This window comes from Mesorhizobium sp. M0698 (assembly GCF_040320455.1).
Lineage (GTDB): Bacteria > Pseudomonadota > Alphaproteobacteria > Rhizobiales > Rhizobiaceae > Mesorhizobium.
Genome location: NZ_JAMYPQ010000002.1, coordinates 1 through 55,550, shown reverse-complemented (window position 1 = coordinate 55,550; position 55,550 = coordinate 1). Strand labels below are relative to the sequence as shown.

54 protein-coding genes, 1 tRNA gene and 1 pseudogene (1 of these 56 running past the window's edge) are annotated in these 55,550 nt (G+C 60.8%); 26 read left to right on the top strand and 30 right to left on the bottom strand.

Annotated elements, in window-relative coordinates; genetic code table 11:
• Together NKI16_RS04860 and NKI16_RS04855 are read right to left on the bottom strand one after the other, a co-directional pair.
• Positions 1–1,258, bottom strand: partial view of an ABC transporter ATP-binding protein/permease gene (locus NKI16_RS04860; RefSeq protein ID WP_352621608.1) — the 5' portion only. It extends 575 nt beyond the left edge of the window; the window shows 1,258 of its 1,833 coding nt (coding positions 1–1,258); its start codon is at positions 1,256–1,258; its stop codon lies beyond the left edge, outside the window.
• 128 nt (positions 1,259–1,386) lie between these two features.
• On the bottom strand, positions 1,387–2,157 hold the full coding sequence (locus NKI16_RS04855) for a class I SAM-dependent methyltransferase (RefSeq protein WP_352570578.1): 771 nt from the start codon (positions 2,155–2,157) through the stop codon (positions 1,387–1,389).
• A gap of 98 nt (positions 2,158–2,255) precedes the next feature.
• Between NKI16_RS04855 and gloB the strand changes: the two genes are divergently transcribed.
• Positions 2,256–3,023 carry a hydroxyacylglutathione hydrolase gene (gloB, locus tag NKI16_RS04850; protein ID WP_352570579.1) on the top strand — a complete coding sequence of 256 codons (768 nt, stop codon included), beginning with the start codon at positions 2,256–2,258 and terminating at the stop codon, positions 3,021–3,023.
• A gap of 11 nt (positions 3,024–3,034) precedes the next feature.
• Positions 3,035–3,463: a cupin domain-containing protein gene (locus tag NKI16_RS04845; protein WP_352570580.1), complete on the top strand. Its 429-nt coding sequence runs from the start codon at positions 3,035–3,037 to the stop codon at positions 3,461–3,463.
• A 4-nt stretch (positions 3,464–3,467) separates the two neighbouring features.
• Here the strand turns inward: NKI16_RS04845 and NKI16_RS04840 are convergent, their stop codons facing one another.
• From NKI16_RS04840 to NKI16_RS04830, 3 genes are read right to left on the bottom strand one after another with little or no spacing between them, the layout of a single operon-like run.
• Positions 3,468–4,139 (bottom strand): lysoplasmalogenase family protein, encoded by a 672-nt coding sequence (locus tag NKI16_RS04840; RefSeq protein WP_352570581.1) that lies wholly within the window; start codon positions 4,137–4,139, stop codon positions 3,468–3,470.
• Positions 4,136–5,023 (bottom strand): aromatic amino acid exporter YddG, encoded by an 888-nt coding sequence (yddG, locus tag NKI16_RS04835; protein WP_352570582.1) that lies wholly within the window; start codon positions 5,021–5,023, stop codon positions 4,136–4,138. Before yddG ends, NKI16_RS04840 begins: the two co-directional genes overlap by 4 nt.
• Positions 5,024–5,065: 42 nt before the next feature.
• The gene (locus NKI16_RS04830; RefSeq protein WP_352457610.1) at positions 5,066–5,857 is read right to left on the bottom strand and encodes a DUF3108 domain-containing protein; all 792 of its coding nucleotides are present in this window, start codon (positions 5,855–5,857) and stop codon (positions 5,066–5,068) included.
• A 695-nt stretch (positions 5,858–6,552) separates the two neighbouring features.
• Here NKI16_RS04830 and rpmB point away from each other — a divergent pair.
• The 3 genes from rpmB (at position 6,553) to NKI16_RS04815 (ending at position 8,288) form a co-directional block, all read left to right on the top strand.
• Entirely contained in the window at positions 6,553–6,849 is a 297-nt protein-coding gene (rpmB, locus tag NKI16_RS04825; RefSeq protein WP_006328411.1) for a 50S ribosomal protein L28, read from the top strand.
• 81 nt (positions 6,850–6,930) lie between these two features.
• Positions 6,931–7,611 carry a queuosine precursor transporter gene (locus NKI16_RS04820; RefSeq protein WP_023677896.1) on the top strand — a complete coding sequence of 227 codons (681 nt, stop codon included), beginning with the start codon at positions 6,931–6,933 and terminating at the stop codon, positions 7,609–7,611.
• A gap of 2 nt (positions 7,612–7,613) precedes the next feature.
• Positions 7,614–8,288, top strand: coding sequence for a spermidine synthase family protein (locus tag NKI16_RS04815; RefSeq protein ID WP_352621605.1), 675 nt, complete (start codon positions 7,614–7,616; stop codon positions 8,286–8,288).
• A 57-nt stretch (positions 8,289–8,345) separates the two neighbouring features.
• Here the strand turns inward: NKI16_RS04815 and NKI16_RS04810 are convergent, their stop codons facing one another.
• The 6 genes from NKI16_RS04810 to NKI16_RS04785 all read right to left on the bottom strand — a co-directional run bounded on the left by NKI16_RS04810 (position 8,346) and on the right by NKI16_RS04785 (position 14,069).
• A complete protein-coding gene (locus NKI16_RS04810) occupies positions 8,346–8,831 on the bottom strand; it encodes an SRPBCC family protein (RefSeq protein ID WP_352621603.1) in 486 nt (161 codons plus the stop codon).
• Positions 8,828–9,196 carry an ArsR/SmtB family transcription factor gene (locus NKI16_RS04805; RefSeq protein ID WP_352621707.1) on the bottom strand — a complete coding sequence of 123 codons (369 nt, stop codon included), beginning with the start codon at positions 9,194–9,196 and terminating at the stop codon, positions 8,828–8,830. Before NKI16_RS04805 ends, NKI16_RS04810 begins: the two co-directional genes overlap by 4 nt.
• Positions 9,197–9,397: 201 nt before the next feature.
• Positions 9,398–10,423 carry an esterase-like activity of phytase family protein gene (locus tag NKI16_RS04800; RefSeq protein WP_352621601.1) on the bottom strand — a complete coding sequence of 342 codons (1,026 nt, stop codon included), beginning with the start codon at positions 10,421–10,423 and terminating at the stop codon, positions 9,398–9,400.
• Positions 10,420–12,318 (bottom strand): cobaltochelatase subunit CobT, encoded by a 1,899-nt coding sequence (gene cobT, locus NKI16_RS04795; protein WP_023677891.1) that lies wholly within the window; start codon positions 12,316–12,318, stop codon positions 10,420–10,422. The genes NKI16_RS04800 and cobT overlap by 4 nt, the downstream gene beginning before the upstream one ends.
• 11 nt (positions 12,319–12,329) lie before the next feature.
• Positions 12,330–13,316, bottom strand: coding sequence for a cobaltochelatase subunit CobS (gene cobS, locus NKI16_RS04790; RefSeq protein ID WP_352451201.1), 987 nt, complete (start codon positions 13,314–13,316; stop codon positions 12,330–12,332).
• 123 nt (positions 13,317–13,439) lie between these two features.
• Complete coding sequence (locus tag NKI16_RS04785) at positions 13,440–14,069, bottom strand: J domain-containing protein (RefSeq protein WP_036238769.1); 630 nt, start codon at positions 14,067–14,069, stop codon at positions 13,440–13,442.
• A 133-nt stretch (positions 14,070–14,202) separates the two neighbouring features.
• On the opposite strand from NKI16_RS04785, the gene NKI16_RS04780 reads away from it, so the two are divergent.
• Positions 14,203–14,505, top strand: coding sequence for a BolA family protein (locus NKI16_RS04780; RefSeq protein ID WP_023677889.1), 303 nt, complete (start codon positions 14,203–14,205; stop codon positions 14,503–14,505).
• A gap of 3 nt (positions 14,506–14,508) precedes the next feature.
• Here the strand turns inward: NKI16_RS04780 and NKI16_RS04775 are convergent, their stop codons facing one another.
• From NKI16_RS04775 to NKI16_RS04760, 4 genes are read right to left on the bottom strand one after another with little or no spacing between them, the layout of a single operon-like run.
• Positions 14,509–15,315 (bottom strand): alpha/beta hydrolase, encoded by an 807-nt coding sequence (locus tag NKI16_RS04775; RefSeq protein WP_023677888.1) that lies wholly within the window; start codon positions 15,313–15,315, stop codon positions 14,509–14,511.
• Positions 15,316–15,355: 40 nt separating this feature from the next.
• Positions 15,356–16,252, bottom strand: coding sequence for an HlyC/CorC family transporter (locus NKI16_RS04770; protein WP_023677887.1), 897 nt, complete (start codon positions 16,250–16,252; stop codon positions 15,356–15,358).
• Positions 16,249–17,391 carry a 3-dehydroquinate synthase gene (gene aroB / locus NKI16_RS04765; protein WP_023677886.1) on the bottom strand — a complete coding sequence of 381 codons (1,143 nt, stop codon included), beginning with the start codon at positions 17,389–17,391 and terminating at the stop codon, positions 16,249–16,251. Before aroB ends, NKI16_RS04770 begins: the two co-directional genes overlap by 4 nt.
• Complete coding sequence (locus NKI16_RS04760; protein WP_352457618.1) at positions 17,388–17,990, bottom strand: shikimate kinase; 603 nt, start codon at positions 17,988–17,990, stop codon at positions 17,388–17,390. Before NKI16_RS04760 ends, aroB begins: the two co-directional genes overlap by 4 nt.
• A gap of 158 nt (positions 17,991–18,148) precedes the next feature.
• On the opposite strand from NKI16_RS04760, the gene NKI16_RS04755 reads away from it, so the two are divergent.
• The 5 genes from NKI16_RS04755 (at position 18,149) to NKI16_RS04735 (ending at position 22,081) form a co-directional block, all read left to right on the top strand.
• A complete protein-coding gene (locus NKI16_RS04755; RefSeq protein WP_023677884.1) occupies positions 18,149–18,298 on the top strand; it encodes a hypothetical protein in 150 nt (49 codons plus the stop codon).
• Entirely contained in the window at positions 18,295–19,212 is a 918-nt protein-coding gene (locus NKI16_RS04750; protein WP_023677883.1) for a site-specific tyrosine recombinase XerD, read from the top strand. Before NKI16_RS04755 ends, NKI16_RS04750 begins: the two co-directional genes overlap by 4 nt.
• Before the next feature lie 99 nt (positions 19,213–19,311).
• Positions 19,312–20,262 carry an acetyl-CoA carboxylase carboxyltransferase subunit alpha gene (locus tag NKI16_RS04745; protein WP_023677882.1) on the top strand — a complete coding sequence of 317 codons (951 nt, stop codon included), beginning with the start codon at positions 19,312–19,314 and terminating at the stop codon, positions 20,260–20,262.
• Between the two features lie 212 nt (positions 20,263–20,474).
• Positions 20,475–21,800, top strand: coding sequence for a L,D-transpeptidase family protein (locus tag NKI16_RS04740; protein ID WP_023677881.1), 1,326 nt, complete (start codon positions 20,475–20,477; stop codon positions 21,798–21,800).
• Positions 21,801–21,805: 5 nt separating this feature from the next.
• Positions 21,806–22,081 (top strand): sulfurtransferase TusA family protein, encoded by a 276-nt coding sequence (locus NKI16_RS04735; protein ID WP_023677880.1) that lies wholly within the window; start codon positions 21,806–21,808, stop codon positions 22,079–22,081.
• 193 nt (positions 22,082–22,274) lie between these two features.
• Here NKI16_RS04735 and NKI16_RS04730 read toward each other — a convergent pair whose 3' ends face one another.
• Both NKI16_RS04730 and NKI16_RS04725 read right to left on the bottom strand, forming a co-directional pair.
• The gene (locus NKI16_RS04730) at positions 22,275–23,402 is read right to left on the bottom strand and encodes a CobW family GTP-binding protein (protein ID WP_023677879.1); all 1,128 of its coding nucleotides are present in this window, start codon (positions 23,400–23,402) and stop codon (positions 22,275–22,277) included.
• Between the two features lie 4 nt (positions 23,403–23,406).
• A complete protein-coding gene (locus tag NKI16_RS04725) occupies positions 23,407–24,585 on the bottom strand; it encodes a D-alanyl-D-alanine carboxypeptidase family protein (protein WP_352922488.1) in 1,179 nt (392 codons plus the stop codon).
• Positions 24,586–24,855: 270 nt separating this feature from the next.
• Here NKI16_RS04725 and NKI16_RS04720 point away from each other — a divergent pair, with 270 nt between their 5' ends.
• Positions 24,856–26,019 carry a M20 aminoacylase family protein gene (locus NKI16_RS04720; protein ID WP_352451192.1) on the top strand — a complete coding sequence of 388 codons (1,164 nt, stop codon included), beginning with the start codon at positions 24,856–24,858 and terminating at the stop codon, positions 26,017–26,019.
• 72 nt (positions 26,020–26,091) lie between these two features.
• Here NKI16_RS04720 and NKI16_RS04715 read toward each other — a convergent pair whose 3' ends face one another.
• The 4 genes from NKI16_RS04715 to NKI16_RS04700 all read right to left on the bottom strand — a co-directional run bounded on the left by NKI16_RS04715 (position 26,092) and on the right by NKI16_RS04700 (position 27,681).
• Positions 26,092–26,235, bottom strand: a complete 144-nt coding sequence (locus NKI16_RS04715; protein WP_198023575.1) for a glycine zipper domain-containing protein — start codon at positions 26,233–26,235, stop codon at positions 26,092–26,094.
• Between the two features lie 41 nt (positions 26,236–26,276).
• Entirely contained in the window at positions 26,277–26,567 is a 291-nt protein-coding gene (locus NKI16_RS04710) for a hypothetical protein (protein WP_352451191.1), read from the bottom strand.
• Between the two features lie 135 nt (positions 26,568–26,702).
• Positions 26,703–27,233, bottom strand: a complete 531-nt coding sequence (locus tag NKI16_RS04705; RefSeq protein ID WP_352570595.1) for a hypothetical protein — start codon at positions 27,231–27,233, stop codon at positions 26,703–26,705.
• Positions 27,234–27,354: 121 nt separating this feature from the next.
• On the bottom strand, positions 27,355–27,681 hold the full coding sequence (locus NKI16_RS04700; protein ID WP_023677873.1) for a DUF1330 domain-containing protein: 327 nt from the start codon (positions 27,679–27,681) through the stop codon (positions 27,355–27,357).
• Positions 27,682–28,020: 339 nt separating this feature from the next.
• On the opposite strand from NKI16_RS04700, the gene NKI16_RS04695 reads away from it, so the two are divergent.
• From NKI16_RS04695 to NKI16_RS04685, 3 genes are all read left to right on the top strand, one after another.
• A complete protein-coding gene (locus tag NKI16_RS04695) occupies positions 28,021–28,713 on the top strand; it encodes a winged helix-turn-helix transcriptional regulator (RefSeq protein ID WP_023677872.1) in 693 nt (230 codons plus the stop codon).
• 47 nt (positions 28,714–28,760) lie between these two features.
• Positions 28,761–28,837 (top strand) — tRNA-Arg (locus tag NKI16_RS04690).
• Positions 28,838–29,920: 1,083 nt separating this feature from the next.
• Entirely contained in the window at positions 29,921–31,312 is a 1,392-nt protein-coding gene (locus NKI16_RS04685; protein WP_352570596.1) for a UDP-N-acetylmuramoyl-tripeptide--D-alanyl-D-alanine ligase, read from the top strand.
• A gap of 373 nt (positions 31,313–31,685) precedes the next feature.
• On the opposite strand, the gene NKI16_RS04680 is transcribed toward NKI16_RS04685, so the two are convergent.
• The 5 genes from NKI16_RS04680 to NKI16_RS04660 all read right to left on the bottom strand — a co-directional run bounded on the left by NKI16_RS04680 (position 31,686) and on the right by NKI16_RS04660 (position 39,492).
• Positions 31,686–32,891: a TadE/TadG family type IV pilus assembly protein gene (locus NKI16_RS04680; protein ID WP_352574895.1), complete on the bottom strand. Its 1,206-nt coding sequence runs from the start codon at positions 32,889–32,891 to the stop codon at positions 31,686–31,688.
• A gap of 175 nt (positions 32,892–33,066) precedes the next feature.
• Positions 33,067–33,492 carry a hypothetical protein gene (locus tag NKI16_RS04675; RefSeq protein WP_352451186.1) on the bottom strand — a complete coding sequence of 142 codons (426 nt, stop codon included), beginning with the start codon at positions 33,490–33,492 and terminating at the stop codon, positions 33,067–33,069.
• A gap of 720 nt (positions 33,493–34,212) precedes the next feature.
• Positions 34,213–36,519, bottom strand: a complete 2,307-nt coding sequence (locus NKI16_RS04670) for a CapA family protein (RefSeq protein WP_352570599.1) — start codon at positions 36,517–36,519, stop codon at positions 34,213–34,215.
• A 311-nt stretch (positions 36,520–36,830) separates the two neighbouring features.
• Entirely contained in the window at positions 36,831–37,295 is a 465-nt protein-coding gene (locus NKI16_RS04665) for a hypothetical protein (RefSeq protein WP_352570600.1), read from the bottom strand.
• Positions 37,296–37,341: 46 nt separating this feature from the next.
• A complete protein-coding gene (locus NKI16_RS04660; RefSeq protein WP_352782657.1) occupies positions 37,342–39,492 on the bottom strand; it encodes an ATP-grasp domain-containing protein in 2,151 nt (716 codons plus the stop codon).
• Positions 39,493–40,158: 666 nt separating this feature from the next.
• Here NKI16_RS04660 and NKI16_RS04655 point away from each other — a divergent pair.
• The 3 genes from NKI16_RS04655 to NKI16_RS04645 are packed head-to-tail and all read left to right on the top strand — an operon-like array spanning position 40,159 to position 44,747.
• Positions 40,159–41,721 carry a hypothetical protein gene (locus NKI16_RS04655; RefSeq protein ID WP_352782660.1) on the top strand — a complete coding sequence of 521 codons (1,563 nt, stop codon included), beginning with the start codon at positions 40,159–40,161 and terminating at the stop codon, positions 41,719–41,721.
• A 60-nt stretch (positions 41,722–41,781) separates the two neighbouring features.
• The gene (locus tag NKI16_RS04650; protein WP_352589762.1) at positions 41,782–43,425 is read left to right on the top strand and encodes an ATP-binding cassette domain-containing protein; all 1,644 of its coding nucleotides are present in this window, start codon (positions 41,782–41,784) and stop codon (positions 43,423–43,425) included.
• Positions 43,422–44,747 carry an HlyD family type I secretion periplasmic adaptor subunit gene (locus tag NKI16_RS04645; RefSeq protein WP_352782663.1) on the top strand — a complete coding sequence of 442 codons (1,326 nt, stop codon included), beginning with the start codon at positions 43,422–43,424 and terminating at the stop codon, positions 44,745–44,747. The genes NKI16_RS04650 and NKI16_RS04645 overlap by 4 nt, the downstream gene beginning before the upstream one ends.
• A 67-nt stretch (positions 44,748–44,814) precedes the next feature.
• On the opposite strand, the gene NKI16_RS04640 is transcribed toward NKI16_RS04645, so the two are convergent.
• Positions 44,815–44,955: a hypothetical protein gene (locus NKI16_RS04640; RefSeq protein WP_352589768.1), complete on the bottom strand. Its 141-nt coding sequence runs from the start codon at positions 44,953–44,955 to the stop codon at positions 44,815–44,817.
• A gap of 183 nt (positions 44,956–45,138) precedes the next feature.
• Between NKI16_RS04640 and NKI16_RS04635 the strand changes: the two genes are divergently transcribed.
• Positions 45,139–46,236 (top strand): cupin-like domain-containing protein, encoded by a 1,098-nt coding sequence (locus tag NKI16_RS04635; protein ID WP_352570606.1) that lies wholly within the window; start codon positions 45,139–45,141, stop codon positions 46,234–46,236.
• Positions 46,237–46,352: 116 nt separating this feature from the next.
• On the top strand, positions 46,353–46,625 hold the full coding sequence (locus tag NKI16_RS34045; protein WP_502897332.1) for a beta-barrel domain-containing protein: 273 nt from the start codon (positions 46,353–46,355) through the stop codon (positions 46,623–46,625).
• A 378-nt stretch (positions 46,626–47,003) separates the two neighbouring features.
• Here NKI16_RS34045 and NKI16_RS04630 read toward each other — a convergent pair whose 3' ends face one another.
• Positions 47,004–47,378, bottom strand: coding sequence for a site-specific integrase (locus NKI16_RS04630; protein WP_352589771.1), 375 nt, complete (start codon positions 47,376–47,378; stop codon positions 47,004–47,006).
• A 196-nt stretch (positions 47,379–47,574) separates the two neighbouring features.
• On the opposite strand from NKI16_RS04630, the gene dctP reads away from it, so the two are divergent.
• The 6 genes and pseudogenes from dctP (at position 47,575) to NKI16_RS04600 (ending at position 54,336) form a co-directional block, all read left to right on the top strand.
• Positions 47,575–48,861: a TRAP transporter substrate-binding protein DctP gene (dctP, locus tag NKI16_RS04625; protein WP_352634080.1), complete on the top strand. Its 1,287-nt coding sequence runs from the start codon at positions 47,575–47,577 to the stop codon at positions 48,859–48,861.
• 109 nt (positions 48,862–48,970) lie between these two features.
• Positions 48,971–50,020: a TRAP transporter small permease subunit gene (locus tag NKI16_RS04620; protein WP_352589777.1), complete on the top strand. Its 1,050-nt coding sequence runs from the start codon at positions 48,971–48,973 to the stop codon at positions 50,018–50,020.
• A 3-nt stretch (positions 50,021–50,023) separates the two neighbouring features.
• The gene (locus NKI16_RS04615; protein ID WP_352458292.1) at positions 50,024–51,394 is read left to right on the top strand and encodes a TRAP transporter large permease; all 1,371 of its coding nucleotides are present in this window, start codon (positions 50,024–50,026) and stop codon (positions 51,392–51,394) included.
• Positions 51,395–51,745: 351 nt separating this feature from the next.
• Positions 51,746–52,366: a hypothetical protein gene (locus tag NKI16_RS04610; protein WP_352841944.1), complete on the top strand. Its 621-nt coding sequence runs from the start codon at positions 51,746–51,748 to the stop codon at positions 52,364–52,366.
• Positions 52,367–52,491: 125 nt separating this feature from the next.
• Positions 52,492–53,353, top strand: a pseudogene (locus tag NKI16_RS04605) (DUF1259 domain-containing protein).
• A gap of 209 nt (positions 53,354–53,562) precedes the next feature.
• Complete coding sequence (locus tag NKI16_RS04600) at positions 53,563–54,336, top strand: sulfite exporter TauE/SafE family protein (protein ID WP_352841986.1); 774 nt, start codon at positions 53,563–53,565, stop codon at positions 54,334–54,336.
• A gap of 222 nt (positions 54,337–54,558) precedes the next feature.
• Here the strand turns inward: NKI16_RS04600 and NKI16_RS04595 are convergent, their stop codons facing one another.
• Positions 54,559–54,993 (bottom strand): YqaA family protein, encoded by a 435-nt coding sequence (locus NKI16_RS04595; RefSeq protein WP_352574868.1) that lies wholly within the window; start codon positions 54,991–54,993, stop codon positions 54,559–54,561.
• 24 nt (positions 54,994–55,017) lie between these two features.
• Positions 55,018–55,287 (bottom strand): hypothetical protein, encoded by a 270-nt coding sequence (locus tag NKI16_RS04590; protein ID WP_352841942.1) that lies wholly within the window; start codon positions 55,285–55,287, stop codon positions 55,018–55,020.
• Positions 55,288–55,550: the final 263 nt, after the last annotated feature.

The following is a 55,550-nucleotide window of genomic DNA, read 5'->3' as shown; positions in this document are numbered from 1 at the left end:
GATCTCCGGTGATCATGACCCGGTCGCCGGCGCGGATTTCGACATGCGGCTCGGCAAGCTTGGTGCATCCCTCCGGCGAGGCGATCTCGAGTTTCTCGAATGTCAGGCTGCCGTCCGGGTTTTCGCCGAACGAAATGCGCCTTTCCGTATCGTGCAGCGCGTCGGTGTCGCCAAGCGCGATGCGGAAGTCGGCGACCCGCATCAGCGTAGCGCGCCAATCGGCGATGCCGCCGATATTGTTGATGAACCAGCGCAGCGACGAATGGACCTGGTTGAAAGCGCCGACTGCCATCATCAAGCCGCCAAAGCTGATATCGCCGGCGAAATAGACCGGTGAGGCGACCAGAATCGGCGCGACGACAGTGATCCAGCCATAGGTGTCGGTAACCCAGGAAAGATTGATCTGCGCGCTGTAGATGCGCCGCATGGCGCCCAGCACCGTGCCGAGATCGAATTCGAGCCGGCGCCTGGCATCGGCCTCGCCATGCGCCAGCGCGATGGCATCGACATTCTCGTTGACGCGAACCACCGAGGAGCGCAGCTCCGCCTCACGCGTATAGCGATCGTTGTTGAAGCGGATCAACGGTCGCCCGACCAGCCAGCTCAACCAGGAGGCGGTGCCAGCATAAAGGATCGCCGCCCAGACCATGTAGCCGGGTATGGCCAGCGAATGGCCGCCTATGTGGAAGACGAAGCCGGAAGACAGCGACCACAAGACCCCAACGAACGAGGCAAGCAGGATGCAGGACTGCAGCAGGCCGATGCCAAGACCGGTGGAAAGATCGGAGAGATGCCCGGCATCCTGCTGCAGGCGCTGGTCGGGATTGACGCCGATGGCGCCGGCATGGGTCAGCCGGAAGGCACGCGCCGGCCGCATCCATTCGTCGATCAGGTCGAGCGTCAGCGCCTCGCGCAGCTTCAGGCGGAGCATCTGGTCGAGCCAGGTCTGGCCGACATTGAGCACCACAAGCCCGCCGGCGATGCCGGCAAAGACCAGTAGCTGATGCAGGAAAGCCGGCATGTCGCGCCGCGCCAGCGCGTCGTAGAAAGGCTGGTTCCAGCGATTGAGCAGAACCTGCCCGATCGAGCTCGCCACGATGACGGCGACGATGCCGATCGCTGCCCAAAGCAATTGTTTTCGCACCGGCGAGCTGGTCAGTGCCAATTTGATTGTTGCCAGCTGCTCACGCAGGCTGCTGGCTTCGATCGACGTGGCAAGCTTCTGGGCGCTGGCCTCGACATCCGGACGATCATCCATCGGTTAAATCCTTGCATTCGCAGCAATGCCAAACCGGTCATAGGGATCGGCCGCACGGCCTTCAATCGGACAGCAAACCTGATATCGTCAGATAGGCGTGAAAAAGCACGTCTCGGATCACGAACGCGTCATCCTGGCGGTGCCGGGTGTTCGGCCCGCGACAGCCGGCCAAGCGTCGGCGCGCCATGCGGCGAGAGAACCGGCACGAAGACGCGGCGGGACGCGCGCTGGGCGACCGGCACGCCTTGATAGAGCCGCTTCTGCGCCTCGACGACGATAACGCCCGAAAAGATCGGCCAGAAGCGCCGGCCGGCACGTTCCAGCACATTGTGGAACTGCATCATGAAACGTCGCGGCGACGGCGGGAAGAACAGCGCATCGGACCACGCCGCCGGCGTGAAATTCGCTTCGCGCAGCAATTCGGTCAGCTGGCCGCGCGAGAACGGCCGGCCATTGCCGAAAGGCGTACGCTCGAAGCGTGCCCAGACGCCGCGCCGGTTGGGCACGACGATGACGACACGGCCGGCCGGCGACAGCACCCGCCAGATCTCGTTCAGCGTCTCGCGTGGGTTCTCGACATGTTCGAGCGAATGGACGAGGAGCATGCGGTCGATGCAGGAATCGACCAGCGGCAGTTCCTCATCGAAGACCAGGGCGGTCGCCGTCGGCCCCGTCGCCGGCCACACCACCGCGCCCTGCGTTGCCGGCATAAAGGCAAAGACGCGCTCGGCATCGCTGCCGAAGCGCTCCAGCCACGGCAAGGTGTAGCCGAGGCCGACCAGCCGCTCGTTGGGCACGACGGCCCATATCGAGGACAGCGCCATGGTGATCGAGCGTTCGGCCAGGCGGCCGAGCGTGGTCGAATAAAACGAACGGAGATCGACAATGTCTGAATGCATGCGCGGGACGGTAGCTTCGAAGCAGTCCAAGTTCAACAAAGGCAGATGACATCGGCTGGCAGGCGCCCTATGTCTGCGGCAATAAAGGGAGAGATGCGATGCCGGTCGAGATCGAACAATTCATGTGCCGCAGCGACAATTTCGGCGTGCTGGTGCACGACCCGAAAAGCGGTCAGACGGCGCTCATCGATGCGCCCGAGGAGGCGCCGATCCTGGCGGCGATCAAGCGCACCGGCTGGACCCCGACGATGATCCTGACCACTCACCACCATCTCGACCATGTCGAGGCCAATCTGGCGCTGAAGGAGCGTTTCAAGCTGCGCATTGTCGGGCCGGAAGCCGAAAAGGCGAAGATTCCCGGCATCGACGAAACCGTCGAGCAAGGCTCGGTCGTCCATCTCGGCGACGAGCGGATCGAGGTCATCGCCACACCCGGCCATACCGCCGGCCATGTCACCTATCATCTGCCGGCGTCGAAAGTGGCATTCGCCGCCGACACGCTGTTTGCGCTCGGCTGTGGGCGGCTGCTCGAATGCAAGCCGCCGGTGATGTACGAATCCCTGAAGAAGCTCGCGGCGCTGCCGGCCGAGACGGTCGTCTATTGCGGCCATGAGTATACGCTGGCCAATGCCCGTTTCGCGCTGACCGTCGACCCGACCAATTCGGCGCTAAAAGAGCGCGCCGCCAAGGTCGAGGCGCTGCGCGCCGACGGCAAACCGACGCTGCCGACGACCATCGGCGAGGAACTGTCGACCAATCCGTTCCTGCGCTGGCACGATCCGGCGATCCGCAGGCATCTCGGCCTCGAGAACGCCTCCGACGCCGAAGTGTTCGCCGAGATCCGCAAGCGCAAGGACAATTTCTGAGCGCAACAGCGATGACCAGTTCCGCCGAAATCATCGCCCTGCTCGGCCTGAAGCCGCATCCGGAAGGCGGCTGGTATGCCGAGACCTTTCGCGACGGCGCGGCAGGCGCCCGCGGCCATTCGACGGCGATCTATTTCCTCCTCGAGAAGGACCAATTGTCGGCCTGGCACCGGGTCAAGGACGCGGCCGAGGTCTGGCATTTCTATGACGGTGCGCCGCTGGCGCTGTCGATACATCGAGAAGGCGGTACCGTCATCGAGGAGATCCTCGGTACGGCGCTTGCCGCGGGCGAGCGGCCGCAGATCGTCGTGCCGGCAGGCTGGTGGCAGTCGGCACGCAGCCTCGGCGAATGGACCCTGGTCGGCTGCACCGTGGCGCCGGGCTTCGATTTCGCCGCCTTCGAACTTGCCGAACCAGGCTGGCTGCCGGGCACGCCCTAGGCACCTAGCCCAGCAGGAAACCCAGCGTGATCGCCAGCTGGCCGGCGTAGTACAGTGCCCAGACCCCATAGCGCACCCAAATGCGGTGCGGCGAGATGGCGGGCAGCAGGAAATTTTCCGCGGCGAGCAGCCCGTCGGACAGGATGAGCAGGACGACGCCGCCTACGACCCCGACGCTGTTCAGGGTGAGCGCCGCAAGGCTCATGGCAAGCAGTGCCGCGGCATGGATGCCAATCGGCAAACGCAAGGCCGGGCCGATGCGGCGCCGGAGCGCGAAAAGCATGGCCAGCACCGACACGATCATCGCCAGCACGATCGCTGCCCGCCACGGCTCGGTCGAAAGCAGCCCGAGGCCGCCGCCGGCACGCAGGAACAGCACGACGTAAAGCACGTGCGCGGCAAGAAAACTGGCCGTGCCGCCAAGAAATGCCTTCTCGCCGTCGCGCGACAAGAAGGCGTCGCCGACGGCACTGACGCCGAGCGCGGCGACGAGCAGCCATGGGCCGCCCTGCTGTGCGACCAGCACCGCCAGCATCGCCACCGCCAATGTCCTTGCCGCCGACAGCGAAAGGCGCGGCGGCATGCCGAGGCTGAACGCGTAAATCACCGCTGCCGCCAGCGAAAACAGCAGCGTCGCATTGGCATTGGCATCGATGCCGCCGGGAAACGGCATCATGCGTTTGCCTCGCTCGCGGCCCTCTTGCGGAGGAACAGCGATTTCGCCGCCAGTGCCGCGCCGCCGGTGATCAGCACGCAGGCGGCGAGGATGCGCCATGACGGCTCGGCGAAGCCGGCGGCGATCAGCACCAGAGTGGACAGCAGCGGCGCGGCATAGCTCGCCGCCCCCAGCACCTGGATGCTGCCGCGCTTGACGCCGATGTCCCAGGCATAGAACGCCGCCCCCACCGGCATCAGACCGAGGCCGAGCACGGCCAGCCACTGGCCGGCGCCGGCGGGCAGCACCGTCTGTTCAAGCAACAGATGGCAGACCAGCGAAAGCGCCGCGGTGACGGCGCAGAACCAGGTGACGATGCTGGTCGGCACCGACGGGAAGCGCCGCGACAACAGCGAATAGGACGACCACAGCACCGCGCAGACGCCGGCCATGGCGTAGCCGAAGGCATAACGCGCGTCGAAGGCAAGCCCGCCGCCCTTGGTGACGATCAGGACCGTGCCGGCAAGGCCGAGCAGCGCGCCGGCGACGTGGTTCCAGGCCAGCCGCTCGCCAGGCATCAGCGCCGATCCGAGCACGATCAGCAGCGGCCACAGATAGGCGATCAGGCTGGCCTCGACGGCCGGCGCATTGCGCAGCGCGGTGAAGTAGAAGAAGTGGTAGCCGAACAGGCCGGCAATGCCGATCACCCAAACCTGGCGCGGTATCTTCGCGGCGCCATCGGCTGCCGGCATGAACAGCCGGGCAACCAGCCCGACGCAAGTGCCGATCGTAAAGGTGATTGCCGAAAGCAGGAACGGCGGCACGGCGCCCGAAGCATCCGTAAGCAGCGCCAGCAGCGCCCACATGGCGACCGCGGAGAAGCCGATCAGTGTTGCGCGCGCCATACCCGTCGCCCCCTGCCCATCGTTGGCGGCGCACCATCACGCCTATTCGTTCGCTTCGAACCGCTCCGCGCTGATCGTCAACGGGCCGATTTGCGTGCTGACCGTGGCGCGGATCGGCGCATATACGCCGCTTTGGCCGACCGGTGCAAACGTCACCATGATGCGGCTGCGTTTCTTCAGGTAGTTCAGCGCCTTGCGATTCTTGCGGTAGCCGGCCACCGGCTCGAAGCCCAGCCTGCAGGTGACCGTATCGCCCTTGTAGCCGGTCACCGAGATCGACCCTTTGGACTCGTAGCTCAGTTTCAGATCGGCACGCATTTCGCCGTCATAGAGCTTCACCGTGCGCCCGCAGACCTGGTCGAGGCTGTCGGCATGGATGACGGTGGCGGCCATCGGATCGAGGACCGATACGAGATGGCTGCCGACCAGCGGTATCCAATTCTCGGGATTGCGCTTCTTCGGCTCAGGCACGACCTTGGTCGAGGTGACGACGCCGTTGGCAAACTGGATGTCGATCATCGATGCCTTCTTGCCGGACGTGTAGTCGGCGTGGAACGCTTGCGGCTGCAACTGCTTGCCCGAAATCTTGCCCTTCGACGAGATCGTGCCTCGCGTATCGTCGAACAAAGTGGCGAGCCCGGCGGCGGAAACGCTGCCCTCGATCGAATAGGTGTCACCCTCGTAATGGCTGGAGAATTTCGCCTTGGCCACGGAGAGGCCGAGGAACGACACCGAATATTCGCCCGTGAAGGATTGCGGCTCAGCGGCCGAAACCGTCGTCGAAAGCGCGACGGCCATCAGCACGACCAGGGCATGGAGGAAAGAACGAGGCATGGCGGGTCCTTGATTGTCGACCGGACGGGCGGCTCCGGTCTGGCATGTCCCTGTGCGACCGCTTATAGGCTGAATTCCGGCCTTAATGTGAAAGGCGCCGTCGGCAGGCAACGTTGGGGCTGGTCGACGGCCAAAATAAAAAACCCGCCTCGGCGGGCGGGTCGTTGGAGCCAATTAGCACCATACCGAAATTAGTAGCATAGCTGCCGGCACAAAGCAAGAACAAAATGTGGCGACCTCGACGAATTTGCCGATCTGCCTCGGCCCGGCAGAGGGAAAGGGTTGCGGCTTCACTCCAGCTTGCGTTCCTCGCCCCCACGAAAGTGCACGAAAGTGGGGGGGAAAGGTGGCTCGGCGAAGCCGAGACGGAGAGGGGGAACGGCGCTCTACGAAAAGGCCCCTCTCCGGCCGCTTCGCGGCCACCTCTCCCCCGCTTCGCGGTGGGCGAGGAACCTAGGTCTTGAGAGATCCGCGGGACAGCAACATCTCCTCCTGAGGGGGCGATCAGCAGCTTCACCGACGACACCTACTCCGAAAGTGCGATTCCCCATCCCCGAAGCAACCCCAAGCTTGACGCATCGGCGAAATGCAACTATGGAACGCCAACTTTTTCCATAAGGCCGCCTGACCGAAACCGCGCGCCACCCGGCGCGGGTCGAATGTTTGGCCAGGACCGAGAACCGAAGGTTAGAACCATGTCCCGCACCTGCGAACTCACTGCCAAGGCAGTCATGTCCGGCAACAATGTGAGCCACGCCAACAACAAAACCAAGCGTCGCTTCCTGCCCAATCTCGTCAATGTGACGCTGATCTCGGAAGCGCTGAACCAGAATGTGCGCCTGCGCATTTCGGCCAACGCGCTGCGTTCGGTCGAGCATCGCGGCGGCCTCGATGCCTTCCTGGCCAAGGCCGATGCCAAGGAATTGTCGCAGCGCGCCCGCCTGTTGAAGAAGCAGATCGCCAAGAAGCTCGCCGAACAGCCGGCCGCCTGAGTTTTTCGGCGGCGGCCGCCTTCCAGGGCGCGACCGGGTTCCGGATCGCGTTCCGCTGGTTCCATTACCCAGGATAAAAAAATGATTTTCCTCTCGCGGTACCTGCCCTTCGTGGCGGCCATGGCGCTCGTCGTCGTGGCCTCGAACATCCTCGTGCAGTTCCCGATGCAGGGTGCAATCGGCGGGTTGTCGCTGGCCGACATCCTGACCTGGGGCGCCTTCACCTATCCGTTCTCCTTCCTGGTCACCGATCTCGCCAATCGCCGTTATGGGCCGGCGGTGGCGCGCAGGATCGTCTTTGTCGGCTTCATGACAGCGGTGGTCTGCTCGATCGTCATCCCACCGCTGCTGTTTCGCCACGGCCTGATCGAATTCGAGACCGCCGCCGACCGGCTGGTGCGTATTGCCGCGGCGTCGGGTGCGGCCTTTCTCACCGCGCAGTTGCTCGACGTCACCGTGTTCAACCGGCTGCGCCGGCAGAGCTGGTGGCGCGCGCCGATCGTCGGCACCCTGGTCGGCTCCGTCTTCGATACGGTGGTGTTTTTCACCGTCGCCTTCGCGGCGGCGTTCGCCTTCGCCGGGCCCAATGACGGCTTTGCGCTGGAAACCGCGCCGCTGATGGGCGTGCTGCCGGTCGAGACGATGCGCTGGATTTCCTGGGCGCTCGGCGATCTCGGCGTCAAGCTGGTCATAGCGGTGGTGGCGCTGATCCCCTACCGGCTGCTTGCCGCCCGCTGGAGCCAGCCGGCACTGGCGGCCTAGCCTTGATCCCTTGGGTCCAGCTTGATTCGGCAAAAACGCCTGACGGCGGACAGGAACTCCGCCTGAAGCGGCGCGGCGGCGAATTCTCGATCATGCTTGGCGCCAACGAGCTGATGAACAGCCGGCTCAGCGGTTCCGAAGAGGCGCTGGCGAAACTGTCCTGTCAAAGGATTGCCGGCTGCCGGACCCCAAACATCCTGATCGGCGGCCTCGGCATGGGCTTTACCTTGCGCGCGGCGCTGGCCGAGCTCGGCGACGATGCGCAGGTCACCGTTGCCGAATTGGTGCCGGCGGTCGTGGCGTGGGCGCGCGGCCCGATGGCCGAAGTTTTCGACGGTTGCCTTGACGACCGGCGCGTCAGCATTCGCGAGACCGATGTCGGTCAGCTCATCCGTTCGCAAGCATCGACCTGGGACGCGATCCTGCTCGATGTCGACAACGGCCCCGAGGGCATCGTCTACAAGGCCAACGATGCGCTCTACAGCGCAGCCGGCCTCAGCGCCGCACGCGCTGCGCTCAAACCCGGCGGTGTGCTGGCGGTCTGGTCGCAAGGCCCTGACGCAGCTTTCACCCGAAGGCTCAGGCAGGCCGGCTTCACGGTCGAGGAGGTCAAGGTGCGGGCCCACGGCAAGCGCGGCGCCCGGCACGTCGTCTGGATCGCGAGCAAAGGGCAATAGGCCCCTCGCAATCCGAGCGGGCCCTTGTTGGACGCCGCCCGGTACGCCGACGAGCCTCTACCTCGCCTTCTGAAGCTCGGCGGCGAGCGCCTGCAGCAGCCCGCGTGTGCCCTCCTCGCGCCCTTGCGCTGAATCGACGCCATCGAAGAACGCACCCTGTTCGGTATAAGTCAGGCGGGTGCCCTCGCCGGAGGGTGCAAGCTCGACCGTGGTGAGCGACGCCGACAGCGGCTGCGCCCCGACCGCCATCCGGTATGAAAATACGATGCGCCGGTCAGGGACGATGTCCTGGAACTGCGCATCGAGCCTGATCTCCGGGCCGCCCTGGTAGCTGAACCGCGAAACCTCGCCGCCGCCGACACGGAAATCGAAGGTGAATTCGGCGATGGTGAAGCCGTCGCCTTCGACGCGCCAGCGCCGCACCGTCGCCTTGTCGGCAAAGGCGAGGAAGACGCGTTCGGGCGATTGCGGGTAGGTCCGCTCGATCGTGAAGCTTGAATGGATGACGGACTGCTCGTCGTTCACGGGGGCAATCTGGTTCATTTCTTGTCGTCCTTTTCCTGGTCGTGGAGTGTTGCGTCCGGTTGGTCCGTCTCCGCCAGAATCTGGCCGAGACGGTCGAGGTGGCGTTCGGCCGGCGTGCGGCGCGCGGCGATCCAGTCGGCGAGCGGGGCGAGCCCGCCGGGCTCGATCCGGCAGGTGCGCACGCGTCCGACCTTCTCGCTGCGGATCAGCCCGCACGCTTCCAGCGCCTGGAGATGCTGGAGCACGGCGGCGAAGGTCATGCCGAACGGCTCCGCCAACTGGCTGACGGTGGCCGGCCCGCGGCTCAGCCTTTCCAGGATTGCCCGGCGCGTCGGCTCGGCAAGAGCCCGCAGGATGCTGTCGATCTCGGAATACTTAAGCATGGACTTGAGTATTTCGCCGATGACACGAATTGTCAAGTCACAACTAAAGTATTTTTGCAGATGGTGAAAGCCGGCTGGAAAACCCGCGACGCGGGTCATTGCCAGAGAAAATCGCCAGGGGAAATTGCAAGGGAAATTGCCAGCGCTGCAAAACGGCGCGGAAACGCCAGCGATGCTGTCAGCCAACAGGCCGGTCGCGCGTCAATCCTCGTGCAGCACAAATTCCAGGTAAAGATTGCGCTGCAGGATCGAGTGGTTGTCGTCGGACATCAGCGACACGATCAGCGCGCCATCGTCGCGGGTCCAGACGTCGAGCGCTTCCATGTTGTCGATCTGGTAGCCCATGTCGGCTTCGAGCAGCACCGGCCCGTCGGCGACGGCGCCCTTCTCGACGCTTTCGCCATAGATGCGCCGCAGCCGCATCTTGACGCCGCCGGCCATCGAAAAACTGCGCTCAAGAAGCAACAGGTCGCCATCCGGCAGGAAGGCGCCGTCGGTGATGTCGAAATCGCCATTGCGCTTGATGGTGAAGACGCCCTTGCGCGGCCCTTCGATGATCGCGGCAAAGATGTTGCCGGTCTTGTCGAGGCTCTTTTCCGACACCACGACCAGCCCGCCCGCGTGCTGCCCGTAAGGATGGGCGCGGGTGACGGTCTCGAAGCCGCGATTGCGGCGAAGTTCCCAGGCCGGAATCAGGAAGTCCAATTGCCTGAACGGCGCCTTCATGTCGTCCGGATCGATGTTGAACTCTGCGATACGGTGATCGCGCTCGAAACCGACCGTGGCAATGCCGTCCTTGACCGCGAGGCCTTCGGCATCGACCGCCCATTTCTCGTCGATCGGCTGGCCGGCCGCATCGACCATCTGCTGCATGCTAAAATTCTGGATGCCGGAAGGCCGCTTGTCGGCATCGTGAACGAGGGTGCCGAAGAACCAGAAACCGGTGTCGGCAACGCCGATGAAATCGCTGCCGGGCTTGAGGAACCGAAGCGCCGACAGCGCGCCGAAATCGCGCGTCGGCGAGGTCATTTCGAGCCCGCCGACGAATTCGAGCGGCCCGAACTGTTTTTCGTCATTGCCGATGCGAAACTGGGTTATGGGCCGGGCCGAGATTTCGGCCGGCTCGACCGAGGCCGGCCCGGCAGCGACAGCCGGCGCCAAAGTGATGCCGAACAACGCAATGGCGGCCAAAAGCTTCTGCCAAAAGCCGCCGCGGGAAAAAATCATCCGGCGCGCCGCATGCCGCCGCGCCGCGTATCGCGCACGGTTTCCTCGGCGAACAGCGAGGCCAGCTGCTCGGTCATGGCGCCGGCCAGTTCTTCGGCATCGACGATGGTGACGGCGCGGCGATAGTAGCGGGTGACGTCGTGGCCGATGCCGATGGCCAAAAGCTCGACCGGCGAGCGCGTCTCGATGAGCTCGATGATGGCGCGCAGATGCCGCTCGAGATAATTGCCCGGATTGACCGACAGCGTCGAATCGTCGACCGGCGCGCCGTCCGAGATCATCATCAGGATCTTACGCTGCTCCGGCCGCGCGATCAGCCGGTTGTGCGCCCACAGCAGCGCCTCGCCGTCGATGTTTTCCTTGAGCAGTCCCTCGCGCATCATCAGGCCGAGATTGCGGCGCGCCCGCCGCCACGGATGGTCGGCGGATTTGTATATGATGTGGCGCAGATCGTTGAGCCGGCCGGGGTTCGGCGGCTTGCCTTCCTTCAGCCATTTCTCGCGCGCCTGCCCGCCCTTCCAGGCGCGGGTGGTGAAGCCGAGGATTTCGACCGAGACGCCGCAGCGTTCCAGCGTGCGCGCCAGGATGTCGGCGCAGGTGGCGGCGACTGTGATCGGCCGGCCGCGCATCGAACCCGAATTGTCGAGCACCAGCGACACCACCGTGTCGCGGAATTTGGTATCGCGCTCCTGCTTGAAGGACAAAGGCTGCATCGGGTCGATGACGACGCGCACCAGCCGTGCCGGATCGAGATAGCCTTCTTCGAGGTCGAAATCCCAGGAGCGGTTCTGCTGCGCCATCAGGCGGCGCTGCAGCCGGTTGGCCAGCCGCCCGACGACGCCGGAAAGGTTGGCGAGCTGCTTGTCGAGGAAGGCGCGCAGCCGGTCGAGCTCCTCCTCCTCGCACAGTTCCTCCGCACCTACGGTCTCGTCGAAGGCCGTGGTGAAGACCCTGTAGTCGATCTCTTTCGGCAGATTGGTGAAGGGATTGTCGTTGCGGCGCGCCTCGCCGGGCGTCTCCGCATCGGCGTCGTCATCGTCGGAGAGATCCTCGGCGGTGGCGTCGGAGGCCTCTGTCTCGGCCGATTGCTCGTCGTCCGACGATGCCTCTGTATCCTCGGACTGCGACTGCTCGGAGCCCGAATCGTCTTCGCCGCCCTCCTCGCTCTGCTCCTCGCCTTGCGGCTGGTTTTCGTCGTTGTCCTCCGAGTCTTCCGTCTCCTGGTCATCGCCGAGCTCCTCGGCCATTTCCATGGAGGCGAGCATCTCGCGCACCACGCGGGCGAACGCCTGCTGGTCGTCGAGCTTTGCCGACAGCCCGTCGAGATCGGCACTGGCCTTTTCCTCGACCCAAGGGCGCCAGAGATCGACCAGCCGTTCGCCGCTCTTCGGCACAGTGCGGCCGGTCAGCTTTTCGCGCACCATCAGCGCCAGCGCCTCCTCGATCGGCGCGTCGGCCTTGTCCTTGACGTCGATGAGGTTGGCCCTGGCGTATTTGTCCTCCAGCATCGAGCCGATATTGTCGGCGACGCCCTGCATGGCGCGGCTGCCGATCGCCTCCACCCGGGCCTGCTCGACCGCGTCATAGATGGCGCGGGCCTGCTTGCCTTCCGGTGCCAGCCTGGTGTGGATGCGCGCATCGTGGCAGGCGCGCTTCAGCGCCATGGAATCGCCGAGCCCGCGGGTGATGGCGATGTCGGCCTTTGATGCCTTCTTCGGCAATTCGGGCAGCCGGGCGCGGCTGCCGGCCAGCGCCGGCCGGTCCTTGGCGAAGCCGACCTCGAGATCCTTGTCGCCGGCAATGGCGCGCATGCAGACGGTGACGGCGCGCTTGAAGCTGTCATTCTCAGCGCCGGTCTTGGATTTGTTTCGCGTGTTGTCGCCCGGACCCGCCATCGAGACTCTGCTTAGCCCAGCACCACATTGGCAGCCGATTCCGGCAGATCTTCGCCGAAGGCGCGCTGATAGAATTCGGCGACCAGCGAGCGTTCCAGCTCGTCGCATTTGTTGAGGAAGGTCAGCCGGAACGCCATGCCGATATTGCCGAAGATTTCGGCATTCTCGGCCCAGGTGATAACCGTGCGCGGGCTCATAACCGTCGACAAATCGCCGTTGATGAAGGCCGAGCGCGTCATGTCGGCGACGCGCACCATCTTGTTGACGATCTCCTTGCCCTTGCCATCGCGGTAGTGCTTGGCCTTGGCCAGCACGATGTTCACTTCATTGTCGTGCGGCAGGTAGTTCAGCGTGGTGACGATCGACCAGCGGTCCATCTGCGCCTGGTTGATCTGCTGGGTGCCGTGGTAGAGGCCGGTGGTGTCGCCCAGCCCAACCGTGTTGGCGGTCGAAAACAGCCGGAAGGCCGGGTGCGGGCGGATGACCCGGCTCTGGTCGAGCAGCGTCAGCCGGCCCGACGATTCCAGCACGCGCTGGATGACGAACATCACGTCCGGACGGCCGGCATCGTACTCGTCGAAGCACAGTGCGACATTGTGCTGGTAGGCCCAGGGCAGGATGCCGTCGCGGAATTCGGTGATCTGCAGCCCGTCCTTGACCACGATGGCGTCCTTGCCGACGAGGTCGATACGGCTGACATGGCTATCGAGATTGACACGCACGCAGGGCCAGTTGAGGCGGGCGGCGACCTGTTCGATATGCGTCGACTTGCCGGTGCCGTGGTAACCGGACACCATGACCCGGCGATTGTAGGCAAAGCCGGCGAGGATCGCCATGGTCGTGTTCTTGTCGAACAGGTAGTCCGGATCGATGTCGGGGACATGCTCGCTCGTCACCGCATAGGCCGGCACCACCATCTTGGAGTCGAAGCCGAATGTCTCCTTCACCGACACCGTGGTGTCGGGCAGGTTGGCGATGTCGCGATCGACCTTGTTCATCTCTATCAACGTCTCCACAAGCGAAACGCCGCGTTTCGCCGGCAATCGATTTTGTTCGGGGGCGGTCTTAGAGCCTTTTCCAACCTTATGAAAGTTGGAAAGCGACACGAACCGTATGGTCGCTCAGCACAAACCTGCCTGCTTGAGCACGCGATACGCCTGGAGCACATCGCGGAACCGGTCTTCCGAACCTCTGTCGCCGCCATTCGCATCCGGGTGGTGGCGTTTCACAAGTTCCTTATAGCGCGCCTTGATATCCTTGCCAGTTGCCTTTGTATCAAGGCCAAGCGTTTCCAGTGCCTTGGCCTCAAGCGGCTTGGCCTTGCGCTCGCGTGCTTCGCGCGGGTCTTTCGGGCCTTTGAACAGGTCGAACGGATCGCGCATGCGATTGTAGTAGCCGGCGCGACCGGAGCGCGCCTGGGCAAAGTCCGGCGAGGAGCGGGTCGAGGCGCCGTTGACGCCCATTTTCCAGGTCGGCCGATGGCCGGTCATGGCTTCCTTCTGGAAGCGGGCGATCTCGGTGTCGGGAACGCCCGAGAAATAATTGAAGCCTTTGTTGTACTCGCGCACATGGTCGAAGCAGAACTGGAAATACTCGCCTTCCTTCATCCGTCCGACCGGGGCACGGTGGGTACCGGCCTCCTTGCAGCCATCCCACTGGCAGATCGGCGAACGCGACTTCAGCTCCGCGTCCTTCTCCGGGCGGATGCGAATCTTCTCGAAATATTTTGGGTACGGCTTCATCTCACCCATTTATGGGCTGTTCGCTGATGCGAAACAAGAATTGACATTTTCGCGATGATCGCCCTAACCGCTGAATCGCGGCATAAAACCGGCGAATTGCGAATTTTGTGCGATGACATAGATGTGGTGAAGGGAAGCGGCGATGTCCATACAGGCAACGATGGAAGGTAAGCTGAAAAAGGCGTTTTCGCCGGAACGGCTGGACGTCATCAACGAAAGCCATCTCCATGCCGGGCATCATCATGTGGATTCCGGCCATCACGCCACCTTCGACGGCACTGGCGAGACGCATTTCCGCGTCCGCATCGTCGCCCCCGCCTTTGCCGGCATGAGCCGCGTCGAACGTCACCGCGCAGTCAACGATCTGCTGGCCGAGGAGTTGAAATCCGGCGTCCACGCCCTGGCAATCGAGCCGGTGGCGCCCGGTGAAAAGACCCGCTGGTAAATTTCAGCCGAGGCTCGCCCTCAGGAAGGCCATCACCGCTGCGGTCAATGCATCGCCTTCGGTGCCGAAGTCGCGATTGATCGACATGTGCGAATAGTCGCTGCCGTCGAACAGCGTGACCTTGGTTCCGGTGGCGCGCAGACGCTCGGCGAAGGCCTGCGCGTCCGCCGCGCGGGCTTTCGCGCGCGAATGGGCGATGAAGGTCGGCGGGTGCTTGCGGCCTTCCACATAGGTGACAGGCGACAGCGCGCGCCACTGCGCCGGATCGGGAAAGGCGCGGGCATAGACCCCTGCCATGCCGCCGCTTCTGGCCAGCGCCTCCAGATCGTAGGCCCTGGTGTCGTCGAGAACCAGCGCCGCGACGCCGGGCAGGCCGCCGCGCAGCCCGGTCAATGCGACGAGATGGCAGCCGGCCGAATGGCCCATGGCGACGATCCGGTCCGGATCGCCGCCATGCCTGGCGATGTTGGCGCGGACGTAACGATAGGCCAGTTCGACATCTGCCGCCTGGGTGGCGACGTCGGCTTCAGGCAGCATCCGGTAGTCGATCGAGACGAAGCCGAAGCCATTGTCGAGCAGGAAACCAGGCTTGGAATTGACATTGTTGCGGTTGCCGACCCGCCAGGCGCCGCCATGGACGAAGAAGACGACCGGCAGGCCGCTTGCGCCATCGCGGGAATAGATGTCGAGCTTGGCCGGCCCATAGTCGAAGGTTTCGGGCGACGGCGAACGCAGCCGCAATGCCGCCGCCTGTCCCGGCAGCAGCGCCGCCATCGACGCCAGAAGCAGGCTTCGCCGATCGATCGTCATCAACTCCTGACTGCCCACGGCTGCCACAAGGTGCGCACTGTCATTCTCCAAGCATCGCCGGCTTGATCCTCAGCCGCGCGATACGGTTCTTGTCGCGCTTCATGACGACGAAGCGCTTGCCGTGAAACGTAAAGGCCTGCTTTTCGTCCGGGATCGACTGCGCCTCGTGGATGACAAGGCCGGCGATGGTGGTGGCTTCCTCGTCCGGCAGGTTCCAGTCGAGCGCCCGGTTAAGGTCGCGGATCGGCACCGTGCCGTCGACGACGACGGAGCCGTCGGCCTCCTGCTTGACGCCCTGGATGTCGATGTCGTGCTCGTCGGCGATCTCGCCGACGATCTCCTCGATGATGTCTTCCAGCGTCACCAGCCCTTCGACCTCGCCATATTCGTCGACGACGATGGCGAAATGCGCCTTGCGGCGCAGGAAGGCATTGAGCTGCTCCTGAAGCGTCGTGGTGTCGGGCACGAACCACGGTTTCGACGCGATCTTCATCACGTCGATCCTGGAAAAATCGTTGCCGACCTCGTTCAGCGCGCGCAGCAGATCCTTCGCGTGCAGCACGCCGACAATGTTGTCGAGCGAACCCTTCCACAACGGCATGCGGGTGTGCGGGCTCTGCAGGATCTCGCGAACCACCGCTTCGGGCGGGTCGTCGGCGTTGACGGAGCGCATATTCGTGCGGTGGACCATGACGTCCGACACTTCGAGCTCCTCGAGGTCGAACAGGCCGCCGATGCGGGCGCGGTCCTCGCGCACCACCTGGCCGTCGCGGCGGAAATCGTCGACGGCGCCGCGCAGTTCCTCGCGCGCAGAGCGCTGCGGCTCGATGCGTTGCAGCTCGTAGCCGAAGGCGGCGAGCAGGCGCCGGCGCAAGACGAAGCCCAGCAGGCCGAGGCCGGCGAGCACGGCAGCCGCGATCCAGCCGGCCTGGCTCATCCCGGGCGGCTTTCCTGCCGACCCGGATGGTTCTCCCGGAGGAACGCCAGCACTTCCGAGGCCGGCACATCCCGGGCGATAAAGGCCTGGCCGATGCCGCGCGTCAGGATGAAGGTCAGCGCGCCGCGCGACACCTTCTTGTCCTGGGTGATGAAGGAGAACAGCGTCTCGGCATCGGGCAGTTCGCCGGGAATGTCGGCCATGCGCCAGGGCAGACCGACGGCGCGAAGATGCGCCTCGACACGCGCCGCGTCGTCGGGGCTCGCCAAATTGAGCCTTGACGAAAAGCGGTGCGCCAGCGCCATGCCGATGGCGACGCCCTCGCCATGCACGAGCCTTGCGCCGTCATAGCCGGTCGCCGCCTCCAGCGCATGACCTAAGGTGTGGCCGAGATTGAGCAACGCGCGGTCGCCGGTCTCGAACTCGTCGCGGGCAACGACGTCGGCCTTGGCACGACAGGCCTCGGCGATGGCCGCAGCCCGCTCCGGCCCGCCGGCAAACACTTGACGCCAGTTTTCTTCCAGCCAGGCGAAAAACTCGGGCCGGTCGATCAGCCCGTATTTGGCCAGTTCGGCATAGCCGGCGCGAAACTCGCGGATTGGCAGCGTGTCGAGCACTTCGGTGTCGGCCAGCACCAGCCTAGGCTGGTGGAATACCCCGACCAGGTTCTTGCCGCGCTTGCTGTTGATGCCGGTCTTGCCGCCGACGGAGGAATCGACCTGCGCCAGCAGCGAGGTCGGAACCTGCACGAAGTTCATGCCGCGCCGCGCGATGCCGGCGGCAAAGCCGGCGAGGTCGCCGACGACGCCGCCGCCGAGCGCGATGACGACGTCGCCGCGCTCCAGCTTGGCGGCCAGCACGCCGTCGACCACCTCTTCGAGATGCGCAAAGCTCTTGGTCTTTTCGCCTGGCGGCAACGTGATGACGGCATGTTGGATGCCACCGCTTGCCAGGCCGGCCGCAAGCGTCGCGAGATGCGCGGCCGCGACGTTTTCGTCGGTGACGACCGCCGCCCGCGTCCCCGGCAGACGGCGCGAAATCTCGGCGCCGGCGCGTGACAGCAGGCCGGGACCGATCAAAATATTGTAGGCACGCTCGCCAAGCCCGACTTCGACAGAGACCGTTGCATCAGCGCTCACGACCGCACCTCGTCAATATCGGCAACGCCGAGATGGCCGCGCAGCGCGTCCACCACTTCGGCGGCAATGATCTCCTTGCGGTCGTCGCGGGTCGGCACGACGACGTCGGCCGCGGCATAAACCGGGTAGCGTTCCGCCATCAGCCGTTCCAGCACGGCGCGTGGATCGGCGCTTTTCAGCAGCGGCCGGTTCTGTTTCTTGGAAACGCGCTCCATCAACAGGTCGATCTCGGCTTTCAGCCAAACCGACACGCCATGGCTGGCGATCGCCTCGCGCGTCTGCGCGTTCATGAAGGCGCCGCCGCCGGTCGACAGCACCTGCGGCCCGTGCTCCAGCACACGCAGGATGACGCGCTGCTCCAGTGCTCGGAACTCCGCCTCGCCATAGCGCTCGAACAGGTCCGGGACGCTCATGCGCGAAACAGTTTCGATCTCCTGGTCGCTGTCGATGAAGGGCAGTGCCAGCATCGCCGCCACCTTGCGGCCGATCGCCGTCTTGCCGGCGCCCATCAGCCCGACGAAGACGATGGAACGGCCGCCCAGCCGGCCGAGCAGCGCGGCATGGCTCTCGCCCGGAGGATTTGCTGGTAGCGCGTTCATGCTTCTAGGGCCTCTTTGGCGGCGTATCGACATCAAAAGCCTGTTTGCGTCAAGCGCGGCGCAACCGGGACTATGGGCTTCACCCTTGAATTGGCCGGATTGGCGTCTCATAAGGGCACAGGGTTGGAAATGCAGAATAAGACGACGGGCGAAAATTAATGCCAACACTGTTTCGCTTTGTCGTGACGCTCGCGATTCTGGCCGGCATTGTCTATGGCGCGATGTTCGCCCTGGTCATGTTCGTCGAGCCGAGGAAGGCGGAAATGAGCGTGCGTATCCCTCCGGAAAAGCTCAATCCCAAAAAATGAACAGCGCCGCCCGCATCGAAGCCTTCCTGGAGATGATGAGCGCCGAGCGCGGCGCGGCCGAAAACACGCTTTCCTCCTATCGCCGCGACCTCGAAGACGCTTCCGTCGGGATCGGCGGTGGGCTTGCCGCTGCCACCAGCGCCGACATCCGTACCTATCTCGACGACATCGCCGCGCGCGGCTTTGCCGCCACCTCGCAGGCGCGCAAATTGTCGGCGATCCGGCAGTTCTTCAAGTTCCTCTACGCCGAAGGCCTGCGGGGTGACGATCCGACCGGCACGCTGGACAGTCCGAGGAAAGGCCGGCCGCTGCCTAAGACGATGAGCGAGGCCGATACCGGCCGGCTGCTCGACCGCGCGGCGCAGGAGGCGGTGGACCCCTCCATGCATGACGGCGACAGGCTGGCGGCGCTGCGCCTGCACGCGCTGGTCGAGGTGCTCTACGCCACCGGCTTGCGCGTTTCGGAGCTGGTCGGCCTTCCCGTGACGGTGGCACAGCGCGACGACCGCTTCTTCATGGTGCGAGGCAAGGGCAACAAGGAGCGCATGGTGCCGCTGTCGGCCAAGGCGCGCACCGCGATGCGGACATGGCTTGCCGCACGGGGGGCGGTGCCGGCTCTTGCCGACAGCCCGTTCCTGTTTCCGGCTGCCTCCGACAGCGGCTATCTCTCGAGACAGGTCTTTGCCCGCGAGCTGAAAGAGCTTGGCGCTCGGGCCGGCATTGCCACGGCGAAGATATCGCCGCATGTGCTGCGCCATGCTTTCGCCAGCCATCTGCTGCAGAACGGCGCTGATCTCAGGGCCGTGCAGCAGTTGCTTGGCCATGCCGATATTTCAACGACGCAGATCTACACGCATGTGCTGGAGGAGCGGCTGGTGCGTCTGGTCAACGATCATCATCCGCTTGCCGACTAGGCGTCATGCCGCTATGTGAGAACGACGTTCCACCGCGCCCAGCCTGCATTTTCAGGCTTGCGTCAGTCATTGCCTTCCGACTTGCCGGTCCGCCCAAGAATGTACAATTACCTCGATTTCGAAAAGCCTGTGCAGGATCTCGAAGGCAAGATCCTTGAGCTGAAGAAGCTTGCCGAGAACGGCGAGGCGGTCGATGTCGGCGATGAGATCGCCCGTCTCGAGAAGCGCTCGCGCGATGCGCTGCGCGACGCCTACAAGGCGCTGACGCCGTGGCAGAAGGTGCAGGTGGCGCGCCATCCGGACAGGCCGCATTGCATCGACTACATCAAGGGCCTGCTTACCGATTTCACGCCGCTCGCCGGCGACCGCAATTTCGGCGAGGACCAGGCGATCGTCGGCGGCTTCGCCCGCTTCCGTGGCGAGCCGGTGGCGATCCTCGGCCAGGAAAAAGGTTCCGACACGGCAAGCCGGCTGAAGCATAATTTCGGCTCGGTCCGGCCGGAGGGCTACCGCAAGGCGGTGCGGCTGATGGAACTCGCCGACCGCTTCCAAATCCCGCTGCTGACGCTGGTCGACACTGCCGGCGCCTATCCCGGCGTCAACGCCGAAGAGCGCGGCCAGGCGGAAGCCATCGCCCGCTCGACCTCGGCCTGCCTTGGCCTGAAGGTGCCGTCGATCTCGGTGGTGATCGGCGAAGGCGGCTCCGGCGGCGCCATAGCGATCGCCACCGCCAACCGCGTCTACATGCTCGAACACGCCATCTATTCGGTGATCTCGCCGGAGGGCGCCGCCTCGATCCTGTGGCGCGACACCACGCGGTCCAAGGACGCGGCGACCAACATGAAGATCACGGCGCAGGACCTGCTGGAGCTGAAGATCATCGACGCCATCATTGCCGAGCCGCTCGGCGGTGCCCATCGCGCCCCCGAAACAGTGATCGCCGCAACCGGCGACCACATCGCCAGGACGATGAAGGAATTCTCCGGCGCCAACACCGATTTCCGCGAGCATCGCCGCGAGAAATACCTGGCGATGGGCCGCAATCTATAACATCCGGCAGGCACGCGGCCCGAAATGTGGCGGCGTGAACCAGTTTCGCCACAAAAATGCCGCTGCATTCGGCTCAGTGGGGTTGCCGTAAGGGGACGCGCCAGCATGATTGCGGTAAGGAATTTTCAAGGTTAACGGGCTTAGGGTCCGTCAGCGGTCAGTTTAGCAGCCGCGGCATCCGCGGCGCAGAGATGAAGACGATAGCCATATCCATGTTTGCCAAGCTTGCCCGCACCGGAGTTCTGATCGCTGCGATCGGCGTCGCCGGCTGCAATGATGCTTCGATGAAGGATTTTGCGCCGCAAGCCAACAAGCCGCTGCCGGACAAGATTCTGGCCGAGATGAAGGCCAAGGGCATGGTCCGCACCTCCTCGGTGATGGCCCGCATCTTCAAGGAAGAAGGCAAGCTCGAAATCTGGAAGGCCAAGACCAACGGCCGCTACGACCTGGTCGCCAGCTACGACATCTGCAAATGGTCGGGCAAGCTCGGGCCAAAATTCACCGAAGGCGACCGCCAGGCGCCGGAAGGCTTTTACACGGTCCGCCCGGCACAGATGAACCCGCGGTCGAATTACCACCTGTCCTTCAATATCGGCTACCCGAACGCCTATGACCGCGCCAATGGCCGCACCGGTTCCAACCTGATGGTCCATGGCGCCTGCTCGTCGTCTGGCTGCTATTCGATGACCGACGCGCAGATCGAGCAGATTTACGCTTTCGGCCGCGACGCCTTCCAGGGCGGCCAGACCGAGTTCCAGATCCAGGCTTTTCCGTTCCGCATGACCGCCGCCAACATGGCGCGCTATCGCAACGATCCGAACTACGAATTCTGGAAGATGCTGAAGGTCGGCTACGACAATTTCGAGGTTACCAAGGTGCCGCCGAAAGTCGACGTCTGCGAGAAGCGCTACGTCTTCAACCAGGTTGCGGCCGACGGCTCGACCTTTAATCCGACCGGCGCTTGCCCTGCGACCACCCAGCCCGATTCGCTGAAGAGCGCCATCAACGCCTATCAAAGCACCTATGAGGCGGCCTTCAACGGCGCCGTCAAGGCCAGCGTGCCGGCACCCAAGCCGACCATCGCCGGGATCAAGGAAGCCAGCATCGTTTCCGACTGGTCGAAACGGCGTGCGCGCGGCGAACGCGTGCCGATCGAGCCGCCCTCGCTCAACCCGGACGGCACCGTGGCCGAAACGGCGCGCATGGGCCGCATCGATTCGCCGGCCGGCCGCAAGATGGCGGCGCTCGATGCCGAAAAGGCCGCCAAGCAGAAGGCCGAGGAACAAAGGCTTGCCGCCATAGAAGCGGCCAAGGCCGCGAAAGAGGCAGCCAAGGCACAGGCCTTGGCCGAGAAGGAAGCTGCCAAAGCCCAGGCGCTCGCCGAAAAGGAAGCTGCCAAGACCGCCGCCGAGATGCCTGTCGCCACCGCCACCGCAGCGCCATCGGACGCCGCCCCGGCAGTCGAAACGCAGGCTGCGGACGCCGAAAGCACGGCGACAAGGTTGAAGAAAAAGCTGCTCGGCATGTTTGGCGGCTGAACTTCATGCTTGAGCAAGAAGATGGGGGCCAGGAACACGGGCCCTCAACTAGCCCCGCCGCCGTCTACGACCTCAAAGGCTTGAACTGCCCGTTGCCCGTGCTCAAGGCAAAAAAGCGCCTGGCCGCAATGCAGCCGGGCAGCCGGCTGTGGCTCGAAACCACCGATCCGCTCGCCGTCATCGACATTCCCGCCTTCTGCGCCGAGACCGGCCATCGGCTGATCGAGACGACGGCGATATCGGGCGGCCACCGCTTCCTGGTCGAGTGCGGGATCGGCTGAGTCTCGACTTAGCTCGTTCTGGCGAAAGCGGCTGAGCGGGATAATCTCCCCCTTGAGGGGGAGATGGCCGGCAGGCCAGAGGGGGTTGCCGCGCGTGAAGCGCCAACCTTTTCTCTCGTCCCACAGGGCGTCGCGCCAGCCGAGGCGACCCCCTCTGTCGCCTTCGGCGACATCTCCCCCTCAAGGGGGGAGATCACGATCCGGCAATAGCCAGCGGGTTGCTTTCCAGTGCTGCGCGATCCGGCGTGTCGATCGACGGCCGGTTGGTGAAGGCGGCGAACAGCCGCCGGACATAGTCTCCGGGCATGTCGAGCGTGATCAGCACCAGTCTGGTGCCGCGCTGGCTGTCCGGCCAGGCCGGCAGTTGCACCGGCGGATGCAGGATCTTCTGCACGCCATGGATAACCAGCGGCCGCGACGGGTCTTCTGCAAGCTCGATGACGCCTTTCATCCGCAAAAGGCGCTCGCCATGCGCCGAGCGCAACAGATCGAGGAACATCTCGATTGCCGAAAACGGCACCGGCCCGTCATGAACCAGCGAATACGAACGCACGCGGGAATCGTGCCTGTGGTCATGGTGATCATGGTCGGCATGGTCATGCCCGTCGTGATCATGCCCGCCGTGGTCATGCCCGCCGTGGTCATGGTCGTGGCCGGCTTCTTCGCCGAGCCAACGCTGCACATCGACGGATTTGGTGGCCGGATTGTAGAGGCCGCTATCGAACAGGGTCGCGGTGCTTGCCTCGCCGGCGTCGAGCACCACGGCGCCCGGGTTGAGCTGCCTGAGCCGCGCCCGCAACGCCTCGACATCGCCTGCATCCGTGGTCAGGTCGGCCTTGCTGAGCACGATGCGATCGGCGACGGCCACCTGCTTCACCGCCTCGACATGCGCATCGAGCGTCGCATTGCCGTTGACGGCATCGACCAGGGTGATGACGCCGTCGAGCCGGAAGGCCTGGACCAGGGCCGGGTGTGCCATGATCGACTGCAGTACGGGGGCGGGATCGGCGAGCCCGGTGGTTTCGACGATGACGCGGGCAAGCCGGTCGATGCGGCCGGTCTGCAGGCGGTCGACGAGGTCAGCCAGCGTGTCGACCAGCTCGCCGCGCACCGTGCAGCAGAGACAGCCGTCGGAGAGCTGGATGATGCCGTCGGAGGCCTGCTCGACCAGGAGATGGTCGATCGCCACCTCGCCGAACTCGTTGATGATGACGGCGGTGTCGGCGAGCGCCGGATCCCGGAGCAGCCGATTGAGCAGCGTCGTCTTGCCGGCACCGAGAAAGCCGGTGAGCACCGAAACGGGGATCGGGAAACCGGCCATGCGGCTAGTTCAGCGCCTTGGCCGGCTGCTGGACCTGCGCGGCGGTGGCGGATCCGGCCACAACTGGCTCGGCGCCGGCCGGCGGCGCCCGGTCCGGCCGCCATGTCGGCAGCGGCACGTCGGCATATTCCTGCCCGGAGGCGTCGAGCATCGCCTTCGGCTTCGGTCCCGTGGCGCCGCCGAGGCCGACGGCGATCAGCGTCGGTACATGGTCGAGCTTTTCCTGATAGGGCGATTTCGGCACGTCCTTGCCCTTGTCGCCGACGGCGGGTGCGGTTTCCGACTGCTCCTCGACCGGCTTCTTCTTGCAGATTTCGTCATTCATGTCGTTGGCCGACATGGTGTCGCCATAGGCGGGCAGCGCCGCTACCGTCAGCCAGCTCGGCGCCGGCGTTGCAAAGCCCTGGTCGAGCAATTTTGCCGCCGCCTCGGCGCGGGTAATGGCCGATTGCTCGCCGAGCACTACGGCGACCAGGGTGCGGCCGTTGCGGGTCGCCGAGCCGATCATGTTGAAGCCGGACGAGCAGACGAAACCCGTCTTCATGCCGTCGGCACCCGGATAGCGGCCGATCAGCAGGTTGTAGTTGGAGATCGCCTTCTTGCCGACGGCAAGGCCTTCGATCGAGAACCAGGGGGCATATTGCGGAAATTCCTTGCGAATCGCCATCACCAGCAAAGCGAGATCGCGCGCTGTCGTATACTGGTCCGGCGAATAGAGCCCGTTCGGATTGACGAAATGGGACCCGCTCATGCCGAGCCTCTGCGCTTCGGCGTTCATGCGTTCGGCGAAAGCCGCTTGCGAACCGCCGATATTCTCGCCGACCGCCATGGCGATATCGTTGGCCGATTTGACCAGCATCATCTTCAGCGCATTGTCCAACCGCATCACCGAGCCCGGGTTGAAGCCCATTTTGCTCGGCGGCTCGCCGGCAGAATGTTCCGTTACCTTGATCGGCGAATCGAGCTGGACCTCGCCCGCGGCAATCGCCCGAAACGCCACATAGGCGGTCATCAGCTTGGTCAGCGAAGCCGGGTACCAGCGCCTGAACGCCTCCTGGTGCTGCAGGATCTTGCCGCTGTTCAGGTCGAACAGGATTGTCGGATTGGCCAAGGCAGGCCCGGCCAGCGCCGCAAGCACCACCGTGCCCGCCACCAACAGTTTGAGGAAATGCCTGTAGCGCATCATGAAAACCGAAATAGCCTCTTGCCGCAGTCCCACCTGGCTCCGTAAGATTTCGTTACACGATCGCCAGGATAATGGTCCGGCCCTCTGTTCCCGGACCACAGTCGCGGTGCTATTTACTCTATGTGACGTCAACATGGCAAAGTGCTGCCGATCACAATGTGGAAGCAGCAGCACAATGCAAAGCAGCGTGCATGGTTGCAAGGCAGCAGGCACAATTGCAAAGCAGCAGGCCAAGACCGCCTGCTCCAACAGCGAAATGGAACCATCATGCCGATCCTGAACCGAGCCGCCGAAATGCAGGACGAGGTGGCCGGCTGGCGCCGCCATTTGCACCAGACGCCGGAGCTGAATTTCGACGTCTTCAAGACCGCCGCTTTCGTCACCGAGAAGCTGAAGGCTTTCGGCTGCGACGATATCGTGACGGGTTTGGGCAAGACCGGCGTCGTCGGCATCATCCGCGGCCGCCACGGCGAAGGCTCGACCATCGGCCTGCGCGCCGACATGGATGCCCTGCCGCTCAACGAGATCACCGGCAAATCCTATGCTTCGACCGTCCCCGGCAAGATGCACGCCTGCGGTCATGACGGCCACACCGCGATGCTGTTGGGTGCCGCCAAATACCTCGCCGAAACGCGCAATTTCGCCGGCTCCGTCGCGGTCATCTTCCAGCCGGCCGAAGAGGGCGGCGGCGGCGGCAACGAGATGGTCAAGGACGGTATGATGGAGCGCTTCGGTATCTCCAAGGTGTTCGGCATGCACAACATGCCGGGCCTGCCGGTCGGTCAGTTCGCCATCAGGCCGGGTCCAATCATGGCGGCGACCGCCGAATTCACCATCACCGTCAAGGGCCGGGGCGGCCACGCGGCGATGCCGCACGGCACCATCGACCCGATCGTCATCACCAGCCAGCTTGTCGGCGCATTGCAGACGATCGCCTCGCGCAGCACCGATCCGGTCGAGGCGGTGGTCGTCTCGGTGACGAAATTCCACGCCGGCGACGCCTATAACGTCATTCCCGAGACGGCCGAGATCGCCGGCACCGTACGCACGCTGAAGAAGGAGGTCGCCAAGAAGGCCGAAGAGCGCATCCGCGCGCTTTGCCAAGGCCTGGGCGCTGCCTTCGGCGCGACAATCGAGGTTGATTACAATGCCAATTACCCCGTCACCTTCAACCATCCGGAAGAGACGGTCTTTGCCAGCGACATCGCGGCCGACGTCGCCGGCGACAGCCATGTGCACCGCGCGATCCAGCCGGTGATGGGCGGCGAGGATTTCTCCTACATGCTTGAAGCGCGGCCGGGCGCCTTCATCTTCATCGGCAATGGCGATACCGCCGGCCTGCACAACCCAGCCTACGACTTCAACGACGAGGTCATCCCGCACGGCATGAGCTATTGGGTGAAGCTGGCGGAAACGGCGCTGGCGGCGTAGCCGTTCGGCATCGGCGGTGCGGCAACCGCCGCACCTCTGGGCGGCAAAACCGGGCAGGACATGCTCTGCTGGTCACTTCCGGCCGGACGACTTCCGGGCAAGGCCGAAGGCAATGCCCAGAGCAATACCTATACCGATGCCCGCAACAATGTTGTCCAACACGACGCCGATAGCCACGCCGATCACGACGCCGAGTGTGAGGTGTTTGGCATCCATTATGCCCGGTCATGTAGCGTGGAAGGGAAGAGCCGCAACCGCTACGGTCCGCTCTTCGGATCCTCGACCTCCAGCGCCTCCATGACCGGCGCCAGCTCATTGTCGTCGGCAGCCTGCGGCTCTTCGCCTGTCCTCGCCTTCGTCAGGGCTGCCTCGATCGCCTCCTGGATATTGCCGAGCTCGTCTTCGCGAACCTCGTGGCCATAGCCGGCAGCGTCGGCATCCTGTTCGAATTGCTGCGCCAGGACGGCGACGCTCACCTCGCTCTCGGCCGGCAGATTGCCGACATTCTCCTGCAGCCAGGTTTCAAAGAACTCTTTGGTCGCGCTCATGCGGTCTCTCCTTCGGGACACTAAAGCGCGCCGGCATCCCGAAAGTTCCGCTATCTGAGCCGTCTTTGCGCCCGTTGCCGGCTGCCCCGCAATTCAGCGCGGCCAGGCGGCGTTGGCGCCGCCTGGCTCGGCTGCTTACTGGCTGGCAGCAGTCGTCGGTTCACACGACACGTTCGGGTTCATATCGGCGAACGCGCCGGTCGGGTTGCCCTTCCAGGCCCAGACATGCAGCTCGTAGAACGGACCGAGGCCATAGCGATTGGGCGCACTGTTGAAGTTGAACAGATGTCCGTCGAGCGAGGCCGGGCCTTTCGAGGTGATGTATTCGACCGCGATCAGTTTTAGCGTGCCGTCGGCCATCGGCTCGTACATGACGGCTTCAGGCTTGGCGACATCGACCGCGTCGTCCTTGAGGTAGCCCGGATTGACGTAATGGATGCCCATTGCGCCGCCGGTGATGCCGCTGGCGCAAGGAATGGGCGCATAGCCCTCAGCGGTCGCCGCCGCCACATTCTCGAAGCGGCTGTTGGCCGCGCGTACCTTGTCGGCCAGCGGATTGGGACCGGACGCGGGCGCTGCCTGATGCGCCTGCGCCAGCGCAGTGCAGGCCGACAGCAGCGCCGCGGCAGCGAGAACTCTATTGCGAAAGTTGATTGTCATAGTCATTCCATTCTTCTTGAAAAGCACAGCCCGGCCGGCCGCCGGAAGTAAGGAGGTCCGGCAGGTGGGCGCTGTGGCTGTTGTTGCTGGGAGATCCCTATCCCGATGCGACGAATGCAGGGGAAGATCATCCCTTCGGCAGATACGGGATGGTTCCGGCCAGATCGGAGTTGTCGATCAGCTGGAAACGGCTGTCGCTGCCGCCCTGACGGGCCGAAACGAACGGCGCGTAGGCAGGATCGTCGGTGAAGGCGCGCGCCGCGGCCTCGGTCGGGAACGCCATCAAGGCAATCAGCGTCGTGTCGAGCGGCTTGCCTTCGAGCGTCTTCACATTGCCGCTGCGCGACAGATATCTGCCGCCGTGCTTGTGAACGAGGTCGTGGACTGACGCGGCATAGGCCGGCATCCACTTCGGGTCCCTCACCTTGATGTCTGCGATAACGTAAGCGGTCATGGGTCATGTCTCCTGGTCGTGCACAGGGGTATCCCGTGCAGCGGCCAAGGGCTCGCACGGCAAGGCCGGCGCCAGCCAGTCCGCGATCTGTACTGGTGTGGCGAATCCGAAATTCGCATTCGCTTTGGAGCAACGCAGCGAGCGAATTTCGGATTCAAAAGCCACACCAGCAAATGCTTGGATTTCCAGTGTGGTTTTGGATTTGAAGTTCCTAACGCTGATGCCACCCAGAAAGCAGGAACTTCAAATCCACCACACTGGGCCGGTACAGTTTCTGTACTCGCCGCGCCGCCGGGAAAGGCCTATGGTCCCGGCTGAGTTTGAGGGGAAGGCAACGTCGTGACCCAGTCCGGATACAAACAGTTCTGCCCGTTATCGATGGCCGCGGAGGTGCTGTGCACCCGCTGGACCATGGTTCTGCTTCGCGAATTGGTGGCAGGCTCGACCCGTTTCAACGATCTGCGCCGCGGCGTCCCCAAAATGTCGCCGACCCTTCTGTCGCAACGCCTCAAGGAGCTCGAGCTGGCCGGGATCGTCGAGCGCAAGGAGGTGCGCGGCGAGAAAGGCATCTTCGAATACCGGATGACCGAGGCAGGCAGGGATCTGCGTTCCGTTGTCGAGGCGATGGGCTTTTGGGGGCAGAAATGGGTCGAGTCGCGGCTGTCGCTGAAGAACCTCGATCCGTCGCTGCTGATGTGGGACATGCGGCGCAATCTCAACGCGTCGCCGCTGCCCGACGGCCGCACGGTGATACAATTTCTATATCAGGAGCTCCCCGCCTCGAAACGGTCATGGTGGCTGATCGTCGAGAAGCACGGCGAGGTCGACCTCTGCTGGTACGACCCGGGCTTCGATGTCGATCTCTACGTCTCGACCGACCTGCACACCATGACCGAAATCTGGATGGGGCTGATCACCGTCGAGAAGGCAGGGACGAAAGTCATCTTGACGGGAGACCAGGATATCGCCCGTAAAATGCAGACCTGGCTGGGCCTGAGCCCGTTCGCGGTCGAACCCAAGCGAGCGGCCTAGCTGCCTCTTGGCGAAACGTCCCGAAGCGGTTATGTGTCGGGCGCGATGGTCCCGTAGCTCAGTAGGATAGAGCGGCAGATTCCTAATCTGTAGGTCACAGGTTCGATTCCTGTCGGGATCACCACGTTTTTCAAGCACTTAGCGCGAAATCGCCGCACTTTTTTTGCAGGATTTTTGCGAAATAAGTACGGCGAATTTCGCAGACCTTCAGACTTTGGGCACACATATTCCAGGGCGAAGCGGCCCAAAACCGCTGCGAAGCGCGGCGCTACGATGCCTAAATCGAGGTAGGTAATCGTTGTTCCCAATCAACTTGCCCGTTTTTCGACGCACCGAGACGACGGACGACAGCCGCTACCGACCGTCAGCGTCGACGTCTCCTTGGCGGCGCCGAAAGGTCTCGCTACTTCGTCGTTCAATCGAGACCGCGGCGAGTAAGAATGCGAACATCGGCATCATCGATCACGAGGTCGAACTCGACTCGTGTGTCCATCCGTCCCCTTAGGGCGGATTGTCCACCAAAGTCCGCATCATAGGGGGAATGGACGCGCCCGGTCTGGCGGCTAGAGGAACGGAACGCTATCATTTTATTGTATTAGTAATGACGCATGAAATGGCCTACAATTGACTCTACCCGGCAGCGCCACTGGCAGCCGGTAGGCCCGGCGGCCCGCTGGAACCCCCGATCGGCTGTCGGCCCGTCCCCATGAAAGTTACGTGCGGTGGCGACCAACGTGAGACGAGATCGAACCAACAACCCCGCAACCGGCATCAAGGGCAAGCGCCACGGGCCGCCGGCCAACGACGAAGCAGGATATTTCGAGTTCTGCCCCGTTTGTGGCCAGACGTTCGACAAGCGAAACCTTGGCGAGGTGCTGCATCACTGTCTCCCCGACCATGAGCCGTTGAACTCGATGAATAGGTGACTAGCGTTCGAACAGATGGTTTCGCTCATCCAAGATCGTGATCGGTCCCAACCAGACGATCTCAAAAGTGATTGCGGATGTGGTCGTTAAAGTAGTGGGCTTGGCGAAGGCCGCTTTGAACCCGGCAAAGGTCTCAGGTGGTACCCGGAACCATTGCACATTGAGCGGAATTGGCTGAAAGTGATCGAACCACAGGACAGGGATGTCGGACGGCCACCTATTCAAGGTGGCCGGGGCGCGGGTTAACGTGATTCGGGTCGATCGGCAGGACAGGGGGAGAAATGCACCCTTGGACGAAGGCTGAGCTTGCGGAGATCACCGGAGGCATATGGGAAGGCGAGTTGCCGGAAGCCTGGACGACCGACTGCATAGCCTTCTGCGACGCACTGATCGGCCCCGGCGCGCTCGTCATCCCGCGCGTTGGCACCTACCGTTACGGAGTACACCCCAGGAAGATCAGGCGCTTCAGGCGACAGGGGCTCGCGCTCCTCGCGGACCGAGAGTACCGGCCCAACTTCGAAGGCTTGCCGTTGCTCCGGGTGGCTTCGGTCCGCGTCGCCATGAAGTATCTCGCCGAGCGAGCGCGGTCTGCTTACGGCGGACGCCTGATCGCGGTTGGCGGCAGCGTCGGCAAGACGAGCACCACGGCGATGATCAACGTCATTCTCACCGCAGCTGGTTATCCACCTTTTCCGGGCGAAAACTTCAATACCGTCTCCGGCGTGCTCGGCCTGATCGCCAACCTTCCCCCTGATGGCATCCACGCTGTCGAGGTGTCGATTGGCTTTTTTCGGCGGCTCCTTGAGGTATCTGCGCTCAAGCCGCATGTCGCTCTTATCACGACGATCGGCGACGCCCATCTCGAAGAGTACGGCTCGCGTGAGGCCATCGCCAAGTTGAAAGCCCGCCTGTACGATGTCGCTGAGGGCGGCACTGCGATCATGCCTCGGGATTCCGAGCATTTCGAATATCTCCGAGCCCGCGCGCTGTCGTTCGGGGCGAAGGTCGTGTCCTTCGGTGGACATGCTAAGGCCGACTACCGGCTCGTGGACTATTCGCACGAAGATCAACTGGTGCGTGCGGTCCTGAAGGGCCGGGATTTCGCCTACAAGCTAGGTAATCCAGGGCGGCACATGGCAGTCAACAGCCTCAGCGCGCTGGCGGCTGTCGATTCGCTCGGCCTTGATCTGGGAGCTGCGACCAATGCGCTCGGGGAGGTGCAGGCCATCCACGGACGTGGCGAAGTCATACGCATCGCCCTCGCGTCCGGCGAGATCCATGTCGTCGATGAGGCCTACAACGCGAATCCGACATCGGTGGCCGCCGTGCTGGCGGCACTCGCTGAGGGGAAGCGCGCAAGTGGGGGCCGAAAGCTTGCCCTTCTTGGCGACATGCGGGAACTCGGGCCACGATCGGCCGAATTTCACGCCGGTCTGGCGGAACCCGTTCTCGCGGCCGATCTGGATATGGTGATCACGGTTGGGACGCAGATGACATATCTCCGTCGTGCCCTGCCGGAGTACCTCCTCGGCCCACACTTCGCGACAGCAGACGATGTGTTGCCCGAGCTCGCCACTATCCTGCGCGCGAAGGACCGCCTTCTTGTGAAAGCTTCGAATGCCATGGGTCTGCATGAAGTTGTAACTCGCTTGCGCCGGCAATTTGGACGCTAGTCCGCCGCGATATAGCATCGGTGTTTGAGGAGTGCCCGAAACGTTGAGATTCGTCGAATTTCGCTGTTTTTTTGGACCAAAGCAGAAAAATTGACCGGAGATCAGCTCCGCCCATGACTGGTTCCACTACCAAACAGTCTCAGGCACTTGGCGGAAAATTGTGCTTCGCCGCCTGATTCGATCTGTGCTGCCTCCGGGTGACCAGGGTAGCGCCGGCTGGACGCCGCCAACCGAAGAGCTGCGCACAGTCATGCCCGCTCGGTCATTTCGGCCATGCATATAACGGCAGCCGCCGGGAATGGTTGGTTGGTCCGAGCCCAATGCAGCAACAACAAAGATTAGCCCTGTGCCGAGCACTGACATCAGTATTGCTTCAGCGAAGGAGCACTATTCCTAAGTCTCCAAGGCCTTTCGGCGGAGTCGCACCATACCAGTCCAGGGCCACACTCGAGTTGCCACTATAGAAAAATTGCCACGCAACAATCCAACCTGAGTTGGCAGTCGACTTCAGGTCTGTTGTCCCTCTCATCCGAAAACGATGATGGGGCAGGTAGATAGCCCCTTCAATTAAGTAGTTTTTGTTTCCGGACAATGAGACCGTGGGCACAGAGGGCGTAACTGTGCGTGACCCGAAGATAGCGATGCCAGCGTAAATGCCACTCGTGGGAGCCGAAATCCTTACGCCACCTTTGCCTGCTGACTGAATAATGCTTGACTCGGAGTCAACGAATATCGTGACTTCGTCGCCCGAGAGATTCACATGGCTGCCGATGCTCACTGTTGCGTTCTGAAAATAGTGAACTCCGGGAGAAAGAACGACATTTCCATCGAGGTCAATGTTTCCACAGAACACCCGGCCGGCCGGAATGGTAACATCGGTCAGCATCTGATCACTGTAGTCGCAGCCGTTCGGTGGAACGGGCTGCGGTAGATCGACAAGGGGGTCTGCAAGTTCGGGTTGGTTGGTTTTCGGGATGATGGTGTAACCGCCGCCTTGGTAATTGCCCACTATAGAGATTTTTCTGGCGACAATCTTTCCGGTTCCAACGTGCCTCAGTGCCCTTGGACTGGAGGAATTCACTTGGATACCGCAGTTTGGCACCGAAAGCCCCCCGGAACCCATTACCGTCAGCGCTCCATTTGAGGCAGGATCGAGGACATAGAAGCAATAATCCGGCGCGGCTTTTCGGGCCGTTGCCGCCGCGTGAAGGTTAATGCTCCGAATTCCAGCAAGACTCATGAAAGCGGTTGGCATTCCAGCTGAGATTTCAACCGCCGCCTCTCGCGTCCCAGCAGAAGGAGTGGTGATGCTCACCCCAACGACAGCGCCGGTCACGAAGGAGCCATTGGCCAGCGCCCAATTCTTCGCGGCCTGGACGGCTGCTTCGTTTCCTCCGTCGCTCTCGACAGCAACAAGAGCCGCCGAATCGGCTATCTCCTGCAGCTTGGATCTCCAGGAAGCGGCGTTGGTAAAGTCAATGCTAAGGCCGAGGGCCAAGCCCAGTGGCACCACCATTAAGGCCATCGCGACGGCAAAGTTCCCCCGTTTTTCGGGCGGCAGATCTTTCAGTCTCCGCATCCAGAAGCCCTCTCTTAAGAGCAACTTAGACCGAAGATGGTTTAGAATTTACTAAATTAGAACAACAAAACGCAGCGGCAATTCACGCTCGGCAAAAAGGCGATGCAAGCTGTCTCGCTGCTCATTGAGCTGAGTGAAACGCGGCAGACCTTGAAGTCAGCGATGTGCTAATTCTTTACTTAAGGCCGAAGACTTGCTGAGCCTGGTCAGACTGCAACAAGTCGCGTGCCGAATGTCCGACACCCGGCAAAATCACGAGACGCCAATTGAAAGGCCACCCGTTAGCGGTCGCGACAGCTTGCGCCAGCTCAAAAGTGAACTGCCCCCGATCCAAACGCGTCTCTCCTTGGCGCATAGCAGCTGCGCTTTCGTTTAGATCGACATCGCCAGTGTCGTCTTCTCCAAGATAGATCGTTAGAGGCAAAGCCAGATAGGCCTTCAACTCCTGAGAGGCTTGATCCGGCGTATAGACGCAGCCCGAGGAGAGACATCCCAGCCCGTAGGCTGCCGCCTCTGCTAGGGAAGGCAATACGTAGGTCGACGGATTGGCTACGACCACTCTCTTGGCATCCGACAAGGCAAATGCTGCAACACGCGACATGAATTGACCTCCCGCCGAGTGCCCAAAAAGGTAGTACTGGGCAGTCGGCAGCCCCTCTCGGGCCCTCGCCCAGTTTACCAAGCCCTTCACGTACCAGACAGTCCACCTGTCCCGAGGTTGAATTGTGCCCGAGTTGACAATGCCTCCCCGCTGATAGCTCCAGCCTGGGAACCTTTCCAGGTCGAAAAGCGGCGCCATAACGATCAGGCAATTTCGATCCGCAAGAGGCTGCGCGTAGTCTCGGTAGGATTCGGCCGTTCGGCTTAGTCCATGGAATACGAACAGGATCGATGGATTGGCACAGTTCTTCGGATGATAGGTGTATACTGTCAACTTTATGCCGTTAATAGTTGCTGAGGTCGTACCTTTGCCGACCTTCCAGGCAAGTACTTGGCCTGAATACGTCAGACTACAGCCTAAGACGACTGCCCCTAACAGACGGATTAGAAATCGCACCTGTCGCTCCCATGGACGATCCCGCAGGGATGACATACCCCATTAGCGGCAGCTAAACAAATCAAAACCGGCTGAGCAGTAAAGAGTTCGTTCCTCCACGTCTGGTCCTCGCAATGTTCGCAAGCGACGCCTCCGCGGCACCTCAGCTTCCTGCGTGACAGGGTATCGGCTCCTTGTTTTGTCGGCACGTATCGCTCGCGCCGCCATTGCGATCGAGGAACCCAGTGCAAATCCGCGTACGGCATACGCATGAGCTTCGGAGCCTCACGCCAGTGCAGGGATGGCCAATCTAAGGCATCTGTCTTGAACGGCTACGACAACATCGGCGAGTCCAGGCGACAACGCCAGCAACCGATCGATTGTCGCGCGACCGGCTGCTCCTCCCATTATCTTTGGTTGGTAGTCGAGGCGCGGATCTCTGTTTTGAACGTAAACTGGATAAATATCTAAACGGATCTGCTTCGCACCAAAGTGGAAGCAAGGCAGAATGGACTCCCCTTTGCTGTTTCCGGACCCAAATGCAAAATTGCCGACACTGTATAATATCGGCCGACCATTATAAATCTCGATCGGCTGAAGGATGTGGGGATGATGGCCGATGACTGCGTCCGCACCCAGGTCGATAAATAGCCGTGCTTTCATGCGGTCTTGCTCGGTAGGTTGGCGCTGGTATGGCAAACCCCAATGTACCATCACGGCGATCCGATCGACCAGTGGACGAAGTTGGGCCAGATCACGCTCGACGAATTCGGGCACATCTTGTGCGGAGCCTGGAAGTTCGCCACGAGCCGCTGTTCGACGGTTCCAGTAATATCCGAGAAGTCCGATGCGGATATCTGCGCCATCAAAAATCGCCGGGTGGTAAGCAGAGCTCTGGTTCCTACCACCACCGTACGGTTGGATATACTGTCGCTCTAACGTGGCTAGCGTCTCAACCACGCCACCCCGACCGCAGTCTTGAATGTGGTTATTCGCGACAGTCATGGCAGCGAAGCCTGCACGACGTAAGACAGAGGCTGACTTGGGGTCCACTTTGTATGAGTAGTTCCGAGTGGTATCTGCTTTCTCAGAGATGGTGGAGAACGGCCCCTCAAGGTTTCCCGTTATCAAAGCGCAGCGTCTAAAGATCGGCCTGACCCAGGCGAAGGCATAGTCTGGGCCAAACCTGCGGATACGATGACGCATCCGCATCCCGGTCATCACATCTCCGACCGCCGCCAAATGGTACGGAGCGCTGGCGGACGAAGAGAGGAACTGTTCAAGTTGGTCCGGGTCGATGAGATCGATGTCATCCGGAATTATGACCTCTGAAAACTTCTCGCGAATTTTTACAACATGGCGCCGGACTTCTTCCGATTCACTGAGGCGGTAAAGGGGTGGCTGAACGGAGGGTGCCAACAATGTCTCAACCGCTGAAGAACTAAAGCCGATCCCACGCTTCTCAAAAACGCTTCGGATCAGTGTTTCGTAACGGCTACTGAATCTCATTCGGTCTGCATGAAGCAAACACGAGGCAAAGCTCTTCGGAAGTGACCTGAGGGCGCGCGTTCGAATTCCGGAAGGAGCATACGGGCTATCAGAAAGTCGTCCCAGCGCCAAAAGGGCAGCTACAACTAACGAAATGCAAGTAAGTTCGTCTCCCGGAAAAGCCTTGTGTAGGTCCCACATTGTCGCCGCTATGACTTGCGCGACCAGCGCGTCCGGCGGTGGCATCTCGGCGTCGTCCATACGCGAATCATTGGCAAGAGTATCCGATGGTACGAACTCGGCATCATGACGGAGGTGCCAACACCATACGTAGGGAGTCGACAGCATCGCGGCCGCAAAGTATGCGCTCAAGGCGTACTCAAGGGGACCAGGCCTACTGAAACTGGCGCGCGGTGCATGCAGCCTGTCAGCTTGGATGTCAGCGGTATGGCGCACCACGTGAAACCCGAATGCCTGATATATGAAACTGGCATTGTGCGAGGGGTCGCACAGATAAGCACCGCCTGAAATTCGTGGAAGCCACCCTTCCGCTGTGACCGCACGCCCCGGGCCGAACAGCAATTCCCCACAGAGGGGGATCGAAAAATCATCGAGATTTTCGATTCTTGCTGGATATCGGTATTTGGTCCCTTTGAGCGGCACCAACCTAAGCAGATCCCCGTTAACTCCCCCTTGTTTCGGCTGGTGCGCATTAACGATCGCTCTGACCTTCGGCAACGGGCCCTCGCCGAGTGAACGCAGCACTTCGTTCACTCGATGAGCTATCAAGGAGACGTGGTAGTAGACGTTGACTTGGCCGAAGCGTGCCGCGGCCTCACAACCTTCCTGTTCACCAAGAATTCCGCCGCCGAAAGGCTTGAAAACATAGTTACCTTGCTTGTCGGGCAGTGCTTCGCCCATCTCACCCGTGGGCCAGTGAACATCCGTGGCTGGATGACCGATTACGTCCACGTATCGCCCACGCAGCCCTTGCCTCCCCGTGTTTTGGCAAAGATAAGGCAGTTCGACCTCGGTTGAATGCACCCGGCCACCAGTAAAATCTGAATCGCAACGCTCCCAGACGTAAACAGATCCAGTCGCCATCTTTTTCCCCAAAGCTACTGCTTCTTCTGCGAACGCTGAGACGCAAGAATTCACAAGTCTTGCGCTCCGCAATCCTGCGAACCTTTCGCCGGCGGGTACTGAAATTGATCGAAAGGACATGCCGTCGGTTGCCCTGAGGCCAACTCTCTACAGGGCGTGGAGATTGTCCTTCAACATGCTCTGAGGCCGCATTTTCGCTCCATGGTGGGAAGCTGGATCCGAGTCTGCAGCCCAGCTTCCGGCAGCGTTTTGGCCTCAATTCGCCTGCCCCTGATGGGGGCTACACAAATCAATCTCCTGACGAGGCACATCTATCCGATGCTTGCGACCGGCTTTTTCTTCTCTCCGCTTATTCGAGCTGCCTTACTGAGGCCGCCTGCTGAACCGTTATTCTCACCCGATCCAGCGAGCTCTTGCCGAGCACTCTCCAATGCCTTCGCCGCAGATCCCTCCTTAATCACCTTAAGTTCTTCCGCGACCATATTTGATTTTATGAGACGCCACTTGTCGAGGGAGGCGGCGCGCACGAAGCCGTAAGCCGATGGCATACGGATCATCAGCCAGCCTAGTTTCAACAATTCCTCCGTGAAGCCTCTCACGAACGCCGCCCCGCCGACACGCCGTCCAGTCAGGCGCCTGAATGTCTTGTACGACATTCTTGCACGGGTTCGCGGCTGTCCCGCTTTGTTTGTGGTGCGTTTCAAAGTCAAAGCAACGAGTGTCGCCGCATCACTTAGCGAAACACTCGGTGTTGCAGTCGGCGAAACAGTGTTCATAACCTTACTCTCCTTAGCTTGAGCAGAATCGATAAACTCATCACTGCTATCGAACGTCGTTCGTCTCGGGCCGAACTGAAGGAAACGGGGCCACTTCATCGAACCAGCCATCCTTTTTTGCCAAATACGACATTGCCATTGCGTGCATGGCAGACCTTATTTGCTGTGGCCGCGACTGAGACATAGATGCGAGGGGTTCCGCGGCTAGCTCACCAGATCTCGACAAAAGCGCCATTTTGGCACCCGATCCGTCAGTGCTCCATCTCAAAGTTAGAACCAAACCACCACTCTGTAGGTGCCGACGTAGGTCGGTATCAGTATCAGGCTCGGAACTGACCAATATTAGTCGTGTGGTCGGCAAGGTCGACAGCGCACGGCGGGGCCATTCATCTTCGCTGTTGACAATGAAATAGCCCTGGTTGCCGCACTGCAACACTCGCTGAGCGAGATCTTCGAGAACTGTACCATTGTCTGCATCCGTTCGAGTCATCGAGACCGCACGGCAAGCACCCAGACAAAGACCGCTCGCCCAAAGTCTGTCCGGAGAGGCTGCATAAACCAGGGCTTCCAGGAACGGGTCTCTGGCCAGCATTTGCGGGGTTGTCCGCCGCCCAAATTCCTGGGGTACAGTGTTGATGTAAGCGCCTCTTTTCGACAAGAGACCAACTCTTCGCCCTTCCGCCTGGAACCGATGATCGATTGCTGTCGCCACCGCACCAGTGTGTCGATCGCCGATGACGAGTACGGTGGCAATTTCCGAAGAGCCCGGCTCATTGTACATATTGGCCAGGATTATCTCACTCACATCTCTCGAGGTCCCCGCTCGCGGCCAAAGATGAAACTCGATCCCCGGCCGTGCATTTACCTCGATGACAGTACACCCGACCTCTTTGTATGATCTTGCAATATCGGGCATGATGAGATCTATCCCGGCAATGTTAAGGCCGATGACTCTCACGATGCGCTCGCACAGTTGCATGTTATCTGGATGAACGGAGTTTGTAACATCGACCGGGACGCCTCCACGGGCGAGGTGGCCGGTAGGTCGGAGAACCAAAGGCTGCCCGGAAATTGGGACGGACTCCAGCGTAAGACGACGCAAGGCTAGGTGCCGTAGCAGCTCATCGTCAATCTCTACAGGAGAAAGACGTCTCCCATCTCTGTCGGGTTCTCGGTTCAAATCATGAATCAGGTCAACTATCGTTTTTTCACCGTCGCCAACGACTTGGGGCGGGCAACACATGACCGCCGCCACGAGATGATAGTCAACGACTGTCGCTCGAAATTCCGGGCCGGCGATGAACTGCTCAACCAAGACGCCAAACCGCTCTGACTGAGTAACGTCGTGCGCTATATCGAATGCAGCCTCAACTGCACGGCGTCCCCGCAGTTTAACCGAGACTCCCCGACCCTGATTTCCCTGAACCGGTTTGACCACGACGGTCTTACCCAGCTGTTTGGCGGCAGCGACGGCCTCAGGTTTGGTGCGAACGGTAATCTGACGGGGTACTGTGATCCCCGCTTGCGCCAAAAGTCTGTTGCCCAGCCTTTTGTCCAAGGCCACCTTCGCCGACGCAAACGATGTAGAGCCCGATATCGTTGAGAACAGCTGCTTCTGGTGCTTGCCTTGGCCAAGGCGAAGGTGGTTACGGGCAATGAATTCGAACGGGATGTGATTTCTCTTAGCTGCAGCTACAAGCACAGCGGTCGAATTTGAAAGACGTCGTCTCTTCGCCCGTTCCAGGTTTAGCTCCCGAGTCTGAGCGTATTTCGCTGCCCCGTCCTCGCCTCGCGCCGCCTCACGAATCGCGTCAACGACAGCCGAAGCAGCCGCGCGCGACATCTGCGGGTCATCCGACTCCCAAACGATTGCAAGATGGCTTTCGGACGGATCGCCTATTAGCGACGCCGTCGGCGAAAACGAATAGAAATTCATCGCGCGGCGAAGCTCAAGATCAGCGGACAGGATTGCGTCGGCAATGTAGCGAGGGACCAAAGCGTTTTGTGCACAACCGGGAAACATTTCGGACAGCGCTGAGCGAGCCAGCGCAGTAAAATCGGAGATGCAAGAAACCGCTAGCCGCCCGATATTCAGGGTTAATTTGACCACCGTGTTCGTGCTATGCACGTTAAGTCCCGATAGCACCTTAAAACTGACAATCTCAAGTTGTCCAAACTCTTCAGATAGGCTGACCATAACCCCACTTTTGACCCCGGATGTTCACGCTCCGCCTGCTTTTCGACCGTCTCCCACAATACAGACTTCCTGACCACGCTTCCGCTGCAGCCACTTCAAATGCATCTCGAAACGGGCATCGCATCGATGGGCATGAGCGGCTTCGGCAAGACCCGATGTGAAGGGGCGAAGATGTGGCGCATTCCACCACATTTAAGCACGCTTTATCTCTGATCCCCCGCGTTCAGCCTAAACGCTACGGCCGCAGCATCCGGAAGTCGCGTTCTTATTCTCTTGAAAGACCAGTGGATTTCCCGCCGGCCTGATCCGGACAATGCAGCTGGATGGTATGTGGCCTCGCGGGGAGATGTCGTCATGCATTCGAATGGCAGAGATCCAGACATTATAGTGTTAATAGCCGTTAAAAGTCGTCAGCTTGGGTATGTATTTTAGGCATCTAATGCTATTTATCTAATCATATTTATCCAATCATATTGGTTATTGGATAATCGATTGCAAACGGAGAGGAGTATAGAAAAGGGCTTAATCTTATACATAGAACAGAAAAGACTTCTAAATGCCATCCAAATGTAAGTTGGGGGGTTCATGTCCGTTTCAAGAATTAAGCGCGGGCGCCTGAAGAGAGCTAAACGAGCATTCGCCACCCGCCGGGTCGCCGCATCTCACATGCGCACACTCGTTACCGGACCTATACAGCCCGTCGCTGGCGATCTTGTTTTGGCGCGCGTTGATGAACTCGGCAATCACAGCAGACTGGAGCTCATCTGCGGGCGAAAGGCGATCATGTTTCGCGGAGATGAGATAATCCTCTGTTATGGAAACAGGTACGCTCCTGACCAGTTCGAGGCGGTAATAGGCCCCGATCTGGGGCCGTGCGACTTGGTAGCGGGGGGCGGCATCGCGGCATGTGAGCTTTCCAGGCATGCTCGCATGCTGGCGCCAACCAAGATCACCCCGCTCGGCCTGATTGGCGACAAGTTCGGCCGCCGGCTAAACGTGTGGGATTACAAGGTCAGCTCAGACGATTTACCCCCTTCTCTGCCGATTGTTCTGTCGCTTGGGACGTCAATGAACGCCGGCAAGACATTGACGGCAACGTCATTGGTCCGAGGGTTCAAAAAGGCGGGACTGAAGGTCGCGGCACTGAAAATTACAGGAACTGGCTCGGGTGGCGACACCTGGATTGTGCGGGATGCCGGAGCCGACATCGTTCTTGATTTCACAGATGCCGGATTTGCAACGACGTATTTAGCCCCGGTAGAGTTGATTGAGAAGGGTGCTTTCCGCCTACTGAACCATGCCGCTGAAAATGGATGTGACGTCGCTGTTATTGAGATTGCCGATGGGCTGCAGCAGAAGGAAACTTCCGAGCTAATTCTGGCTGAATCTTTTCGGAGCATGGCTCTTGGCGCGATTTTCGCTTCCTATGACGCGATGGGAGCAAAGTATGGAGTTGATACCCTCCGCGCTGCTGGCCACAAGGTACTTGCAATTAGTGGCAGGATCGGCCGATCGCCGCTCGGTGTGAGGGAGGCTGAAGAAGCCACTGGCCTGCATGTCTATTCCCCATGGGAGCTCCAGGATGGGGCACTCAGCCCCGTTCTAAAGGCTCGCGCTTCTGAAAAACTGGCTAACGGACAGGGCAATAATCCATATCTACGGCGTATTGCTGATTCCCCAAATCCAATGACGGCACTCGACCAAGGTCGAGCCTACTCTTCCCAGCTGCGAATTGATTTTTTGAGGAAGCTTGCGCACGAACTGATTCAGGCAGAGTTGGGAGAAACACCTGGTCCGGGAAGGCCTGCCAGTGACAGCAGGGCGACATGGCCCAGTCCCTTTGGGAGCGTCTCGGTCACCTTACCCGAGTTGCTATCGCAAAGCTCGAACCCCGCGTTTATGTCGATCCAGGCGCCCGCTGAGTTGATAGAAGCGGCAGTGCTGGCAAAAACCCGTGGAGCCCTCAAGTCATCTCTGGGCAGCCTGGTCCAAGCCCTCGGGTGCCCTCCCCTGTCCGCCACCCAAATGTACAACCTCGTGAGCGGAGCTTGGTCGATGTTCGAGGCAGTTGATCACGATGAACGCCTTTGGGCAGCAAATCGGCTTCAGCCAAATGTTCTTGCGGGACCTGCTTTGAGCCCTCATGACGATTTGGATGGGATGATCATGAATTTCTCGGGAATTTTCAACGAGGACCCCGACCAGCATGCCCCGCTTGGACGGGCGTGAAAGACGGTGTCCTTGCTGAGAACACGAGGTAGGCGGCGGTACAGCGCCCCCCTCAGCGAAATGTGGCGAAGGTCGATACCTGGCCTTGCTGCGGTTGTGGGTTTTGGTGTCTGTATCAATGCGCTCCGATTTGCTGGGCCGCTTTATTTTATACAAATATTCGACCGGGTCATTTCCAGCCGCAGCGTGGAAACCCTCGTTATTCTGACCTTGGCCGCCTTGCTCGCTCTGGTAACCGGCGTCGTGCTGGAAGCCATTCGTCGTCGTATGCTTTCCCGCTGGAGCGTTTGGATCGAGCACCACTTGACCAGCCAGTCCGTGAAAGCCGGATTGACGGCAGGCGTCCCCAATCCGCCGCTTCTGACCAGCATCGAGAAAGTCTCCAGCTTTGTTGAGCGAGGGCTAGCTGCTTGGCTGGACGTGGTCTGGGCTCCCGTTTTCCTGTTATGTGTATACTTGATCCATCCTGTTCTCGGCCTGATCGCGTTGGCAGGCATGGCTTTGTTGACAGGTATGAGCCTGCTCAAAGAAAAGATCACACAAGAGCCTCGCCAAGCTGAACGTGAAGCTGCCAAGCAGGCGAAAGAGGTATTGATCTCAGCGGAAAGGCACAAAGACGTAGTCGGCGCCTTCGCAATGGCCGACGCGATCGCCGGTCGCTGGGGTAGGAACAGAGTAGATGGCTTTTTGCAGCGGGAGCGGCTTAATGCCAGAGGATCGAGCCTTGATGCAGCGATCCGGGCGCTGAACCGTTGCGTTTACATAGTTCTATTGGCATCGGGCATCTGGCTGTTCCTGAACGATTCGGCGTCCCTCGGAGGCGTATTTGCAGCCCGGCTCATTGCCAGATTTGCTTACAGAATGGTGGAAAAGGCAGTTCGGGAGCTCAGAAGCCTCAGGGAAGCGCGGGAGGGATACTCTCAGATCAAGGCGGAGCTTGCCAAACCGTTGGACGTAGAGCCGTCCCTGCTTCCTGGAACGCCGCAAGGCTCGTTAGTTCTCGATCAAGTTACATTCAGGCATGCTGGATCGCGAGCAGACGTATTTAGGAAACTGTCGCTTTCTCTGGCTCCTGGGGAATTGCTGCTGGTCATAGGACGTGCAGCCACCGGCAAGACGACGCTTTCTCGTCTTCTCATCGGTTTGCTCAAGCCCCGCACCGGTCAGATCCGCTTGGGAGACATGGACATAACCAGGCTTCCGGATAATGTTAGAGTTGGAGGCATCGGCTATTTACCTCAGCACGTTGAACTTTTTGACGGAACCGTCGCGGAAAATATTGCACGTTTTCAACAAAGTTCTATCGATGACGTGGTTTCCGCAGCAAAAATAGCCGGAATACACGAAGTTATCATTCGTCTGGGCCAGGGTTATGACACTTTGCTTAACGACTCGGTCGGCCTGTCCGGGAGTGAACGGAAGCGAGTAGCCCTTGCCCGCGCGCTCTTTCGCGCGCCGAGACTTATTGTCTTGGACGAGCCATTCGCCAATTTGGACGCTGCCTCGAAGAAGACCCTCGAGTCGGCGGTTAGGCTTATGAAGGATGCGGGAAGCTCGGTAATTGTCACCATATCCGGACAGACCAACCGTCTTGCCGGATTAGTTGATAGGTCGCTGATCCTAGGAAGTCGATCGCCCGAGCTCACCGGAGGTTCCGTTCGTCCCGTTGCTTTCGGGAAAACTGAATTGCGGAGCGTTAAGTGATAGCTTCGCTCGCCCTTGGCACCAAACACCCCGGTACCCAGCGAGCCGAAGATCCGCCGCCGTTTGGTAGGCGTTTAGTGATCTCTGGTTTCGCGATTGTCGCTGCCTTCTCGACCCTGACCGGCATGTGGCTTGTCGCGGCACCTATCCAGGGTGCGGTCTTGGCCACCGGGGTGGTGAATGTCGCGTCAAACGTAAAGACAGTTCAGCACCTCGAAGGCGGCATCATATCAGAGATATTGGCTCAAGAAGGAGATCGCGTGTCGCCAGGCCAGGTGTTGATACGATTGCAAAACACCGCTTCGGCGGCTGCTGCAAATGAAATCAAGGCGCAGTGGTACGAGGCGAAGGCTACGGAAGCGCGCTTGGTCGCGGAAAGAGATGGAAAGGACTCGATCGAAATTCCGCCTGAATTGAAAGCGTCCGGCAAATTGGCAGCGGATGCTGTTTCCGGGCAGGAGAGTGTCTTTCGGACACGTCAAAACCTCTTCAGAGAGCAGCTCTCCCTGCTGCAGCAAGCAACCAGAAGCATGGCGAAGGAGATAGAGGGTTTTGAAGGGCAAGCGGTAGCGGCTACCCGGAAGCTCGAGCTGATCGAGGAGCAATTAGGTGATGTGCGCAGCCTGTACGAAAGGAAGTTGGTAGTCAGGACGCGCCTTGTAGATTTGGAAAGAGAAAAGGCGGACGTGGGAGGTGCCCTAAGCGGGTATGTAGCGTCGATCGGCGCGACCCAGCAAAAGATGGAGGAGACGAAATTCAAGATTGCCGAACTTAGCGCCTCGACGACGGCCGATATCGTCGAGACACTAGGAGAAACCCGCGCCAAAATATACGAATACGAGCAGCGAATGGCCGCTGCTGATGACGTGGCGACGCGTACCGAGATACGTGCTCCTATCGGAGGCACCATAGTGGGACTTAAGGTCCACACGAACGGAGGGGTCGTAACGGCGGGAGAGCCGCTGATGGACATCGTCCCTCAGGAGGATAGCTTCGTTGTTGTGGCAAACGTTGACCCCCTCGACGTCGATCAGGTGAAAGTGGGGCTGCACGCGACGGTGTGGCTTAGCGCTGTGAACAGACGTTACCAGCAACCGATGAGCGGTGACGTTCGCACTCTTTCAGCTGACCGGCTAATTGACCCTCGGACCGGTCAGGCTTTTTATTCAGTCCGAATTGTTCTGAGGCCGGAGTCTTTGAAGCCTGGAGCATTGCAAGCTGGAATGGGCACACAGGTCATGATCGAAACTGGAGCGAGGTCAGCATGGGAGTATCTCAGCGCGCCGGTCTATGCCGCTATGGGACGTGCTCTTCGTGAATAAAGAGAACGAGCAATAGACAAAGACTTTTACGCTCCCGTTCAAGTATAATTGGGGCGAGTATCGAGTATTATGTCTTCTCCCAGATTCGCGGCCACCAGTCGACGCGTCGCCGCCGCTCGGCCCTGTCGACGCCGCGCATGCGCAGGCCGAACTCGACATTCTCGCGCACGGTGAGGAATGGAAACAGCGCCAAGCTCTGCCAGGCCATCGGCGTATCCCGCTGCCAGTTGACGGCTTTCGTCGATCAGCACGGCCATTGAACACCAAGTGTCTGGATCGCTGCCATTCGAATGCACGACGACATTGCTCCCGACAGCCACATATCATCCAACTGAAACGCAATTTGTATTTCATTTCTTTGATTAAGGTCATCTCAATAAGGGTGGAAACCATGGCCAGCAACGCCAAACTCGCTGAATCAGCTCGCGAAACGCCAAAGCTTAACATGAAACCGATCGAGGAGATTGACAGCAAGCAAATCTCCACGGCAATCCGACAAAATCGGCCGTTTGTTGTTCGAGGCTGGGTTGCAGCCTCCGACGGTTGGGGATTGGATGACCCCAAATGGGCGCGGCATACCGGGCAGGTTACGGTGGTTCCAGGGGACGAGACCACGGTTTCCACTGCATCCTATGTCTTACGCAAGAGCGGGATGACACACGAAATGACCTTCCGTGAGTTGTTCGAGCGGATCCTAGGCCAGGGGGAATGGCAACCACTGATCGATGCAAACGAGCGCTACTACATGTTTGGTGGGAAAGTCCCGAGCAGTCTTCTGGAGGCATTGCCTTGGCCAAGCGACCTGGAGTTCGTTGGCTCGTCTCCCTATGTTGCTTCCGAAGGGGTTACCGCCAAGGCGCATTATGATCATTGGTACGCATTCCTGGTGCAGCTACACGGGACAAAAGCCGTAAAAATGTTCCCCCCTTGGGATTATAGTTTCATCTATCCGCAGCATGAAAAGACGGCCGACAAGCCCAGGCGGGCGCTTGTGGATTTGAATAATCCCGATTTTGACCAGTTCCCGTTGTTGAATCAACTGCATGGAGAGATTGCCGTACTGAATGCAGGTGACGTTTTGTATATGCCGGTCGATTGGTGGCATGAGGTTGAAACCGAGGGATTCTCTGTCAGCATCAACCGGCGTTTGAGACGGAGTGCGCTGGACTGGGCCGGCGCTCTGCTTGTATTCGGCTATCAGGTCCTGCAAGGCGCATACCGTTACGGCATCGAACCGATCCCCACCGACGAAATTAAGACTCTGGCCCAGCATGCCTATGTTGAGTGGAAGAGCGACACCGGCAAAACCGAATACGATCAATGGTGCGCATTCCTGGCGCAGTTGGGGCGGGACCAAGCAAAGGCGTTGCGGATCCCCGAAGATCTCGGAGTCCTCATGGCGCGGTGGTTTCAGACCGAGCAAGACCTAACGAAGGCAGAGTTTGAGGCGCTCTCGCATCCCGCGGTTGGACTACCTGTTCGGCAGTGACCTGCATCCCGGATTTCTGACCGTTCTGAGCTGGAATTTTCCACTGAGTTGAAGTTTTCGGAGGTGCAGATCGCCTTCATCCTGCGACAAGCTGAGGAGGGGACGGCGGTTACGCGATGGTTTGGCTGAGCGCTGTGAGCAGACGTTACCAGCAAGCGATGAGCGGCGATATGCGCACTCTTTCAGCTGACCAACTGATTGATCCTCGGACCGGTCAAGCTTTCTATTCAGTTCGAATTGCTCTGAGACCGGAGTCTTTGAAAGCAGCGCCTGCAGCATTGCAAGCTGGGATGAGCACGCAGGTCATGATCGAAACTGGAGCGAGGTCAGCATGGGAGTATCTCAGCGCGCCGGTCTCTGCCGCCATGGGGCGCGCCCTTCGTGGATAAAGGGACGGGCAAAAAGAATTTGGAGCTCAAGTTAAAGTATAATTTGGGCGAATATAATGTCTTATTCCAGAATTCGCGGGACTAGAAGAGAGCTAAACGTGAATTCTCTACCCGCCGGGTCGCGGCATTTCACATGCGCACACTTGTCACCGGACCCATACAGCCCGTCTCTGGCGATCTTGTTTTGGCGCGCGGAAACACCGCTTACGATTTTCCTTGCTATAGTGCTTCATATGGCGCGCCGGCAAGCGGACTCTGCTCACCGGCAGCAACGCAGCTTGAATTGGCAGCTCGACGAGTGTGGGGAAAGGCGGTAGCGCTCTACCGACTCGACCCCCCGAACACGTTTGATGCCGCTAATCCTTGCCGCTCATCAGCTCAGAAAGTAGGCGCCTGCTGGGAAGGACGGGCCAGGCGCGAAGCCTCGTTTGATTCCCTCGCGACCGCCCAGCTTCGAGCATCCAACGTGAGATTGCTTCCTGTTGCTGTCGCAGGTGATCGCTTCAGCAGCTTGTTGCGCGTGATGTAGCCTGCGTTAACCCCCGGGATCGAGTGGTTCATCAGAAGATGGACGTCCAACTCCGCAACGCCTGCAGCCTGGGCGATTGTCCGGAAAGTCTGCCGCAGGTCATTCCCCCATTTCGACAGATCGCTGCGTTTCTCCTTGTGCTCGATGACGTGACCGCGTTCGCTCTCTGCTGGGAATAGCCAGTCACGCGATTGCTCGGGGTAGAGAGCCCTACCGATGCGCATCACTCGAACCAGGCAGCGGACGCAGACCAGGACCATGGAGTGCAGTCACCCGGCCAATGTTTCGGCTTGAGAAGCAGGGACGGAAGCCGCACCGAGCTTCGTATAAGCCGAAGGAACGCCGCGTTGACTAGCCGATAACCCACTAAAACCGTGGATTTATTGAAACCGCACGAGCATATTACGGGTCGGGCGCGCAGTGGTTGAAAATGCTTGCGTCGCGCTATGTTATTTGCATGCTGCGCCGTTTCTTTCTCTGTCGTTCGTGGCGCTGGCATGCTCTGATCCCTCAAAAAGGATGTGTCATTGGTTTTCAGTTTTTGAGACCGGCGGTGGGCCTATCGTTTGCCGAACAGGGAGGAAGACAATGGACGGAGAATCGCATTCCAAATCAAGGCGAAGCTTTCTGAAGTCGAGCGGACTTGTCGCCGGGCTGACGGCGACGGCGGTTACCGCTCCCTGGGTTCGAAGGGCAGGAGCCGCTGACACAATCATCTGGAAAATTCAAACCTCGTGGCCGGCTGGCGTCGGACTTGAAACTTTCCAGAGCTGGTGTGGGACCATCAAGGAAAAGACTGGAGGCCAACTCGAATTTCAGCCGTTCAAGGCAAAGGACATCGTTGGTGACTTCGAACTCCTCGACGGGGTGAAGAACGGCGTTCTGGAAGCGATGAACTCGTTTTCACTTTACTGGGCCGGTAAGCTTCCCGCTGCGGCGTTCCTCTCCTCTTACACGATGGGGCTACGCTATCCGCACGAATGGGACATCTTTTTCTATTCGAAAGGTGGTCTGCAGGCCGCGCGCGACCTTTATGCGAAACAAGGTCTTTACTACGTCAACCGCATTCATCACGGCCCGAACATCATCCACTCAAAGACACCGATCCGCTCGATCGAGGATTTCAGAGACCTGAAGCTGCGCGTGCCTGGCGGCATGATCGCCGAGACATTCGCAAAAGCCGGCGCCAAGACGACGCTGCTGCCGGGCGGCGAGGTGTTCTCCGCGCTGGAGAAAGGCACGATCGATGCAGCCGACTACACTGGGCCGGCGGTAAACTGGGCGCTCGGGTTCCAGCAGGTGACCAAGTACATTTCCATGGGCCCAGCCGGTCTGATGTCCGTATACCAGCCCGTCGACCTGATGGACTTTGCCGTCAACATGAATGTCTGGAACCAACTCCCGGACAACCTCAAGAAGTTCGTGGAAGACGAAATCCAAGTCTATTCCAATGTCCATTTCGGGGCCATCCAGAAGGCCGACATGGAGGCCTGGCAGAAATTCCTGGATGCCGGCATTGAAATCAATCGGCTTGGACCGGAGGACCTCCAGAAGTTCCAGGAAATCGCGGTGCCAATCTGGTTCGAGTGGGCCAACAAGGATAAGGACGCGGCGCGCATCTTCAAACTGCAGCTTGAGGTGATGGAGAACCCGACCGTCGGTTACGTGACGCCGGACATGTATCAGGGATTGTCGATCGACCTCTGAGGCTCTCCGCGCCCGTCCTGTCCGGGCGGGCGCACTCTCCTGCAAGAGGCAGTCGCCGATGCCCTCACTCACATTTGTGCTGCCGCACTGGCTATACTGGTCAAGCCTCGTGCTTTTCCCGCTCGTTGCGGTCTTCCTTGTCCATCGCGAGCGGGCACAGCGCGATGCCGGCCGTCCAAATCTCTTTCTTGCTTACCTGTTCCTGGTCACTGCAGGCTTCCTCGGCATGCACCGGTTTTATCTGAAGAGCAGGTGGGGATTCATTTTTATCCCGCTGTTCATTGCAGTGCTTTGGACGAGCGCCCAGGTACGCGACGGACGTGAGGCAGTGTCGCTCGCGCGATCCCTGAGCGAACACGCCGAAAGGCTGTTGCCGCGTGCCAAGGCAGATGTAGCAGCCAGCAAAGAAGGCGCTGCCGATCACCTGGCGAAAGCTGAGGCAGACGCCACGGTGGCGCGCGATAATCTGAGCGCCGCCGCCCATGGGCTCGAGCGCGCCAACAGCATTGGCCGAATTGCCGGACTCCTGCTTGGTCTCGCTCTCGCAGGCGACGCCCTTCTAATACCCGGTCTTGTGCGGCGCACCCGCACCCGTGAGATCGCGCGCGCCGCGGCCGACCATCCGCTCGTAGTCGATGTGCCAGCCACGCCCGTCAAGCAACCGCTCGCGTTGTTCCAGCCGGTCGACTGGCTGGTACGCGTGACGGGCGAGTTCGTCGCGTATTGGTCGGTTCTCGCAGTGGTGGCGTACTACTACGAAGTGGTGGCCCGTTTTGTTTTCAACTCACCGACCAACTGGGTGCATGAAAGCATGTTTCTTATGTTCGGCATCCAGTACATGCTGGCAGGCGCCTATGCCTACCGTGACGAAACGCATGTCAGGGTAGACATCGTCTACAGCCATCTCTCCGAACGCGGTCGTGCTGTCTGCGACATCATCACCTCGGCCTTCTTCTTCTTGTTCACCGGCACCATGCTGGTCACAGGATGGCGATTTGCGAGCGATGCCACGGCGGTTGGCGAACGCTCATTCACCGAATGGGGCATCCAATACTGGCCGGTAAAGCTCGCGATCCCCATCGGGGCAGCGCTCCTGTTGCTTCAGGGCCTATCCCGGCTGATGCGAGACATCGCCACTGCATTTGGAAGGATCGGCTGAGCGATGGGCCTCGAGCTTCCGATCCTGTGGCTCAGCATATTGATGTTCGGGGGTCTGGGCGTACTTTTGCTGCTCGGATTACCGATGGCCTTTTGCACCGGCAGCCTTGCCGTGCTTTTCCTCTTTCTGTTCGGCAATTCGGCCATGCTGAACATGCTGCCGTCTCGGGTCTTCCCGTTCATGACGGATTATCAGCTCTCGGCGGTGCCGCTTTTCATCTTCATGGCCGCGATTCTCGAGAAGGCGGGCATCATCGAGGAGCTGTTCGATGTCGTCTACAAATGGCTGGGCGGACTCAAAGGCGGGCTCGCATCGGCCACGGTGATCTCCTGCACGCTGCTGGCCGCGATGGTCGGTGTCGTCGGGGCGACGGAAGTGACGATGGGCATGATCGCGCTCCCGGCCATGCTGCGCCGCAACTACGACGCCAAGCTCGCCTGCGGCTCGCTTCTTGCTGGCGGGACCCTTGGCATTCTCATACCCCCTTCCGTCATGGCGATCGTCTATGCCGTCGTGGCGCAGCAGTCGCTGGGCGAGCTTTTGATCGGGTCGGTATTTCCCGGGCTGCTGCTGTCCGGGATGTATGTCGCCTACGTGACGGCGCGCTGTTACATCGACCCCAAACTCGGCCCGGCGTTGCCGCCGAACGAGCGCATTGACTTCGCCCAAAAACTCAAGCTTTTGCGCCGGACGTTCATGCCGATACTGCTGATCCTGCTTGTGCTCGGGGTCATCTTCATGGGCATTGCCACGCCGGTCGAAGCCGCCGGCATCGGTACGTTCGGGGCTTTCATCGTCTGCGCCGCACATCGGCGCCTGACCTGGGACACGATCCGGGAGGCCTGTGTCGCGACGCTCAAGGCCACGGCGATGGTCATGTGGATATTCTTCGGCGCCACCATGTTCGTCGGTTTCTTTATCCTGAAAGGTGGGCAGAACTTCGTAGCCGAATCGATACTCGGAACAGGCTTGGCGCCTTACGGCGTTCTTGTTCTGATGATGATCATTCTGTTCGTCCTGGGCATGTTTCTGGACTGGGTGGGCATTCTCCTTCTCACCGTACCGATATTTCTGCCCATCCTAAAGCCACTCGAATTCAGCGGCACGTTTGGGCTAGCCGGTGTGGCTCCTGAAGACGTGCCACTGTGGTATGGTGTCATTTTCATGGTCAACATGCAGATGGCGTTCCTTAGCCCGCCTTTCGGCTATTCGCTGTTCTATCTGAAGAGCGTTGCGCCGCCGGAGATCTCGATGGCGACGATCTTTCGATCCGCAGTCCCCTTCTTGTGCCTGCAGGCGATCGGAGTGGGACTGTGCATCGTGTTCCCCTCAATCGTCGTCTGGCTCCCGAAGGTCATGTACGGAGGCAATTGACCACATTTGCGGCTTGCCGACACCGAGGATTAGTCGAATTTGATAGCTTGTTGCTTGAACGGCGTCACCTTTTTGCCTTCCTTTGCGCGTCGTCATGAGATCGCTTCTTGAAACAATCCTGGCTGCGAGTGCGTGTATCGCACTCGACCAGTCTTGGTTATCTCGCCTACGCCGCCCCGGGAATGCCGCCCCATCTGTCCTTGCCGAGATGGCCAAGGAACCTGCCGCCGATCAGATCGTTTCGCGGTATCTGGCTAAGGCCAACCGGAGCGGAGGCAGATATGCCGCATGCCCGCAATCGCATGGAACCGAACATCGGCAAAGTCTGCCGTGGATTCGGGGCTTGGTGCAATGCTGCGTGACGTCGATTATGTCCTGCAAAAACTCGACTGGATGCGCGGCGAAGGCATCTGGCCCAACGGCTTGCGATATCTGTGGACCGATGCATTCGGGGTCGTGCTCTACGTCTCGCTTTATGCGGAAACTGGCGAAGAGCGCTGGCTGGGCGAAGCCGAGCGGCTGGTGGCCGATGTCGAGCGTATGCTCGGCCGCCGGCGCGGACTGAGGATCGGCGAAGCGGCGGATCGCGACGGCCAGTATTTCCACTATCTGGCGATGTGGCTGTTCGCCCTGGCGCGTCTCGGCGATCTGAAGCCGGAATACCGCAAGCGCGGCATTGCGCTGGCGCGCGGCATTCACCCGGCATTTGTGGTCCCCGGCCGCGGCGTGATCTGGAAGATGCAGGAGGATTTGAGCAGCCCATATCCCGGCTACCGTCTCGGCAGCATGGATGCCTATGACGGCGACGTGGCGAAGCGGTTTGCCGAACTGGAAAAATGGGCGAGAAAGAACCTTTCGGTCGGCGACGTCGTGGGGCGCTGGTGCAATGAGGATTATGATACGGCCGACAGGATTCCATATGCCGGCGAGCCCGATCCAAAAATGGGCTCGAGCGCGACCCGGCGATCGTAATCATTGCCGCGATCATGCGCGGCGCCGACCCTCCCGCCACGAAGCCAGCAGCCGCATGACGAATTGGGCAATGGGGGCAGATCACAAGGAGAAATCCCATGCATGCAAAACTCGTGACGGGAGCAATGCTGATTGCGATGTCGGCGCTGCTCCAACCGGCATCGGCGGCACACGATTGGCAAACAATCGCGAAGACGCTAGGCAAATCCGGAGCAGAGACGCCTGATGGCGTCTACCGGGTGGGCTTGCCTCGAACGGACCTGAAGGTATCGCTCGATGGCGTGGCCCTGAAACCAGGATTTGCGCTTGGAGGCTGGATTGCGTTCGAACCCGTGGGGAAACAGGCCATGGTCATGGGCGACATCGTTCTGACGCAGGACGAGGTGAACCCGGTCATGAAGAAGCTTGAAGAAGGTGGGATCGAGATCACTGCGGTGCACAACCACTTGCTACGCGCGGAGCCGATGACACTCTACATGCACGTCTTCGGCCAAGGCGACCCGGTTACGCCTCGCAACAGCGCTTCATGCCGGATTGGCGCTGAGCAAAACACCGATGGGAGGCGGCGCCCAGCCGCAAGCCGCTCCGCAGATCGACTTCGACACGGCCAGTGTCGACCAAACCATCGGTTATAAGGGTAAAGCCAATGGCGCGATCTACCAGTTCACGATCCCGCGCGCTAAGCCGGTCGAGGAAAATGGAATGGAAGTGCCGGCGGCCATGGGCTCGGCAATAGCGATCAACTTCCAATCGACAGGTGGCGGCAAGGCGGCGATCACGGGTGATTTTGTGCTGACCGCAAAGGAGGTCAATCCGATTATCAAAGCCATGCAGGACAACGGCATCGAGATCACCGCACTGCATAGCCACATGCTCGATGAGCAGCCGCGGCTCTTCTTTATGCATTTCTGGGCGAACGACGATGTGCAGAAGCTGGCGAAAGGCCTGCGCGCAGCCCTCGACAAGGTCGCCGTCAAGAAGAGCTAGATTGGTGGCCCGTCCAACGGCGGAGTTCGGCCGGCTCGGAGCGATCGCCGGCCTTCTTCCCGCCGCCTCGGGAATTGTTCTCTGGCAGGGCGTCTTTCTGCCACCAGCATTCCGCCGGAGATCGCCTTTCCATCGCACACGAGCGGCGGGCCGGGCTTTTGCGAACCGATGCGTTCGGAACGATCGAAGGCCCGCTTCGTTCTGATCGGATGGACTGGGTTAGACTCGGCCTCCTGGCTTTGGCGGGGTTTCTCACCTGGACGCTGAACACCCTCTCGGCCGGAGGCGGAGGCCTATTGCTGATCCCCGCCGTGACTTTCATCACAGGGAGCGCCGCAGTTGCGCCGGTCATCACCTTGACCGAGCTCATCGGCAATCCCATCCGCGCCCTGGCCTTTCGGCGCGACATCGATTGGAGCCTGGTCCGTTGGTATCTGCCGGGCGCCATCGCCGGTGCCGCGGCGGGCTCCTGGCTCTTCGCCAACAGTCGGGCGGAATGGCTCCAGATACTCATAGGGATCTATCTGATCAGTGCAGTCTGGGAATTTCGCGGCGGGGCGCGCGAGCGGAGCTACCGAGTCCGCCGCTGGTGGTTCCTCCCGGCCGGCCTGATCGTCGCGCTGTTGTCGGCGCTGATGGGCACGGTGGGACCCGTCCTGAATTCGCTCTATCTGAACTACGGTTCGGAGAAGGAGACGTTGGTCGCCACGAAATCGGTGAACTCGTTTGTGACCGATGTCGTCAAGATCGCGGTATTCACCGGACTTGGCGCGCTCGGGGGTCAGGCGGCCATGTACGGCGCAGCCGCGGGTTTGGGCGCTGCGCTTGCCAATCTGCTGGCCAAGCGCTGGCTCGAGCGCCTGAGTGGACGACAGTTCCGCGGCCTTGTGGTCGCGCTCATGGCAGTCAGTGGAGCGCTGATGATCTGGAACCAGCACAGCTTCGTTGTGCAGGCTTGGCGCGCGGCCACAGGAATGTCTTAACAATGTCGACGTTGGCTGAAGCCCTTCGCGCGCTGTGCCTTAGCTTGGTTGGCCGGTCCCGCGACGCGCAGCAGCTGGCGAAAGGACTGCGCGCGGCCCCTTGACAAGGTCGCCGTCAAGAAAGGCTAGGCTTCCCGACCGCCTGTATCAGACGTGGCTCTTGGGCTGGCTCCTTCGAACCAGTCGGGCCTAACCCGCTCAGGTTGGAGAAGCTTCGCGAGGTCAGATGACGCTCAGCGTCACGGCGGCAAGAACAAGATAACGGCCGACCTTGGCGGCAGTGACCAGCAAAAGGAAAACCCGAAAAGGCTCGCGCAGGACGCCCGCGACGACGGCTAGCGGATCACCGACAACCGGCAGCCAACTCAGCAGGAGCGACCACTTTCCGTAGCGGCGATACCACACTTGCGCGCGCTCCAGTTGCGCTTGGTTCATCGGAAACCACCGTTGGCTCCGGAAGCGCTCGATGCCTCGCCCGAGCAGCCAGTTGATCACCGATCCAAGTACGTTGCCGACGCTCGCGACGGCGATGATTGGCCAGGGCGAATAATCCGCAAGCAGCAGCCCGACCAGCACTGCTTCCGATTGCATCGGCAGGATCGTGGCGGCGAGCAAGGCCGCCAGGAACAGACCAGCATAGGCCGCGAGATCGGTCATTAAACCGCACATCCGCCAGTCGACCTAATGATGGTGACCTTCGGGTTCGACCATCGTGAACGGCAGCACCTGTTCGCGATCTTTCGCGGTCAGCACCAGACTTGCCTGGAACTCATGCGGCTCGGCCGGAGCCACCGTACTCTCAAGCCGATGATGGTTGTCGGCGACGGCTTCGAGGCGAAGCGTCTCTGGCCCGTTGGGCCGGTCGATGATCACCGTCGCTGTCAAATCATCGGTGTGCCGTTCTATGGTCAGCCGCATCCGCTCGCCGGCCGCTGTGTCGACGATTTCCAACGTCCCCGCAGCCAGACCGCAGGCGACCTTAAAGGGCTCCGGCGCAGCGTCAGTTGCGATACCGGTCCGTGGCCAGCGCAGCGCATCATAATTCTGCTGTTCCTTCAGCCTGCAAAGTCTCCGCGAGAATCGTGAGGGTCGCGCCGGTGAAAGCGGCCAAGGAACCTGCCGCCGATCTGATCGTTTCGCGGTATCTGGCTAAGGCCAACCGGAGCGGAGGCAGATATGCCGCATGCCCGCAATCGCATGGAACCGAACATCGG

Excerpts from the sequence above, each read along its gene's own strand:
- NKI16_RS04710 (WP_352451191.1), bottom strand. The coding sequence starts at position 26,567 with ATGAGCGCGACCAAAGAGTTCTTTGAAACCTGGCTGCAGGAGAATGTC.
- NKI16_RS04705 (WP_352570595.1), bottom strand. The coding sequence starts at position 27,233 with ATGACTATGACAATCAACTTTCGCAATAGAGTTCTCGCTGCCGCGGCG.
- NKI16_RS04775 (WP_023677888.1), bottom strand. The coding sequence starts at position 15,315 with ATGACGATCGATCGGCGAAGCCTGCTTCTGGCGTCGATGGCGGCGCTG.
- NKI16_RS04635 (WP_352570606.1), top strand. The coding sequence starts at position 45,139 with ATGGCCAGCAACGCCAAACTCGCTGAATCAGCTCGCGAAACGCCAAAG.
- NKI16_RS04780 (WP_023677889.1), top strand. The coding sequence starts at position 14,203 with ATGTCCATACAGGCAACGATGGAAGGTAAGCTGAAAAAGGCGTTTTCG.
- rpmB (WP_006328411.1), top strand. The coding sequence starts at position 6,553 with ATGTCCCGCACCTGCGAACTCACTGCCAAGGCAGTCATGTCCGGCAAC.
- NKI16_RS04680 (WP_352574895.1), bottom strand. The coding sequence starts at position 32,891 with ATGCGGAGACTGAAAGATCTGCCGCCCGAAAAACGGGGGAACTTTGCC.
- NKI16_RS04750 (WP_023677883.1), top strand. The coding sequence starts at position 18,295 with ATGAACAGCGCCGCCCGCATCGAAGCCTTCCTGGAGATGATGAGCGCC.
- cobT (WP_023677891.1), bottom strand. The coding sequence starts at position 12,318 with ATGGCGGGTCCGGGCGACAACACGCGAAACAAATCCAAGACCGGCGCT.
- NKI16_RS04800 (WP_352621601.1), bottom strand. The coding sequence starts at position 10,423 with ATGATTTTTTCCCGCGGCGGCTTTTGGCAGAAGCTTTTGGCCGCCATT.
- NKI16_RS04615 (WP_352458292.1), top strand. The coding sequence starts at position 50,024 with ATGGGCCTCGAGCTTCCGATCCTGTGGCTCAGCATATTGATGTTCGGG.
- NKI16_RS04725 (WP_352922488.1), bottom strand. The coding sequence starts at position 24,585 with ATGCGCTACAGGCATTTCCTCAAACTGTTGGTGGCGGGCACGGTGGTG.
- NKI16_RS04655 (WP_352782660.1), top strand. The coding sequence starts at position 40,159 with ATGCGCACACTCGTTACCGGACCTATACAGCCCGTCGCTGGCGATCTT.
- NKI16_RS04805 (WP_352621707.1), bottom strand. The coding sequence starts at position 9,196 with ATGCTTAAGTATTCCGAGATCGACAGCATCCTGCGGGCTCTTGCCGAG.
- NKI16_RS04735 (WP_023677880.1), top strand. The coding sequence starts at position 21,806 with ATGCTTGAGCAAGAAGATGGGGGCCAGGAACACGGGCCCTCAACTAGC.
- NKI16_RS04640 (WP_352589768.1), bottom strand. The coding sequence starts at position 44,955 with ATGGCCTGGCAGAGCTTGGCGCTGTTTCCATTCCTCACCGTGCGCGAG.
- NKI16_RS04630 (WP_352589771.1), bottom strand. The coding sequence starts at position 47,378 with ATGCGCATCGGTAGGGCTCTCTACCCCGAGCAATCGCGTGACTGGCTA.
- NKI16_RS04760 (WP_352457618.1), bottom strand. The coding sequence starts at position 17,990 with ATGAACGCGCTACCAGCAAATCCTCCGGGCGAGAGCCATGCCGCGCTG.
- NKI16_RS04845 (WP_352570580.1), top strand. The coding sequence starts at position 3,035 with ATGACCAGTTCCGCCGAAATCATCGCCCTGCTCGGCCTGAAGCCGCAT.
- cobS (WP_352451201.1), bottom strand. The coding sequence starts at position 13,316 with ATGAACAAGGTCGATCGCGACATCGCCAACCTGCCCGACACCACGGTG.
- NKI16_RS04820 (WP_023677896.1), top strand. The coding sequence starts at position 6,931 with ATGATTTTCCTCTCGCGGTACCTGCCCTTCGTGGCGGCCATGGCGCTC.
- NKI16_RS04675 (WP_352451186.1), bottom strand. The coding sequence starts at position 33,492 with ATGTCGCGTGTTGCAGCATTTGCCTTGTCGGATGCCAAGAGAGTGGTC.
- NKI16_RS34045 (WP_502897332.1), top strand. The coding sequence starts at position 46,353 with ATGGTTTGGCTGAGCGCTGTGAGCAGACGTTACCAGCAAGCGATGAGC.
- NKI16_RS04840 (WP_352570581.1), bottom strand. The coding sequence starts at position 4,139 with ATGATGCCGTTTCCCGGCGGCATCGATGCCAATGCCAATGCGACGCTG.
- NKI16_RS04600 (WP_352841986.1), top strand. The coding sequence starts at position 53,563 with ATGGACTGGGTTAGACTCGGCCTCCTGGCTTTGGCGGGGTTTCTCACC.
- NKI16_RS04755 (WP_023677884.1), top strand. The coding sequence starts at position 18,149 with ATGCCAACACTGTTTCGCTTTGTCGTGACGCTCGCGATTCTGGCCGGC.
- NKI16_RS04785 (WP_036238769.1), bottom strand. The coding sequence starts at position 14,069 with ATGGGTGAGATGAAGCCGTACCCAAAATATTTCGAGAAGATTCGCATC.
- NKI16_RS04855 (WP_352570578.1), bottom strand. The coding sequence starts at position 2,157 with ATGCATTCAGACATTGTCGATCTCCGTTCGTTTTATTCGACCACGCTC.
- NKI16_RS04720 (WP_352451192.1), top strand. The coding sequence starts at position 24,856 with ATGCCGATCCTGAACCGAGCCGCCGAAATGCAGGACGAGGTGGCCGGC.
- NKI16_RS04700 (WP_023677873.1), bottom strand. The coding sequence starts at position 27,681 with ATGACCGCTTACGTTATCGCAGACATCAAGGTGAGGGACCCGAAGTGG.
- NKI16_RS04770 (WP_023677887.1), bottom strand. The coding sequence starts at position 16,252 with ATGAGCCAGGCCGGCTGGATCGCGGCTGCCGTGCTCGCCGGCCTCGGC.
- NKI16_RS04610 (WP_352841944.1), top strand. The coding sequence starts at position 51,746 with ATGCTGCGTGACGTCGATTATGTCCTGCAAAAACTCGACTGGATGCGC.
- NKI16_RS04595 (WP_352574868.1), bottom strand. The coding sequence starts at position 54,993 with ATGACCGATCTCGCGGCCTATGCTGGTCTGTTCCTGGCGGCCTTGCTC.
- NKI16_RS04810 (WP_352621603.1), bottom strand. The coding sequence starts at position 8,831 with ATGAACCAGATTGCCCCCGTGAACGACGAGCAGTCCGTCATCCATTCA.
- NKI16_RS04650 (WP_352589762.1), top strand. The coding sequence starts at position 41,782 with ATGTGGCGAAGGTCGATACCTGGCCTTGCTGCGGTTGTGGGTTTTGGT.
- NKI16_RS04665 (WP_352570600.1), bottom strand. The coding sequence starts at position 37,295 with ATGAACACTGTTTCGCCGACTGCAACACCGAGTGTTTCGCTAAGTGAT.
- gloB (WP_352570579.1), top strand. The coding sequence starts at position 2,256 with ATGCCGGTCGAGATCGAACAATTCATGTGCCGCAGCGACAATTTCGGC.
- yddG (WP_352570582.1), bottom strand. The coding sequence starts at position 5,023 with ATGGCGCGCGCAACACTGATCGGCTTCTCCGCGGTCGCCATGTGGGCG.
- NKI16_RS04670 (WP_352570599.1), bottom strand. The coding sequence starts at position 36,519 with ATGGCGACTGGATCTGTTTACGTCTGGGAGCGTTGCGATTCAGATTTT.
- NKI16_RS04685 (WP_352570596.1), top strand. The coding sequence starts at position 29,921 with ATGCACCCTTGGACGAAGGCTGAGCTTGCGGAGATCACCGGAGGCATA.
- NKI16_RS04745 (WP_023677882.1), top strand. The coding sequence starts at position 19,312 with ATGTACAATTACCTCGATTTCGAAAAGCCTGTGCAGGATCTCGAAGGC.
- NKI16_RS04660 (WP_352782657.1), bottom strand. The coding sequence starts at position 39,492 with ATGGTCAGCCTATCTGAAGAGTTTGGACAACTTGAGATTGTCAGTTTT.
- NKI16_RS04730 (WP_023677879.1), bottom strand. The coding sequence starts at position 23,402 with ATGGCCGGTTTCCCGATCCCCGTTTCGGTGCTCACCGGCTTTCTCGGT.
- NKI16_RS04715 (WP_198023575.1), bottom strand. The coding sequence starts at position 26,235 with ATGGATGCCAAACACCTCACACTCGGCGTCGTGATCGGCGTGGCTATC.
- NKI16_RS04740 (WP_023677881.1), top strand. The coding sequence starts at position 20,475 with ATGTTTGCCAAGCTTGCCCGCACCGGAGTTCTGATCGCTGCGATCGGC.
- NKI16_RS04830 (WP_352457610.1), bottom strand. The coding sequence starts at position 5,857 with ATGCCTCGTTCTTTCCTCCATGCCCTGGTCGTGCTGATGGCCGTCGCG.